Source organism: Cellvibrio sp. GW822-FHT04B05 (assembly GCF_058800985.1).
This window is the reverse complement of sequence record NZ_JBXAMU010000006.1, coordinates 173,014-221,936: the sequence shown is the minus strand read 5'-3', so window position 1 is coordinate 221,936 and position 48,923 is coordinate 173,014. Positions and strand designations below refer to the sequence as shown.

Genomic DNA, 48,923 nt, shown 5'->3' with positions numbered 1-48,923 from the left:
ATAAACCAGGGTTATGCAATGCTTGATGACCTGAGTAACAGGTTTGCAGTCAATGCTCTGTTACATACCAATTATTCATCAAGCTCCTCTGGGTTTAGCTACCTGGACAGCAAAATAGGTGAGGTCGAAACACTCCTTGCGATTGGCTCTGGCATGATTGGTACTGTAGCAGGCGGCATAACTGGCCTTGCAACTCAGTTGTTAACATGGGGAGATACAAACGCAAGTCTTGCTGTCATGGATGGCGTGCGTAATAGTTTTACTTACTCACCTAGAAGTGCAACAGGGCAGCGTTATCTGTCCAATGTGGGTTCATTATTAGCGCCTGTAGCAAATGGCCTGCATTATTTAGAGACTACATCGGGTGATTTTGGATATAACCTTTTGGGTGAAAGTGCAGTGGCTGGAGCCTTATTTAGTGCGGCACCTGAAGCGGTTCTTTCATTCCTTGGCCCTGGCTCAAGTGCGGTAAGGTCATCATTCAGTAGTGTAGGTAGAGGCACCTTAAACGGAGCTACATCGACGGCGTCGTTTTTGACGGAGAATGTATTTGTTGGCTCTCGTGGTGGATTTACTCTTTCTAATCAAATTGGTGCTGTTGGTGATCTATCAAAATTTAATTGGCAACGATCATTATCAACTGATTATCGTTCTACATTCTTTACTGCATATCCTGAGCTTCAAGGTAAAGTGGTTGTTCATCACGCCGTCGAACAACAAGTTCTTAAACGTTATCCTGGCGTAATGAATGAAATTGAGATTCACTCTTTGGATAATTTGCGCGGTATTCCAAAAGAATTAAACGCAGATTTGCATCTTAGTCAGATTCGAAGAGAATGGAATCAGTTTTATCGTCAAAACTCAAACCCAACTAAAGATATGCTTTTACAAAAAGCTGCAGAATTAGATGCTAAACTTGGTAATCACTTTACTCCTCCTAAATAAGAGAGAAGGTTATGTTTTTTTATATAGAGCCCGAAGTTGCTGGCGGATTTGGTGCCAACACGTTGATGGACACGAGTTCTCATCCGCCACATGTTCATAGGCTTCATTATGAGTTTGAAGGATGGCTTGGTGATTCTTTACTTGAGTGCTTTCCATGTGTGATAGCGACAAAATCTGTTTGTGATGAAGTCAGATCGTGTTTCTTGACGGGGATTAAATTTGCTGAAGTAGAGGTTTCTGCATCAAGCGAGTTTTACCAATTATATCCAAGTCGAGAATTACCGACGTTTGAATGGTTGCAAATTAATGGAATTGCAGGTCGAGATGATTTTGGCATTGCAAATGATTTACGTCTTGTTATTTCTGAGCGTGCATTGAGTATTTTAAAGGGGTTTGGGATTAATAATGCTTTAACTGAAGAGTTCAATTAATGTACTGTCCGAATGTTGTACTGTCCGAATGTCCACAGCACTGAGTGAGACATTTTCAAGCCTGATTTTTGCTGAAAAAGTGTAAAGATCAGGCTTTGCTCTTTAATAGTGTGTAGTTATTTTCAATTTTCTGCCTGCTATTCGATGGATAACAGGCAGAAAATGTCTGTTTTCATTATATGGAGATGAGCAAAACCCCGGACAATTTTCCGTGTATTAGTTTTTGTATGGTATTCACCGCGTTGTAATCAGGGTGGTGCAAAGTAAAGTCCGTTAAGAGCACCATCCCACGCTGAAAATTCAATAACCTCTCCTCTGGTGTTTGGTTTTTTTCCACTCCAGGTTTCAGCCGGGGTTTGTCCGTTTAAATATTGATGAGTGCGAACATGGTTGTACCAGAATCGATAAGTAGCCAAATCATTTGCAAGTGTTTCTGCGGACACAATGGAATACAGTTCAAGTTTCCTTTTTAGTGTTCCGAAAAATCGTTCAATCTTTCCATTCATCCATGGACAACAAACCTCAGTGCGCTGATGGTTAATATTTAAAAGCGACAACCCGAATCGAAATAAACGTGATGTAAACACCGCTTCATTATCCGTGCGATGTTCTGTCCAGTGTCCACACAACGTTAAGCCGTTATTTTTAGCCACATTTTTATAAAAAAATGTGTAAACATCCGGCTGCGTTCTTTAATAATCTGTAAAAAAATTGAATTTCTTGTTCACTTTTTAAGAATCGCAGGCGAGAAATGTCGATTTTCCATTGCCAGTTTGATTTGGCGAGGACGATTGCCGATGCCAGCAACTATGGACTCATGCGTGGTTATGAATTGTTGCGCGAGCGCAACAATTCTGAAATCCCGATCGTGTTTTCATCCGCGCAACAAGCTTTGGTCAACAGCTATACCGAGTATGCTGCCAGCCAAGTTACCCCGCCCAGTTTGTGGGACCGTGTCGGCAGTCTATTTGATTCCGGTGATCGCTGGATGGCAGATCGCTCGTGGGTAACCTTGAGGGGTTATGACACTAATAACATTCTCAATCCAGGCAATGCATTCAATCTTGCACACAACCTGATGGCAACGGTGGTGAACCTGGTACCACAGGGTCTCTCCGCGATTGGTGAGTTTGCACACTGGAGTGGAATTGATACACTCCCGCCAGTCTCAGGTGTTGGGCTGTTAGGCATAACCGATGACTTGGCAATAGCGAGCAGTATGTTGTTAGTATCGCGGGCTCGGGGTGTGGAGTCGGTGGCTACAAACAGCGCGGCTAACCCAGTAATCATTGATCTTTTTGGCGGAAGAGCATCTCAAATCCCCGGTGCAATAAATATTGATATTGTTGCGGAACAAGGTATTCGAGCATCTGCTTTGCAATTACCCATAAAGTCAGGAGTTGCGGATCAAGTTATTGCGAGCAACCCATATATTAAAGGTTTGACGAGTGAGGCATGGCTTCCTGGAGCAGCAGATGCGCTAAAGCCCGGAGGTCAACTCATTATTAATGCTACATCTCGAAATTCAACCGCAATATTACCGAGCACAAATGTACTGGAAAATTTAGGGCTTCGTGTAGTCCGTGAACCTGGACCATTATTGCCTCAGTTTGAAAACAGTATTTTCCGTACTACGGATGGAATTAAGATTCCGAATTGGAAAGTACAAAGCACAATTCTTGAGAAGCTGTAATAACTATGAGACGAATTTCTGAAAATTTTAACAATCTCCATTTCACTGAGGCTCGTTTTGGTACGCCAGAGGTAAATGGAAGAACGATAAGCATTCCAGTTCAAGGTTTGCTTCCTATGATGGACCATCCATTAATGGCCGATGGAGTTCAATTGCTCAGCGGTAAATTAATATTTCGAGGTGTAGCAAAGTCTAAAAGAAGTTTGACTGAATACATTGGAAATCCTAAAAATCCAGAAGGATTTAAAGATGAGTATACGGTAGATGACTTGCCTCCTATTTCTGATGAGGTTGGCGCTTGTCGAATGTACCTATTTGAAGGGGTGCTAGAGAAGCCTATGTCATGGGTTGATTGGGATATATTGGCAGAGTCATTTGAGTTAATCATTGAGTAATAACTAACAAAAATTTTGTTTCAGTGTACTGTCCGAATGTCCACAGCACTGAGTGAGACATTTTCAAGCCTGATTTTTGCTGAAAAGTGTTCTGTCCAGTGTCTACACAACGTTAAGCCGTTATTTTTAGCCACATTTTTATAAAAAAATGTGTAAACATCCGGCTGCGTTCTTTAATAATCTGTAAAAAAATTGAATTTCTTGTTCACTTTTTAAGAATCGCAGGCGAGAAATGTCGATTTTCCATTATCGATGCGAAGAAAATCCCGGACAGTATATGTCCGTTTTTTCTTTGTATAATCGTTTAATTTTAATACGGCGAAAAATAAATTCCTGCCAATGCGCCATCCCAGGCAGAAAACTTCATTGGATTTCCGCTAGCTGGCATACTGTTATTTCAAGTTGCAGTCCCCTTGAAAACCAATTCACTTCAATGGGATCAAATTCAACGTGCTATTGAGTATGGCGCATCTAAAAATGTTGAAGTAGTTGTAACTTCAGTGAGGTAAAAAGTGGTTAATTTAATTCCAAAAAAATGGGCGTCAATTTATGTAAATGAAAAGCTTATTTGCATAGAAACATGTTCTGGTTTGAGAATGGTTGCAAGTGACCCAAAAGGCAAGGTTCTCCTTCTTCCTATTGAAGCATCATCAGAAGAAATTGGTGATGCTTTGTTTAAGTCTTTATCTGCGAGTCGCATGTTAGAAGTTGATGATTTGAAGGACTTTTTTGATGTTGCATCGGTTAATGCCCGCTATGAAGAATGGGTAGCGGTATTGATGAATAAATATAACTATGAGTCACGTCAGGTTTTATTTAAGAAAATGAAGCACTGTCAAGTTCAGTGTAAAGAAGGTGTTATTTCAATAATACCCACACATCATGAAAAGCTGGAAGCTTGGAGCGGCAAAGGATTGAATGAGTCTAGTTATGTTACGGTATCTGAAAATGCTTCGAGTGGTGAGTTAGGTTCGGCTGTGTTATTAGCGCTTAGCCGCTGCACGGGGAAATAAAACTGGGTCTTATAACAACATCAGTAACGCCGACTACACCGTGGACCGTGTAACGAAACTCACGGTACAAACGGTGGATGACAACAAGGTGTTGGCATCGCGTGTCTACAACAACACCTTTACCGATTTCGGCGAGTTGCGGCGCGAGCAAAGTGCGGCGAATGCGGCCTCGTTTGTGGAATACGATTACCATGAAAACAGGCTGTTGAAGCGCAATTGTTCGCGTACGATGCCGAAGGACGCATCATGGTGGACAGCGGCAAACTCGACAGTCACGCGTAGCCAGCTGCATGCGCCTTCGGCAGTTGCAAACCTGTGCGTTTCAACATATTAAGGGAGACAAGAATTTATAAAAAAAAGTCCGCCACATTCAATAGGGAGAGCGCAAGATGAGAGAAATAACATCTAATCGAATTTGCATTTGATGAAAGATGTAATAAAAAAATTAAACTCGACATAATTCTTCCATGGCATTTGAATAGCGCACGTCAAACAACTTTTTATCAGGAGTCCGCCAAATGAAAATTATTGCAGCTTACCTGGATCATATTCAGTATGGTGGCGTCCTCGCGCCCACTTTCGACGCGCTATACCATCTGCACTTCCAGCATACGCAATCCATTCCTTTTGAAAACCTGTCTCCTTTTACTGGAGCGGAGGTGCGACTTGATATTCCTTCTTTGCTAGAAAAGTTTACCCGCTTGAAACGTGGCGGCTTTTGTTATGAACAAAATACCTTCTTTCAGTATGTATTGGAGCGGATCGGTTTCAGTACCCGCGGCCTTGCTGCACGAGTGCGATTAAATGTACCGGATGAGGTCGTGACTCCGCGCAGCCATATGCTGTTGCTGGTAGACGCCGATGGTGAACGATGGATTGCCGACACCGGTTTCGGCGGGATGTCTTTGACTGTACCCATACGGTTTGTCATGGATGACATCCAGACGACACCGCATGGACAATATCGTCTGACACACGCAAGCGAGCTTTATCACCTGGAGGCAAAGATCAAGGAACAATGGAAGGTGTTGTACACATTCGACTTAACTGCACACTATCCAGCGGACTATGAGGTTTATAACTGGTATGTGTCGCGTCATCCCAGCTCCCATTTCGTCACCAGCCTGGTCGCGGCCCGAGCCGGGAAGGACGGGCGGCATGTGCTGCACGATACGCAGTATTCTTTTTATCCCATGACCGCTGAAGCAGAAAAGAAACAATTGTTTTCCGTTAATGAAATCAAGGAGTTACTTGAAAATACATTCCATATTCGCACCGCCGATGTGACAGGATTAGACGCACGATTGGGAATGCTGATCGGTGGAATGCACCCGCGCAAATAATACGTGCTGTTTTCCTGCCTCTGGCTGCCTATCGATCTGTGGGAGATAGCACGCAATCAGGATGGATACGCTGTCGTTCAACTTTTCTCTTGTAAAGATTTATTAACGTTTGCTAATATAAATAGTAATAATTATCATTTGCAAAAGTTACTAAAGGTCATAACCAGGAGAAGTTTGATGTTACACAAGAATGTGCTTGCTGCAATGGCAGCGGCGAGTTGTACCCTAGTGCCCGCTTGGGCATACGCACAAGATGGTGCTCCCGTAAAAGAAGTGGTCGTTACCGCCAGTTTGACGGCACGTGACAGTGCGACTTCCCCCGCGTTTACCAGTGTTGTTACTGCTGAGGATATCAGCAAGGCGCCGGTTAATAGCCTTCCCGATTTGCTGCGTGAAACGGTCGGTGTAACCAACCAGACCGACAGCACCGGCCGTGACCAGATCCAGATTCGCGGTATGGGCGGGCGTTACACCCTGATTTTGGTGAACGGTAAGCGTGTGTCTTCGTCGGGTGCTTTGTGGCGCGGTGGCGATTTCGATTTCAGTTCAATCCCCTTGGGCAGTATCGAGCGCGTTGAAATTGTGCGTGGCCCAATGGCGGCGCTCTACGGTTCCGATGCGATGGGCGGCGTGGTTAACATCATTACCAAAAAGCCGACTGAGGATTGGGTGGGTGCGGTAACCGCGGAGTATCGCGGTATTGATGCGGGTGAAGACGGTGATCAAAAACGCGTAAGTGCTTCGGCAACAGGAGCGGTATCGGATGCGGTGGGATTATCAGTAAGCGGCGAGTTTACCGACCGCGATGCATGGTTCCGCAATTCAGCGGCTGACCCGAAAGAAGTTCCCGGTCTGGAAGAGAAGAAAACCGCCAGCCTGGTCACGACTACCAGCTTCAAAATCAGCGATACCCAATCGCTTGACCTCGACGTTACCTACATGAATGACGAGCGTCCGAAAGGCTTGTACAGCTACGCTTATTATCCGGCGTGGGATTTTGAATCCTTCAGCTACCGCGAACAGGAAATCACCCGTTACACCTACGGTTTTACGCATAAAGCCGAGTGGGATGGCTTTAATACAGTCGCGTTTATCCAGCAGGAAAACAGCAAGATCGACGATTTCAACTCTTCCTATAACGATCCGCAGCAGCGTCGCGTGGAGGAAAAAAACACCTATGCCAAGGTTTACGGAACCGGTGAGTTGGGTCGCCATGCGCTGACTGCCGGTATCGATCTGCGCAATCAATTGATCGAGGACGCCGTGTCTTATCTCGATACCGGTAAGGTAGAGACCAATGATGTTGCTGTGTTCGCGCAGGATGAAATCGCGATAACCGATAAGTTTAACGTTACCCTCGGCGGCCGTTTGGATGACCATGAAGTCTTCGGCGACCATTTTTCGCCCAAGGCTTATGTAACTTATAAATTGGTCGATGATGTGGTCTTGAAAGGCGGTGTGAGCGAGGCTTTCAAAGCACCCGACGCTTACCAGATGAGTGAGGAATACCGCGTGATCAGTTGCGGCGGTAGTTGTTATCTCTCGGGTAACCCTGACCTCAAGCCGGAATCCAGCACTAACTACGAAATCGGTATTGAGGTAAATAAAACTACCTGGAACCTGAGCCTGGTGATATTCGATAACGACGTGGATGACATGATCATCGCCGTTTACGATCCGGCTGGTCCATCGCGCCGTTGGGAAAATATCGCCAAAGCAAAAACAACCGGTGTGGAGTTGGATGCTGGTTTCGATCTCTTTTCAAGCTTCAGCGTGAGCGCGAACATTACTGCGTTGGATACGGAATACATTAATGAAGCGGGTGTGAAAACTGACCTGGAAAGTCGCCCGGAATCCTTGGGTAACCTGAGCCTGAACTGGCAGGTCACCGATAGCTTCACCACCGGCCTGGGGGCGCATTACACCGGCAAGCAACTATACGAAGGTAACGATTTGCCGGCCTATACCCGTTTGGATTGGACCGCCGCTTACGATGTGACTTCTTCAACAGTGATCCGGTTCGGGGTTAAAAACCTTACTGATGTCGACTTAACCGAAGAGAGCGCGAACTTTATCAGCCAGGAATTAGGTCGCAATTATTACCTGAGTGCGACTTACAATTTCTAATCTGCTCGGTTTTATCGTCAGTAATGCGCCCAGGGAAGGGCGCGTTTTCCTCCTGTATTTTTCCTGTCTTTGAGCCTCTATGGCTGTTCAGCGCAGCCTTTCTGACTGCTCAATGAATTTGGCGACAAGTTGTTGTATTTATTCGGGATTTGTTTGCTTTTGTTAATTATTCTCTATAATGTTTATTTGATAATTGTTATCATTTGATATTGTATTTGATTTAAAGTAATTCACTGGTTTATCCATTGGATAACCAGCGTTGGAATCGTATTAACCGGTTGGCATCTCATTTAATAGGAGAATGAAATGAATAGTCCGCTAGCAGGCAAGGGAGCCGCCTTTCATGATCCGTCGCTGGAACAAGCGCAGTTTTTATTTATGTCTTCCCATTGCTCGATTCGCGCCAAAGGTATTTTTGAGCGGATTGTGCAACCCATCAATCCCGCTCTCCATCAGGCTGGTAGCAACAATCCGGGCGATGAGCGTTTTCATCAGCAGCTGCGCGATGCGATGAACCGTGCCCGCGCTTGCGGTATCGCTAATCCCATTGTTATTGGTGCGATTCCTTTTGATGTCAGCAAACCCTGCTGTTTGGCAATTCCCCGGTCTTACGAGGTTTTCTCACGTGAGCTGGAAGGTTTGCCAGTAGGCGTAGCAGGGCAGCCCGGACAATTGGAAGTGGTGGGTTTGCAGAGCTTACCGGGTGATCTGCGCTTTAAACAATCGGTGCAGCAGGCGATTGCCAATTTCCAATTGAGCGATATCCGCAAGGCGGTGTTGTCGCGGGTGCTGGAAGTTGAGCTGGCAGCGCCGCTGGATACCGATGCGATCTTTGCGCGCCTGGTTGCGCAAAATCCCTCGGCGTACCAGTTTCGCCTACCGCTGGAATCGGGTGCTGAATTGATTGGTGCCAGCCCGGAGTTACTGCTGCGCAAACAGGGCGCGCAAGTGTATTCCTATCCATTGGCAGGCTCAGCGAAACGCCAGTCAGATCCCGAGCAGGATCGCAAGGTAAGTGAGACGCTGCTGCAATCAGGCAAGGACGCCTACGAGCATAGCCTGGTAATTGACGACATCCGCCAGCAGCTCGCGCCTTTGTGTAAAACGCTGGATGTTCCGGCCGCGCCCTCACTGATGAGCACGCGCGCCATGTGGCACCTGGCGACCAGCATTAAAGGCGAGTTGGTCGATCCATCGTTGACCGCATTGCAGGTTGCCACCCGCTTGCACCCCACACCGGCGGTGTGCGGTTTCCCCACCAAACAAGCGCGCAAGTTGATCAATTTGGTGGAGTCCTTTGAGCGGGATATGTTCACTGGCATGGTCGGTTGGTGCGATTCAGAAGGCAATGGGGAATGGGTGGTCACGATTCGCTGCGGTGTTATCGAGCAAAATCGCATCCGCCTGTTTGCCGGAGCGGGGATTGTTGAAGAGTCTTGCCCTGAATCCGAATGGGCAGAAACCCAGGCCAAATTGCAAACCATGTTGAATGCCCTGGGAGTGGATATCAGCACGCCGGTCGCGGCTAACACAAAAGTAGATGTACACAAGGGAGTTCAGGCCCGCAAGGAAGCGGTAGCGGAGGTGACGGAATGATTCCTTTCACACCTTGGCCGCAAGGATTGGCCAATCACTATCGTGGACAAGGTTATTGGCTGGATCTGCCGTTAACCGACATTGTGCAGCGTCAGCTACAGGCTAACCCCGATGCACCGGCGCTGATTTGCGGCGACCGTCAATTCAGTTATGCCGATGTGGATCGTTTGTCTACCCGTTTGGCGTTGGCTTTTTCTGATCGCGGTTTGCGCGCAGGTGATAGGGCGTTAGTGCAATTGCCGAATGTTGCCGAGTTTTATCTGGTGTTTTGGGCATTGCTCAAAATGGGCGTTGCTCCGGTAAATGCCTTGTATAGCCACCAGCGTCTGGAGTTGCTTGCCTATGCAAATCAATTACAACCTTATCTGGTAATTGGCTCGGCCAACCATAAATTATTTACCGATGAGCAGTTTGTCTCTGAGTTGAAATCGGCGGTAAATCCTGTGGATCTGGTGCTGCTGTTGGGCGAGTCGATCTATGCTGAAAATTTGCAGGATCTGCTGTTCAGTGAAGCGATTGAATCGCTAACCGCAGCAGAGACATTCGCGCCATCGCCTGCCGATCAGGTGGCTTTTTTCCAGCTCTCCGGCGGTAGCACCGGTACACCAAAACTGATTCCGCGCACCCACAACGATTACTATTACAGCATTCGCCGCAGTACGGAAATGTGCGCGTTATCTCCCGCTACCCGTTATCTCTGCGCGCTGCCGGCAGGACATAATTTTCCATTAAGTTCGCCCGGTGCTCTCGGGGTGTTTTATGCGGGCGGTGTTGTGGTGCTCGCGCTTGATCCGGAACCGATTCGTTGCTTTGAGTTAATTGAACGTCATCACGTCACCATGACGTCGCTTGTTCCTTCGGCTGTCGGTCTCTGGTTGCAAGCGGCGCCCGAACGCACGCAACAATTGCAATCACTGCGCCTGTTGCAGGTTGGCGGCGCTAATTTTGCCGAGGCCCAGGCTCGCCGCGTGCCAATAGAATTGGGTTGCCAATTGCAGCAAGTATTCGGCATGGCGGAAGGGCTGGTGAATTACACCCGCCTTAACGACAGCGACGAAAAAACCTTTACCACCCAAGGCAGTCCTATGAGCCCGGCCGATGAAGTCCGGGTAGTGGACGAGCAGGGTGATCCCGTTCCGACCGGCGAAACTGGCCTGCTGTTAACTCGTGGTCCTTATACCTTTCGCGGATATTTCCAATCGCCTGAGCACAATGAACGCGTGATCGATAGCGACGGTTTTTATTGCTCCGGCGATCTGGTGCAACAAACAGCCGATGGCTATTTGCGTGTGGTCGGGCGGGTAAAAGACCAGATCAACCGCGGTGGAGAAAAAATTGCGGCAGAGGAAATTGAAAACCTGCTGCTTACTCATCCCGCCATTATCCAGGCGGCGCTGGTCCCGGTGGCAGATGAGCATCTGGGCGAAAAAAGTTGCGCCTGCCTGGTGGTGAACGATCCGTCCCTGCGTCTGCCGGAATTGCGGAAATACCTGCGCAATTTGGGGCTTGCGGAATACAAATTGCCGGATCGTTTCCACATCCTTGAACGCTTGCCGCTCACCGCGGTAGGCAAGACGAATAAACCTTTATTACGCCAGCAGCTTGCCGATATTTTTTCTGCCGCTGCAGCGATTGTGTGAGTATCTTTTTATGTCCATTCCAGCGATTCCCTCTTATCAATTACCTGTTGCCGACCTGCCGGTCAATCGCGTTCAGTGGCACGTTGAACCGCAGCGCGCCGTATTGTTGATCCACGATATGCAGGAGTATTTCCTGCGTTTTTATGGCGCTGACAATCCCCTGGCAACGCAGTTGATCGCGACTATCGCGGCACTGCGGCATTGGGCAAAAAGCGCGGGAATTCCCGTGGTTTATACCGCCCAGCCGGCCGAGCAAAGCGCGGAGGATCGCGCCTTGTTAAATGATATGTGGGGCCCGGGTTTGACAGCAGCTGATCCGGTATTAAAAGCAGTGGTTGCGCCGCTGACACCGGATGAGGACGACACTGTTCTGGTCAAGTGGCGCTACAGCGCATTCCAGCGCTCGCATCTGCAGCAGATGATGAAAGAGTGGCAGCGCGACCAATTAATTATCGTCGGCGTTTACGCCCATATCGGGTGTATGACGACGGCGCTGGATGCCTTTATGCGTGATATCCAACCGTTTATGGTGGCCGATGCGCTGGCCGATTTCAGCGAACAGGAACACCGCATGGCGCTCACCTATGTGGCAGGTCGCTGCGGTTCGGTTATCACCAAATCCACTTTGTTGGGACAGGAATCCCTGACTCGTGACTGGCTGCTCGGCCAATTGGCGCAGTATCTGCAAACCAGTGCCAATGAAATCGATGCCGATGACAACCTGATGGATTACGGTCTGGATTCAGTGCAGGTGATGAGCCTGATTTCCCAGTGGGAAAAGCTCGGGGTAAAGCTGCGATTTGAGGAACTGGCGGAGCAGCCATCGCTGAATGCCTGGTGGAATTTGATCGAGAAGAAGCAAGCCGCATGATCCAGCAAAATGCTTCTGTGAATACTCCGTTTTTGCTGGGAAGCGAAAAGCCCTTTGCGGGCAAATGTGTGTGGGTAACCGGCGCCGCCCAGGGAATCGGGTTGGCGATTGCCCAGTCTTTTCAGCGCTTGGGCGCGCAGCTGGTTGCGTTGGATCGCCAATTTCCTGCGGTTGTCGAACCCGTTGAATATGAGCGGATGTTGTTGGATATCACCAATTCCACGCAAGTTACCGACGTTACGAACCGTTTGCTGCAAGGCGGAATGGTACCGCAAATTCTTGTGAATGCCGCCGGTGTTTTACGTTTAGGAAAATTGGATTCGCAAGCGGTGGATGGTTTGTCTCTGGCGGATTGGCAAGCGTGTTTTGATGTGAATGTCAGCGGTGTTTTTTATCTGCTGCGCAGTTTGATTCCCCATTTCAAAGCACAAGGCAAAGGCAGCATTGTTAACCTTGCCTCCAATGCCGCCCATGTGCCGCGCGCGAATATGGGGGCTTATTGTGCATCCAAATCGGCGCTGGTAAGCCTGAGCCATTGTGTAGCATTGGAGTTGGCGGAATACGGTGTGCGTTGCAATCTGGTTTCTCCCGGATCAACCGACACTCCCATGTTGCGCGCCATGTTGGGACGCGCAGCAGTGGAGCAGGGCCCAGAGTTATTCGCGCCGACCATTCGTGGTTTACCCGAGCAATTTAAATTGGGGATTCCACTTAAGAAAGTGGCGACGGCGCAGGAGATTGCCAACACCGTAATATTTCTCGCCTCCGATCTCGCTAGCCATATCACTATGCAAGACATAGTAGTGGATGGTGGCGCGACCCTCGCGGCCTGATGCCTGTGTGATTGCAAAAGGATATGGTCAGTGATTTCACGTTTTAGTTCCCTGTGTAGTTCCTTGTGTAGTTTTCGCGTTTTATCGATCCTGCATCTGCTCGCGTTGATAGGTATTTCTGCATGCGCAGCGCGACAACCGGATTCCACTGTTTATCTCAGTCCCACTATAGAATCGGTCGCAAAAAAAGTGGCGAGAGGCGAGAGCACTGAAGATTTTTGGCAACGGATTCGCGCTGAAGGAACTCCGCTGGTTGAGCCGTTTGATGACCGACACAAGGTGATGACATTTCTCGTTCGCGGGGCGAAAAAGAGCGCGTTGTTGATCGGTGCACCGGCGAATGATCACCAGGATCTGGAGCGCCTCGGGCAATCCGATATTTGGTACAAAAGTTTTGTCGTACCTGATGAAGCGCGGCTCTCTTACAAAATTGCGGTGGATGTGCCGGAGCTGCCCGCGTCGGCAGGCGGGCGCTGGCGTAGCCTGGCGCTGACGGCCAAAGCCGATCCGTTGAACCATTTCCCCTGGCCTGCACAGCCATTGGATGGCTACGTACAAGAGTCTTCCATCAGCTTGCCAAATGCACCCGCCCAACCCTGGAGCGAGGCGCGCCATAATCCGAAGGGCGAGCTGAAAACCTATCAATTTGCCAGCAACATCCTGGGCAATACACGCGACATAACCCTCTATCGGTCGCCCGGATTTTCAGCGGTATCTCCCGATGCGATCCTGTTATTTGTATTCGATGGCAAAGAATTTCTCTCGTTAGTTCCTACCCCGGGAATTCTCGATAACCTCCGTGCTGCCAGCCGTTTGCCGCCTATCGCCGCTGTTTTTGTAAGCAATATCAGCAGCGCAGATCGCTCCCGTGAACTGCCCAATAATAGGGAGTTCGCGCGATTTATGGCGCGGGAGCTTTATCCATGGGCAAGCCATATGCTGGGCGGAAAGATACCTGCTGCACGCACGGCGCTGGCAGGTTCAAGTTTTGGCGGTCTTGCATCCGTCACTAGCGCCAGTCGTTATCCGCAGGTTTTCGGGAATGTCTTGGCGTTATCAGGCTCATTTTGGTGGAGAGAACCCGGCGAAATAAAGGAGGGCGGTGATGGTGAAGCTCCTCTCCTCATACAGGAATTGATCGCCAACCAACCCCGATTACCCCTGCGTTTGTTTGTCAGTGCAGGATTGTTTGAGGCGTCGCGCAACGGCGCGCCGGGGATTATCGAAACCTCGCGTCAGTTACGCGATTTATTAGCGGCCAAGGGTTACGACGTTCACTACCGCGAGTATGTGAGTGGACATGATTATCTTGCCTGGCAAGGTGCACTTGCCGATGGGTTGCTGGCGCTTTTCGATACTAAAAAATGATTTCAGTGTCAATCGACGCAGCCGCAGTGGTTTTACATTGAGGCTTTTAATGATATTGATTATCATTAACGCACGAGAATAGAGTTAAATAATATTTGTTGCAGAACGGATGTAGATCATCAAGATGAGATCCGCTGCAATCTGTTTTGATCACTGTAGTAAGGAAATCCAAAGTGTCACTGCTTTTGTCGCTCCTCCCAATTCGTGCTCGCCTGTTTTTTGTGCCTTTCAGCATCGCATTGCTCCTTACCTCAGGTTGTTCATCTGAACATCGTGATGAAGAGGCTAATACCGCGCCGGAAGTGGCAGTTATTACCTTAACCGCCCAGGATTTTCCCGTGCGGACTGAGTTACCGGGACGGGTATCGGCATTGCGCGTTGCCGAGGTGCGTCCGCAAGTGAGCGGGATTGTGGAAAAGCGCTTGTTTGCCGAAGGCTCTGATATAAAAGCGGGCGATTTGCTGTATCAAATCAATGCCGATACTTATAAAGCCGCCATGGCGCGAGCCAATGCCGACCTGGCGATTACCAAAGCCAATCTGGTGAATTTACAGGCGGTAGCCGAGCGTCATACCCGCTTGCTGACCAGCAAGAGTGTCAGCCCGCAAGAACATGACCAAGCCCAGGCCAATTACCGCCAGGGTTTGGCGCAAGTCGGCGCAGCTGAGGCGGAGCTTGATGTTGCGCGCCTGAATCTGGAGCGCACCAACGTTCGCGCGCCTATCGCGGGTCGCATCGGGCGCTCTGCGATCACCGAGGGCGCACTGGTCTCAGCGGATCAACCGGAATCATTGGCCACTATCCAGCAGTTCGATCCTATCTATGTGGACATCGTCCAATCCAGCCAGCAGTTGCTGCAACACAAGCGTCGCCTGCATACCGGTGACTTGCGGCCGGGCGCTCGTGCTGCCAGTTTGATTCTGGAAGACGGCGCACCTTTTGAGCAGCAGGGCTTTCTCAAATTGACCGAGTTAAATGTCGATCCCGCTACCGGTGTAGTGACCCTGCGCGCGCAATTTCCCAATCCCCAGGGATTGCTGCTACCGGGAATGTATGTACGCGCCTTGATTGAGCAGGGTATTGAGTCAGGCGTGGTATTGATTCCACAGCAAGCGGTGCACTACAACGAGAAAAATGAACCCGCCGCTTGGGTGGTGGGTGCCAATAACCAGGCAGAGTTGCGCGCTCTGGAATTAGTGGGTAGCGAAGGCAGCCAGTGGGCGGTGCGCAAAGGATTAAACGCCGGTGAACGAGTGGTTGTTGAAGGCAGCTTGCGGGTAAGGCCGGGGCAGGGAGTAAAGCCCGTTGCCTGGGTTACTCCCGTCGCTGACTCTGTAATTGCCAAAACCGATGCAACTGGCAAGACCGATATTCTCACTACTGAAACCCGGGTGGAGTAAATTATGGTCTCCCGTTTTTTTATTGAGCGCCCGGTATTCGCCTGGGTTTTTGCGATTGTCATTATGCTGGCGGGGCTACTTGGCCTGCGTCATTTATCGGTGGCCCAGTATCCGAATATCGCGCCGCCAATTGTTCAAGTCTCGGCAGTTTATCCCGGTGCTTCGGCAGAAGTGGTCGAGAACAGTGTCACCCAGATTCTGGAGCAAGAGTTGAAAGGCCTGGATCATCTGTTGTATTTCGATGCGAACAGTAGCGCGTCCGGCGCCGCCAGTATCACGCTTGTTTTTGAGCAAGATGCCGACCCGGAAGTCGCCCAGGTCCAGGTACAAAATAAAGTTAACCAAGTGAGCTACCGCCTGCCGCGCGCGGTGCAGCAGGCCGGTTTGAGTGTGACTGCCCAGCAGGGCAGCTTCCTGATGGTGGCGGTTTTTTACGATGAATCCGGCCTGCGCAGCGATGCGGATATCTCCGATTGGCTTGTGACGACGATGGTCGATGCGCTTGCGCGCGTGCCGGGTGTGGGCGCAGTGGAAACCTTTGGCTCGCCTTATGCAATGCGTATCTGGTTGCAGCCCCATCGCCTGAGCAGTTTTGGTCTGATCCCCGTCGATGTTGTGCGCGCTATCGAGTCGCAGAACACCGAAGTGCCGGTGGGCGAATTGGGTGGGCGACCGTCAGATAATGAACAGCGTTTGAATGTCACCGTAACAGCCTTATCGCGCCTGCAAACACCTGAGCAGTTCCGCGATATCGTGATTAAAACGGCTTCCGACGGAGCAGTGGTTCGGCTTGCGGATGTCGCGCGCGTGGAAATTGGCAGCGAGAGTTACGGCAGCACCTCGCGCTTGAATGGCATGCCCGCATCCGGTGTGGCGATTAACCTTGCGCCGGGCGCCAACGCGCTCGATACCGCTGCCCTAGTGAAAGAGCGCATCGCCCAAATGGCTCCGGCGTTTCCGCAAGGCGTGAAGATGATGTACCCCGAAGATGCCACCCGCTTCGTTAAACGCTCCATCACTGAAGTAATTAAAACCCTGGTGGAAGCCATGGTGCTGGTTGTGCTGGTGATGTTTATTTTTTTACAAAATTGGCGCACTACGTTGATTCCCGCCATTGCGCTGCCGGTTGTATTGCTGGGTACCTTTGCAGTGCTGGCGGCCTGTGGTTACTCAATCAACACGCTCACCTTATTTGGCATGGTGCTGGCGATAGGTTTGTTGGTAGACGATGCGATTGTAGTAGTGGAAAACGTCGAGCGGATTATGGCGGAGGAGGGGGTGGATGCCCGCACTGCGACGATTAAATCGATGAATGAAATTACCAGTGCGCTGGTTGGTATTACGCTGGTACTGGGTGCGGTCTTTTTGCCGATGGCATTTTTTGCCGGTTCGGTCGGCGTTATTTATCGCCAGTTTTCAGTCACGCTCGTCTCTGCAATGGCATTATCGGTACTGGTCGCGGTTAGCCTTACGCCTGTGCTTTGTGCCAGTTTGCTCAAACCCCATACTGCGAATATTTCCACCGGGCGTCGTCATAGGCTTTTGGCTTCCATTGGTCTCGGCATCCATTTCCTGCAGCAAAAATACACCCGCAGTCTGGGGCTGGTACTGAATCGCCCGGTGCGGTTTCTGGTGGTGTATGCGGTGATATTGCTCGGCGTATTCTGGGGCTACCAGCGTTTGCCGACCGCGTTTATTCCTGAAGATGACCAGGGAACGGTGATGGTGCGCTACATGTTGCCGCCGGGTGCCACTTATCCGCGTACGGCGGAAGTGGTGAAAGAGATCGAGCAGTATTTCCTGACGCAGGAAAAGGCCAATGTCGAAGGCATCTATACCGTGGCCGGTTTCAGTTTTAGCGGCTCCGGGCAGAATGCGGGCATCGGTTTTGTGCCTTTGAAAGACTGGTCTGAACGCGAAGGGTTTGAAAACAGTGCCCAAGCTATCGCCAGCCGTGCAACCCGCGCATTAAGTGACCTGCGCGATGCCAAAGTATTTGCGATGGTATTGCCGCCTATTGATGGATTGGGTGATACCGACGGCTTTGAATTCTGGTTGCAAGATACCCAAGCTATCGGCCAAGCCAAACTCGCGCAAAAAGCGCGCGAGTTGGTAGATGCTGCCAGTGAAAGTCCCGCGATTCTGTATGCCGACAGCGACGGCAGTGAACCGAGTCCGCAATTGCGTATCGATATCGACCAACAAAAAGCTTCCGCCCTCGGGCTGGATTTGGATGATGTGAATTCCACGCTGGGCACCGCATGGGGCGGCACTTATGTGAATGATTTTGTGCATCGCGGGCGGGTGAAAAAAGTATTGCTGCAAGCCGATGCAGATTACCGCTCCGCACCGGAAGATTTGCACCAATGGTTTGTGCGCGGCAATGACAATGCAATGACACCTTTCTCGGCCTTCGCTTCCACTCGTTGGGATTCCGGCCCAACGCAGCTCACACGCTTCAATGGTTTGCCTGCAATTCCCATTAGCGGCGCCGGCGTTCCCGGTGTCAGTTCCGGTGGGGTGATGGAAGAAATCGAACGCATCGCCGCCGAACAGGGCGTCACCCATTACGCCTGGAGTGGGTTGTCGTATCAGGAAAAAATCTCCAGCGGACAAGCGCCGTTGCTCTATGCCGTCTCGATCCTGTTTGTGTTTTTATGCCTCGCCGCGCTCTATGAAAGCTGGTCGATTCCTTTCTCCGTATTGATGGTGATTCCGCTGGGACTATTGGGAGCAGTATTGGGTGCCAATTTATTAGGGATGACACGCGATATTTTCTTTCAGGTGGGAGTGCTGACCACCATCGGGCTCTCCGCTAAAAATGCGATTTTGATTGTCGAATTCGCCGAGAGCGCTGTGCGGCGGGGACAGGGTGTGATGCAGGCGATTATCGCCGGCGCCAGCCAACGTTTGCGTCCTATTGTAATGACATCACTCGCGTTCGGTGCGGGGGTTGTACCTTTAGTATTAGCGACCGGGCCGGGAGCAGCAGGTCAAAATGCGATTGGTGCGAGTGTGCTGGGCGGTGTCGTTTCGGCAACTGTCTGTGTGATTTTTCTGGTGCCGCTCTGTTATTTATTGATCGTGCGCGCAACCGAAAAAGTGCAGCGTCGTTTTAACAATCGCGCAGCAACTGCGCACGATTTTTCTGAGGGAGGCGCTGCATGATGGCAGTTATTTTCGGTTTACTGATATTGGCGGGTGCGGTCCTTTTGTATCTCAGCCATAACCATCAGCGCTGGTTGGCGAACTCGTTGTCCGCATGGCCGAGCAGGGTTGCGGGCTGTTTATTATTGCTCGCTGGTTTGTATTGCGCGTTGTTGATGTTCAGTGTTGTCACCGCTATTTTTGCAACACTCGTACTGCTGATGTTGTATTGGGGATTGCTGCCGTTTATTGCGCTCACACCGCTGGTTCCGCCGCGCGCTGATGAAAAATCCCGGAGGCAGAAAAATGTCCGCAACTGATATCGACATCGAACCGATAAAGGCAACGGAATCCTCCGCAACCAAAGCGCGTATCCAGCCGGATTGGTGGAGCAAAACTTTCGCTGGATGTGTATTGGGGGCGAGCCTCGCATTGGCATTAAGTGGTTTGTTTGCATGGCTCGGACCGGGTGGCATCAGCGCGGATAATAAAGTGCAGGTGAACATGTGGCTGATCTCGCCCCTGTGGGTGCTGATTTTCAGTTTCACCTTTTTGTTCCGCACCGGCTTGCGTGCGATTCTCTGGTTATCGCTGGCCAATTTGCTGGCTTACGCACTGTTATGGATGGCCCAACAGGGCTGGTTATGGGGTTAGAAAATGGAAATGGTTAGATGAAAGTTCGCAGTGATATTTTGCGCGTGTATCGCTCCCTCCATACTTGGGTGGGCATAAGTGCAGGCTTGTTATTGTTTATCGGTTTTTTTGCCGGTGCGCTCACCATGTTCAAGCAGCCGCTGGATCGCTGGACCAGCGCTCCGCAGCAGCGCCTGCCGTTTGTGGCAGAGGCGGAACGCGATGCATTGGTCAGTCAATTATTGGAAAAACATCCGGCAGCGCGGGGCCAATTCACCCTCTATTTGCAGCCGCAGGAAAATATCAGCGCGCCGGTGGTGTGGAGCGAAGCGGAGGGCGGTCGCGAACTGGCGATTTCCAGTCCGCGCTGGCAAGCCACACTGGATGCCAATGGGCAATTGCAATCCGAACAGATAATGCCGTCATTGCTGGGTGACCTGGTGGATATGCTGCATCGCACCGGCGGAATCCCCGGTTTTCTCACCGACGAATACCTCGGCGTCTATGTTCTGGGTGTCGCGGGCGTGATGTATTTTCTCGCACTGATCTCCGGCTTAATCCTGCTATTGCCGACGCTGGTGAAAGACTTTTTCGCGTTGCGTCCGGGCAAAAATCGCAAACGCTTCTGGCTTGATGCCCACAACATCATCGGTATTACCAGCCTGCCGTTCCATATTGTGATCAGCCTGACAGTGATTGTGTTTGCCTTCCACGACCAGTTTTACGATGGCTTGGCAGAAGTGGTTTATCAAGAGCAGCCGATGTTTACGCCGCCGGCCGCCCCCAGCGAACCTTACGTTTTGGCGGAAATGTTGCCCCCCTCTGAATTGATCAAACGCCTGCACGAGGAAGCACCGGGGTACAACATTACCGATCTGCTGTACATGCGCCTCGAAACCCCGCGCCCGATGGTGCGGGCAACTATCGTCAATACTGCGCAAATGGTACATGGGCCAATCGGTGCTTACCTCGGGATCAATCCCTACACCGGTGCTATTACCAATACCGGTATGCTGCCGGAAAAGGCAGACATCTGGAGCAAGTTAGCCAGCAGTTTTTTCGCATTGCATTTCGGCAGTTATGGCGGTGATTTGGTGCGCTGGGTGTATTTCCTGCTGGGGCTAAGTGGTGCGTTCCTGTTTTACAGCGGTAACTTGCTGTGGGTAGAGAGCCGCCGTAAACACCAGCGCGGCTCGCAATGGGTGACCCAAGCGCGCAATACCCACTGGATGGCAGCCGCTACCGTCGGTGTCTGCCTCGGCTCGATACTCGGCGTTGTGACTGCAATGATCGGCGGCAAGTGGCTCTACGCCCATATGGATAATATCAATCACGGCTATCTGTGGATTTACTACGCCGCATTCCTGAGCGCTGTAATGTGGGCCTTTTGGCAGGGAGCGGCGCGAGGGGCAGCGCATTTGTTGGCTGCTTGTGCCATTGCATCCTTTGCAATTCCATTGACTTCACTTATCGCGATCCTGTTTCCCTCGTTAGGGCTTTGGGCTTACACCAGCAACGCAAGCCTGGCTGTTGATGTTACAGCGCTGGTGTTTGCATTGGTGTTTTTCTGGCTGGCCAAGCTGACATGGCGACGCGCTAATAAGGGAGCCAGGGACAGTGTTTGGGCAGCAAATGCAGGTGCTGATGATCGCACGAGTGAGATTGCGGTGGAAAGTAACGTGTCAAAAAGCCTCGACGGTGCTTTAAGTGATAATCCTACCTGGTTGTTTTAAAAAGGTATTTTGATTTAAGCGACATAATAAATCAAAATTGCGCTTATCAAATGATAACAATTTACAAATGGAATTAATTTTTGTTAATGTATCCTCCGTTGCCTTGAAGATATCGGCTTTTAGTATTGAGTCCCGGTTTTGAGAGTGCAGCTCGAACATCGCACCGGGACGTTAACAATGAACCTCTGTATATCCCCTGATTCACTGACCGAGCAGACGGAACTGCTGTTTGAACGTGCCGATGTGGGCAGTCCCGCCTGGTGGCAGGATGTAGCCCGGACCGGTACCCCTTTGCATGGAGCGCGCATCGGCGCGACAGTCGAACTGACTTTTCTGTGGCGAGGTACACCGGCGCAGGTGTTTATCGATGTCTACTCGCACACTCCCCACGTCACCCAATCGCTCACGGCACTGACCCGCATCGGGCAGACCGATGTTTGGTATTGGCGTACTCGTTTACCAGCGGATTGGTGCGGCAGCTATTTTTTAATGCCTGTTGAAGCAGCGGATTTACCCCCACCGGAAAACAGCCGCGAACGCCGCCATTGGTGGATTGACCTGATGGAGCGGCAAGCCAGGGCCGACAGTTTCAATCTGCTCCCGCCGCATAACAGCGATTGGGGGTTGCCGTTGTCGGCTATCCAATTGCAACCAACGCGTGCAGTGCCGGAAATTACCGCGCCGATCCGTATGCACCACGAGCGCTGGCTCAGTCGTCGCCTTGGCAGTGAACGTTCGGTCTGGCTTTACGACACTGGCAAAGATGAATCGCGTGATGTACCGCTGGTAATCCTGCTTGATGGCCATTATTGGGCCAATCATCAGCCGCTACTTGGCCAACTGGATGCGCTGACACAAAGCGGCATTTTGCCCGCTGCCCATTATCTGTTTATCGATGCGTTAAGTCCGCGCGCACGCGCTGACGAAATGCCATGCAATCCAACATTCTGGTATGCGCTGCAACAGGAGTTATTGCCGCGGTTGCAGAAACGTTTTTCCTTTACCCATGACCCAAAGAAAACCCTGATTGCAGGCCAAAGCTTCGGCGGCTTGGCGGCGGCCTATGCGGTGTTGCACTGGCCGGAGCGGTTTGGTATTGCGCTCAGCCAGTCAGGTTCTTTCTGGTGGCCGGATGCCGATGAGACTGGCGATCAGGGTGAACTCACCCAAGCGGTGCTGGCCGGTCAAGGGCAGGGCGCTGCATTGCGGATTCATCTGGATATCGGCTGCTACGAGCACGGCATGCTGGGTGTTAACCGCGCTTTGCGCGATGCTTTATCCGCTGCGAAACACAAGGTCAGCTATCGCGAATTTCGCGGTGGCCACGATTGGCTTTGCTGGCGCGAAGGACTGGTCAGTGGACTTATCCGCTTGCTGGGTTCACCTGCGTCGGATGCCGAATTTTCCCCTTTTAATTTCAACCGCATTTCCTAATTTGATTACGAGCAAACCATCATGAGCAACGAAAACTACCTCAATCCATTTGATGACGAGCAACACCCATTTTTAGTGCTGGCCAATGACCGTGCGCAATACAGTTTGTGGCCGGGATTCGCCGCCGTGCCCGCAGGATGGGATGTGCGTTTTGGCCCGCAAGAGCGCAGCCAATGTCTGGATTACATTGAGCGCCACTGGCCGGAAATCAATCCTTTCCAAGCCGCCAACTGAGGTTAATCTGCCATGACATTCGCAAAAACCTTGCCCTTATTGGCAACGCAGGAAGGAATATGGCTGGCTGACCAAGTCGCCGGGGACAAGGCTGTCTATGTTATTTCCCACTGCATTGAGTTGCATGGAGACGTAAATCCGTCGCTGCTGCAACAGGCGATTCGTATCGCTCTGCCGGAGGCCGATACGGTGACAGCGGATTACCGTGCGGCGGGCACAAGCGCAGAGCAGGTGTTAGTAGCGCCTGATCCGGCAGCGATTGCCGTTGAAGTGATGGACTGGTACGACCAGCCCGATGGCAAAGCCCGGGCATGGGAATGGATGTGGGCTGATACCAAATCGGATTTACCCTTGGGTGTAAGCAGATCGCTTTATCGTCATGGGATTTTTCGGGTCAGGGATGAGACTCAGGGAATTTCCGGCCGCGCGTGTTGGTTGTGGTATCAGCGTTATCACCACATCATGCTCGATGGCTACAGTTTTACCGCATTAACCCGCCGTATCACTACTATTTATAACCATTTGGTGCAGGGCGAACCGGTTAGTCCTAACCCGTTTATAGGTGTGGATCTGGTCGTCGCGGAGCAGCAAGCCTATCGCCACTCCAGCAAGTGGGAAAAGGATAAAACCTTCTGGCAGGAGTACCAACAAGCATTGCCGGCAGCGGCGAGTTTGTCATTGCGCAGTGCGACGACCAGCCAGACAAGCACCCGATTGCTGAGCCATACCTTTACATTTCCTGCTGCTTGTTTTGCGCAGTTGCAGCAGTCGATTCGCTCAAGCGATGCAGCACCACAACTTGCTCCTCCGGATTTACTACTCGGTTTGCTGGTTGCCTACCAAAGCCGCATGACCGGCCAGTACAGCCAGTCATTGGGTGTGCCCTTTATGTGCCGCATGGGTTCAGTGGCAGTGAGGTCGGTCGCACCGGTGGTGAATGTCCTTCCGGTCGCGGTGCATTTGCGCCCCGCAATGGCATGGACTGAGGTGGCACAAACGGTCAAGGTATCGCTGCAACAAGTGCGACCGCACCAGCGTTATCCGGCCGAGCAAATCCAGCGCGACAGCCATTTGGTGGGTTCCGGGCAAACACTTTATGGCGCAGTGATCAATTACAAGATGTTTGATTACGCGCTCGAATTCGTCGGGAACAGTGGTGCGACTATTGCGGGAATTACCCATCACCTTGCCACTGGTCCCATTGATGACCTGGAATTTGGTTTGGTTATCCAGGGTGCACACATCAGCCTGGAATTGCGCGCCGATGCAAACCGCTACAGCGGTGACGAATTGGCAGCCCACGCCCAGCGCATCCATCGTTTGTTAACCGGTTGGTTGGCTGATCCACAATCCAGCCTGGCGCAATTGCCGTTGTTGAATGACGATGAAGTGAAGGATATTGCGGTCTGGTCTCAAGGACTTCCGGTTGAGCGCGATACAAGCCTCACTACCATCGTGGATTTGCTGGTCGCTCAAGGGCAAGACCGGCCCGATGCCCTCGCGTTAGTGTGTGGTGAAACCCGTCTGAATTTTGCCGGACTGAATCAGCAAGTGGCACGCTTGAGTCGCCTGTTAATTGCAGAAGGTGCGGGTACAGGGCAAGTGGTTGCCGTTGCCATTCCGCGCTCGACAGAAGCGATTATTGCCATGTTGGCAGTGTTGCACAGCGGCGCTACTTTTTTACCGCTGGATCTGGATTATCCACCCGAGCGCATGGCGATGATGTGTGAGGATGCCAATCCGCGCCTGTTGCTCAGCAGTCGTCGTGCGAATCTGGAATTGCCCGTGTCTTTAAAGCGCCTCGACCTTGATACTGCCGACGTCCGATCGCGCTTGCAGGGTTTTACCGATAGCCCGCTACAAGCCAATGAGCGCCTTGCACCTATCACCGCCGATAGTATCGCCTACGTGATTTTTACCTCCGGCAGTACCGGTCGCCCCAAAGGCGTGATGAACACCCACGGTGCTCTACTGAACCTGGTTTCATCTCATCGCACGGCGCTTTATTTGCCAACGCTGGCGCGGGTAAAACAGGCTTGGCCGAATCGCGCTTTGCGCGCGGCACATACGCACTCGTTTTCGTTTGACTCTTCCTGGTTGCAGATTTTCTGGATGTTACTGGGGCAGGAGCTCTACGTTTTCGATGAAGACACCCGCCGCGATGCCTACGAATTAGTGCAATCCGTCGCGCGCTTACAAATAGATGCCATGGATTTGCCGCCGTCATTTCTGGCGCAGATGCTCAGCAACGGCCTGATGGCCGAGCGACAACATCACCCGAGCTTGATCCTGATCGGCGGCGAAGCCGCACCGGCAGCGCTCTGGCAACAGTTGCGCCAGTACCGACATCTGCAAGTACACAATCTCTACGGTCCCACGGAATACACCGTCGATACCTTGCGCGCTGCGCTGGGCGATAGTGAACGGCCGGTAATCGGTCGTCCCATCGGTAATACGTCGGTCTACGTGCTGGATTCCCGCTTGCAGCAAGTGCCGGTCGGAGTAGTGGGTGAGCTGTATGTCGCAGGTGCGGGCTTGGCATCAGGGTATCTCGCCCGTGGCGGGTTGAGTGCCAGCCGGTTTGTGGCTAACCCGTTTGCCAATTCGGTGGATGCTGGCAGCCGGATGTATCGCACCGGCGATCTGGTGCGCTGGAATCGCGCTGGCCGCCTGGAATACATGGGGCGCAGTGATGATCAAGTCAAAATCCGCGGTTATCGCGTGGAGATCGGCGAGGTGGAAAATGCCTTGTCGCTCTTGCCCGGTGTGGAAAGTGTGGTGGTGATCGCCCAATCGGTGAATAACAGCCAGCGCTTGGTGGGTTATTGCGTGGTGCCTGGCTTAAATGCCAACGAGCAAGCGCAATGCAGCCAGACCTTGCTCGCCCAACTGCGCCAGCAATTACCGGATTACATGGTGCCTTCCATACTGGTGGTGATGGAGGAATTCCCGCGCAATGTCAGCGGTAAAGTTGATCGTAAACGCCTGCCGGATCCTGCCAGCCAGATACCTGTCGCCGCGTTTAGCAGTGCCCGTCCGGCCACTCCCCGCGAAGTGCAACTGTGCGATGCTATGGCGGAAGTGCTCAAACTTGCCCGGGTTGGTGTAGAGGATGATTTCTTTGTGCTGGGAGGCGATAGTATCTCGGCAATTATGCTGTGCACCCAACTGCGCCACGCCGGTTATGAACTGCGCCCCAGCGAAATTTTTGCGCTGCGTAATCCGCGCCAGTTAGCGGCGGTCGTTCGTCAAGCACAAGCTGAAGTTGTGAATACTGCCCGTTGGCATTTGCCAGCAGAACAAGCCGCTGAATTGACCGCGCTCTATGGTAATTTCTCGGCCGCCGCGCCAGTGTTGCCGTTGCAAAAAGGGATGTTGTTCCATGCGCAATTAGGGCAGGGTGCCGGTAATTACAATGCTTATACCCGTGTGGATTTCAACGGCGCCCTGGATAGCCAACGCCTGCGTCGCGCACTGGATTGCCTGTTAACCCGCTACCCGCAACTCGCCGGTGTATTTGATACCGAGACCGGTGCTGAGCCGGTATTTCTGCTGCCCGCTGCTGACCAGCCATTGGCTTGGCCGTGGCAGGAACATGACTTGAGTCCGCTGAGTAGTGCCGCAAAACAGCGGGTACTGGCTGATATCGAGCATGAATTGCTTGATGCTGGGTATGCGACCCATGAATTCGGCGGCATGCTCAATGCAGCGTTGGTCAAATTGGATCACGGCCATTATCAGTTGCTGTTAGTGATCCATCATTTGGTGGTGGATGGCTGGTCTACACCTTTGCTGCTGCGCGATTTATTGCAAGCCTACGAACATCAGCAACCACTCGCTAAACCGCACGCTGATTACGCGCAATTAATTACCTCGCTGGCGACGCGTGACCTCGCTCCCGGCCGCGCACTTTGGCAGCAGTCATTGGCCGGCGTACAACCCACCATCGTATTTGAACAGCTGCACGCCAGTGCGCAAGTGGAAGAGTTTTCGCTCGCGCTGCCTGCGGAAATGACTACTGAGTTGATGGCACAGCTACGCCAGCGTGGCCTCACCTTGAATGTATTGATGCAAGCGGTCTGGGCGCTGGCCTTGTCAGGCCTGACCGGTCGCGATGATCTGGTGTTTGGCAGCCCGGTGTCGGGGCGCAGCGCGCCGGTGGCCGGTATCGAAGAGCAGGTGGGGTTATTCCTCAATACCTTGCCGGTGCGCGTAAAACTGGAAGCTGATCGTTCGCTGTGGGATGTGTTGCCATCCATGCAGCAGTGCCATATCGAACTTCTGGAAAACGATGCTTTAGGGTTGGCGGAAATCCAGCGGCTCGCGGGCACAGGCAATTTGTTTGATACCTTATTAGTGGTAGAAAACTATCCCGATAGCGATTACCTCGCCCGCAACCTTATCGGTACCGATGGCAAACCGCTGGTGATGGGCAATATCCACAATCGCGGCTACAGCCATTATCCGCTCGCACTCCTGGTGCTGCCGGGCGAAACCCTGACGCTGTTGGTGGAGAATCGCGGTGCCTTGGCCAGTCCGGCACAGGTCGCCCGGCGTGTTGAGCGTATCCTGCACACTTTACTGGCCCAGCCGGAATTACCGCTTGCCCGTTATGCATTGCAATCCGAACAGGAAGAAACCTTTATTCGTCAGGTGAATGCGACGGCGCAACCGCTCGCACCGCAAACCCTGCGCGGTGCGCTGGCGAATCAGGCATGGCGCACCCCCGATGCGTTGGCCCTGCGCGATGCGCGCCACAGCATGACCTACAGCGAAGTGCGCCAGCAAGTACGGGCGCTTGCAGCAGAACTGGTGAATGCCGGGGTGACCCCGGGCAGTATCGTCGCGATTGCGATTCCCCGTTCAGTGCATTTGAGTCTTGCGCTCATGGCTGTGATCGAAGCGGGCGCCGCCTATTTGCCGCTGGATTTGGGTTATCCCGATGATCGCCTGAGTTATATGCTCAGCGATGCCAAACCGCGTTTGTTGCTGACCAGTGAATCCTCAAAGAAACGTTTGGAAGGCTTGGCAGGGGTGCCGGCAATCCGTGTGTTTGATCAATTATTCGATACCGAAACCGCAGGCCAGGCCGAGTTGCCTGTCGCCATTACTCCGCAACATCCGGCTTACATCATCTATACCTCGGGCACTACCGGTCGTCCGAAAGGGGTGCTGGTTTCCCATGAGGCAATTTACAACCGTATCGAGTGGATGCAACACGAATATCAGTTGGATACCAACGATGTGGTATTGCAGAAAACCCCGAGCAGTTTTGATGTTTCCGTGTGGGAATTTTTCTGGCCGCTGATGGTGGGCGCGCAGTTGGTGATGGCAGAACCGGAAGCCCATCGCGATCCGCAACAACTGGTGCAAACCATTGAGCGTTTCGGTGTGACTTGTATGCACTTTGTACCGTCCATGCTGGCGATCTTTACCGCCAGCGCCAATGCGCTTTATCCGGCTGAGCAAACGCTTTGCCCGAATCTGCGGCTGGTATTTTGCAGTGGTGAGGCCCTGACCAAAGCTCAGGCGCACGAATTTGCCCGCCGCTTTACCCGTGCCCGACTCCACAATCTTTACGGCCCCACCGAAGCAGCAGTGGACGTGACTTATTACCCGGCAATTTATCGCAGCGAGGATGAATCGGCTCTTATCGACATGACATCAGGCGGCGCTGGCGTGCCCATTGGTCGCCCGGTCTGGAATACCCAGGTGCGGGTGCTGGATCAGTATCTGCGTCAGGTTCCGGTAGGAGCGACAGGGGAGTTGTACTTAGGCGGTATCCAGTTGGCGATAGGGTACTTGGGGCGTCCCGATCTAACCGCCAGCCGTTTTGTGGCCGATCCTTATTCCAGTGAGCAGGGCGCTCGTATGTACAGAACTGGCGACATAGTGCGATGGTTGCCGCAGGGCGTAATTGAATACGTCGGTCGCGCCGACGACCAGATCAAAATCCGCGGCCAGCGTGTCGAGCTGGGTGAAATCGAAACCCTGTTATTGCAACAAACCGGCGTCGCTAACACTGTCGTGAATGCGGTGGTGTTGGGGCAACCGGATGCTGCCCAAGCCAATATGGATAACCGCCAGTTGGTGGCTTATCTCGTGCCTGTCGCCGGTGAAATACCGGATCCGGACATCATCAAAACCAACCTGCAAGCGCAGTTACCCGCCCATATGGTACCAGTAGCTTGGGTAGTATTGGATACTTTGCCCCTGAGCACCAACGGCAAACTGGATCGCAAAGCCTTGCCGATTCCAGCCTCCGGTCTTTCTATTAGCGCAGGACAATCCAATCGTCAGGGGCGCTTGCCTGTACGCGGTCTGGAAACCCGGCTCGCCAATGTGTTCGCGCGAGTATTGGATGTCGGGCAAGTATTTGCCGATGACGACTTTTTTGCGCTGGGCGGGCACTCGCTGATGGCAATGCGCCTCGCCGCCGAGATTCGCCGTGAACTGCAACGCCCGGTCGCTGTGGGGCAGATCATGACCTCGCCAACAGTGGAAAAACTGGCCGCCCAACTTAACGATTCGGTGATGCTCAACGACTTCGGCAGCGATGGTTTTGATCAGCTTATTCATTTGCGCCAAGGGCAGGGTGCGCCGCTGTTTTGCTTCTATCCCGGTTCCGGGTTTGCCTGGCAATACTCGGTCTTGTCGCGCTATCTCAAAGCGGGACAACCGATTATCGGCCTGCAATCACCGCGCCCCGGCGGTTTGATCGCGACCAGCCAAACCATGGATGAATTGATCGGCCGGCAATTGCAGATTATCCGCAACGTCCAACCGCAAGGGCCTTATTATTTGCTTGGCTATTCACTGGGTGGAACTGTGGCTTACGGCGTTGCGGCAAAATTGCGTGCGCAAGGCGAGGCGGTGGATTTCCTCGGTTTGCTGGATACCTATCCCGCCGAAGTGCATGACTGGAGTGATCCACAAGGTGCAGAGGCCGCGATGGGCGCCGAACGCGAACAGGCGCAGTTGTTGAATGATGCCTTCGCTGGTGATGCACCTGCCGATGAAACGTTGGACGAGCTGATGCGCCAGGAAAAAGAAGCCATGCTCACCCAGATTTTTGCCAACTACAAAGACGCTGTGCGCCTGCTCGCCAAAACCAAAACACCGGCTTACAGCGGTGCAGTGACCTTGTTTGTGGCTGATCAATCCCTGCCGGAATATATCGATGCAGATTCCGCCTGGCTGCCCTATGCACAGCAACTGCAAATCCATCATCTAACCGAATGCTCCCACGAAAATATTATGTCTCCGCAATCGTTGGAGACGCTGGGGCCATTGTTGGAAGAGTTGCTTGAACGCGCTGCAATTTATGGTTCGGATAATCTTGCAGTTGTTATTGAACCAGAAGAACAACCACTGACGGTTTAATAAAACTGTCTAGTGAAACTGTTTGGTTACTAAAAGGCGGGCTGATGGAAAATTCATCGGCTCATCAATTTATTTGCTCACTGCCTCTGGCAAGGCTGATTGTTAAATACATTAAAAAATGAATGAGAAAACCATGGCTAAAAAATCCATTTTTGTTGACCTGAGTGTACTTCGGGACAATCGCAATTTTCGCAATGTTTTTATTGCGCGCACTATTTCCCTGCTGGGGCTCGGCATGTTGTCAGTGGCAATTCCCATGCAGGTGTATCAGTTAACCGGTGATAGTTTTCATGTCGGCGTGGCGATGGCATTGGAAGGTATCGGTTTGTTTGTCGGCTTGTTGTTGGGTGGTGTATTGGCGGATCGCCAGGATCGCAAAGCGTTAATTTTATTTGCGCGTGCAATTTGCGGTCTCGGATTTTTTGGTCTTGCCATTAACGCCTGGCTGCCAACGCCATCGCTGTGGGTGATTTATATCTTGTCCGTATGGGATGGTTTTTTTGGCGCGCTGGGGGTGACTGCATTAATGGCTGCGATGCCGTTTATTGTCGGCCGCGAGAAACTGATGCAAGCGCGCGCGGTGAGTATGGTCAGCATTCGTTTGGCGACGGTGATATCACCGGCGCTGGGTGGAATTATTATCGCCGCTTCTCACGTCGGTTGGGCTTACCTGATTGCAGCGCTCGGCACAGCGCTGACGTTATTGCCGCTGCTGAGTTTGCCGGTGATGAGGCCGACGGAAATCGAAGAGAGCCATCCGCTGCGCGCATTGGCCCAAGGGTTCCAATTTATGGTGACCAACAAGATAGTGTTCAGTGTGGTTTTGGTCGGTACCCTGGTGACCCTAACCACGGCCATCCGTGTGCTTTTCCCCGCGCTGGCGGAAACTGCTTACGGTGGCGGTGCATTTGAATTGGGTTTGATGTATTCCGCTGTGCCTTTGGGAGCAACCTTGGGCGCAATTATCAGCGGCTGGGCCAATGACCTGACTCGCCCTGGCTGGGTAATGGGTGCAACCAGTCTCGGTTCATTTGTTTGCTTGATGCTATTGGGGGTGAACCAACATTTTCTCCTTGCGCTGGTGTTGCTCGCAGCGTTTGGTTATCTGGTATCGATTGCCTCATTGTTGCAATACACGTTGGTGCAAGGTCATACGCCCGACCACTACCTTGGCCGGGTCAACGCACTTTGGACTGCACAGGACGCATCGGGTGATTCCCTCGGCGCAGTAGGCATCGGATTGGTGGGGAAGTTCATGTCGTCCCTCGCCAGCATATTTACGTTGGGCGCAATTGCCTTCGGTGCAACCTTGGTAGTTCTCGGTATATTCAAATCCCTGCGTAATGCGCCTATGGAGGCCGGTAATACGTCAACAAGGGGTGAGCTGGCGGGCCAACCGGCTCAATAGGTTGGCTCGACCAATGGGTTTATTTGATCAGCCGAAAAGCGCTTTGTACAAATTAAACAGCGAAATACCGCTGATTAATAACCCCACCAGGATCAGCAAGGTGCGGGTTGAAAACTTTTTGCACGCATAGGCTGCAAAAGGTGCTGCGAACAGCCCGCCGATAATCAAGCCCGCAACAACATGCCAAATTGTTTCATCGACAAGAATAAACAGCGAAGCGGCGCTGGTTAATGTCAGGAAGAACTCGGCAAAGTTCACTGAACCGATGGTGGTGCGTGGATCGTGGCCAGTGCCGACAAGTGTTGTAGTAACCACTGGACCCCATCCGCCACCACCGGAGGTGTCGACAAAACCGCCGAGCAACGCCAATTTGGCAACGTGTTTGGGTTCGCTTTTGCGGGTCGCTATATGTTTGCGAAACGCCTTGCTCAGCACGTAAGCACCCATCAGTAGCAAATAGACGGTAATAAACGGTTTGAGTGTCTTGCCATCAATTTGCGTTACCAGCAATGCACCTAACAGGCCGCCGATGATGCCGGGAATCAATAAACGCAAGAATAGTTTTTTATCCACATTGCCGAATTTGGCATGGGAGATGCCGGAGACGCCGGTAGTGAAGACTTCTGCCATGTGCACCGAAGCGCTTGCGAGGGCAGGTGATGCGCCGGTCGCCAGCAGGAAGCTGGTGGAGGTTAGACCGTAGGCCATACCCAGCGCGCCGTCGACGATTTGGGCTAATAAACCTACCAGTAGGGCATTCCAGAACATGGAGTCATCCAGCGTGGTTTTAATGCTGTCCACACCTTCTTGCCAGCTACCGCCGAATAAATGGGTCAGTCCCAATATGACAAGCCCAATCAAAGTCAACGTTGCGAACCAGACGGCAGTGCGTATAACCGGATGTAAGGGAATTTGTTCTACAGGAGGGAGGCCGAGTGCCTCATGTTCTTGATTGACAGGGCTATCAGATAAATCGAGATCGCGAATTTTCATCGTTATTCCAGTTGTCTGGTTATTTTGCTGGTGGTATGTGGCACATCAATAGCTTTGTAAGCGTGGCCGGCATCTTAGTCAGCTGTTTTAAGTTTTGGAAATACTTAGTTTTTATGTGCTTATAACTTTCTGTGTGAGTGCATTTGGTTCTAAGCAAAGTCCAAAATAATCCTTCTCCATTTTTTATGTGCGACCTACCATTAGTCCACTCACATGAGTGTGTTATCTATCAGAATACTTGGCAGCCGAAGGAGGCGAGAATGAGCTTACGTTTAGGTGATGAAGCACCGGATTTTGTCCAGGAGTCCACACAGGGCCCAATCAGTTTTCACCAATGGCTCGGCGATGGTTGGGGCGTATTATTTTCTCACCCGGCAGATTTCACTCCGGTATGCACCACCGAATTGGGTTTGACGGCAAAACTGAAAGAAGAATTTGCCAAGCGTAATGTGAAAGCTATTGCGTTGAGTGTTGATCCGGTGGATTCCCACAACAAATGGATTGACGACATTAACGAAACCCAACTGACTCAGGTTAATTTCCCGATCCTTGCGGATGCAGACCGTAAAGTCGCAACCCTTTATGACATGATCCATCCAAACGCAAACGCCACCTTAACTGTGCGTTCGCTGTTTATTATTGATCCTGCGAAAAAAATCCGTCTCATCATTACTTATCCTGCGAGTACTGGCCGCAACTTCGATGAAATTTTGCGTGTGATTGATTCGCTGCAATTGACCGAGCATCACAAAGTTGCAACGCCGGGCAATTGGAAACCGGGTGAAGATGTGGTGATTGTTCCGGCGCTGCAAGATCCGGAAGAAATCGCCCGTCGCTTCCCTAAAGGTTACAAGGCGGTTAAACCTTATTTGCGTTTAACACCGGATCCTCGCGCATAGTTCCAATCGGTCATGCGCTCGTTTTAATTGGATTTATGAACCACAACGACAAAGGTACTGGATGTGCCTTTGTCGTTTTTTTATTGCTGGATTTTTTACGAGTTACACATCTATGACAACCAAATATATTGTCGATGCCAACTACCGCTTCATCGCGGCCTATCAGGAAGTGAATGCACGTATAAACCAGCGCCAACAAGCGCTCGCACTTTATGTCACCCTGGTGGTAAGTTTATTGGCTGCGTTGGTTGCGCTTAAACCCGGGCCGGGTGGAGCCGAGGTACCGGTTGAATGGTTAGTGGCGGGCTTTCCGGTTGCCTCTATTTGTCTGGCGTTTTTGAATTACAAAGCGGAACGTGCAATTACAAATCTGCGTCGCTTTTTGTCGGCGTTGGAACAGCTCAATAATGCGCACGAGGAGTTGCCCAGTTATAACACCCATCCAAAATGGGCGGTGGGTGCTAATAAAGCGCGCCGCTTCCACGATTATGCCGCTGCTGTGTTGGTTGCTGGCGGTAACGCTATTGGCTTGGGTGCGGTTGCAAAAATTTATCCTGAGCGGATTGGTGATGCACCGCTGGCACTGTGGTTATCAGCAGCAGTGGCGGTTATCTCTGTCATTATCCTGTTAGTGACACCGCGTTGGAGTTACACGCCGAAACAGGAAAGTAATTAATTCGGGTTTTTCTATCTGCAGTAATTATGTGACCCGCAATAAATATGTACCCAAATGTAGTTATACGGACGTGTGATTTAAGTTTTACTGCACGTCTGTTTTTTGATAATAAAAATAATGTTGTATTTTCCACAAGGTTAATCGCGCTCTACAATAATTATCTGTTGATAAGCAAGCAAAATGACTGCTTATAAAACAGCAAGTACCGTTTGATATTCCGCAAAAAAATCTCCGATTAGCAAATCTTTATTCTAATAATTCACGAAAATTCAATGTGTTACATAAAAATAAACTGATTTCATCACTCTGGCATAGATGCTGCAAAATACCTTTCAACAGAGGGTTTTTAACTTCAGTACACAATGCTGTTTAAAGGCTCGCTCATCGTTGTAATTTCTGTCGTCACAAGCGACTACTGTTGACCCCGCGAAGGGTAGGGAGAATTTATGAGTGCCCACGCTTACTCTGAACCGTATAGCTACGATCGTCGCCATGCGCGCAATCTGCTGCGCAGTAATGTGCCGGCGCCGGCACCACGTAAATCTGCGGACATAGTGACGTTAATTCCGCGTGAATTTAATCGCGATAAACAAATTGAATTGGTTTATCCAAAGTACAGAGGTGCTTTAAGCGCACTCACTTTATTGCTGATTGTGGGGTTGCACTTTGCGACCTTCGCCTATTTTTATTTCAAACCGGAGCTGCCAATAACCCAGGCGGAAATTCCACCTATGACCGTGGAGTTATATCGTCCGCCTGTTGAGGAGCCACCGCCGCCGCCGAAGGAAGAGCTACCGCCTCCGCCACCAAAAGTGGAGCCACCAAAACCGGTAGAAAAACCCAAGGAAAAGATCGCTGAGCCAAAACCGGTACCGGTAGTAGAGAAGGCCGTTGAACCGCCACCACCGCCACCGCCCCCAGCGCCACCACCAGTTACGCCAGCCACCGCTAACCCGGGTTACTTGCGCAATCCGGCACCGGAATATCCGGAGCAAGCAGTAGAGCGCGGTTGGGAAGGGACAGTAATCTTGAATGTGCATGTGTTGGGGAATGGCAAGCCTGACAGTGTGGAAATAAAAACATCAAGTGGCCGTAAGGTGTTAGACACTGCTGCTGTTCAAACTGTAAAACGCTGGTCGTTTGTACCTGCAAAACAGGGCGAGACTCCAGTAGATTCATGGGTTGAAGTACCCATTGATTTCAAACTTTCCAATTCATAAGTCACGAATCATAGCTACCAGCCGTAATTATGAATTCAGTAAACATTATTTATTCGTTATTTTTAAGGTGTATTTATCATGTCTGAGCTGTACCACCATATCGTTGAATGGACCCTCTGGGCGCTGATTGCATTTTCAGTGATTACCTGGACGCTGATTGTAATCAAAAGTATCCAGCATATTTTGCTGTCACGACAAAACCGCCGCTTTACCAAAACTTTTTGGAGTGCGCAGGATCTTCATGCAGCCGCTTCTTTGGAAAAATATGTAGGTGCTACTGCTCGTGTTGCTGCCGTTGGTTTTCAAACCTTGCGCAATGCCGATTCAAATGCTGCTAATGATTTGGAACACAGTTGGGATCGCCAGGATTTGTTGGAGCGTCACCTTCGTCAGCAAATCCAGAAAGAGCGCCGCTCACTGGAAAATGGTTTGGCTGTTTTGGCGTCTATCGGCAACACTGCTCCTTTTGTTGGCTTGTTTGGTACTGTGTTCGGGATTATTCAGGCGCTCACCGCAATTACCGCGAGCAAATCAGCCAGTATCGAAGTGGTAGCAGGTCCGATTGGTGAGGCATTGATTGCAACGGGAATTGGTATTGCAGTGGCTGTGCCTTCTGTATTGGCTTACAACTTCTTCTTGCGTCGCGTTAAATTAATTGCGGCAGATCTGGATGATTTCGCAACGGATTTTGTCAGCTTGGTACAGAAAGCGGGCTTCCGTATTAAAGCAGCTGCACCGGTTTTGAAAGCAGGGCAAGCACAGCCTGTACGTGACCTGGGTAAATCTGACAGTGGTAAAGAGGTATTTGCATAATGGCAATTTCAAGTGGTGGTGATAGCGATGAGATCCTGAGTGAAATCAATATCACGCCGATGGTTGATGTGATGTTGGTATTGTTGGTGGTGTTTATTATCACTGCACCATTGATGACTAACGCGATTAAGGTGAATTTGCCTGACACCGATGCGACAGTGCAAATAGAGGAGCCGAAAAAACCGGTGGTGGTTAGTGTTGACGAACAGGGAAGAATTTATCTTGATAAGGACGAATACTCGCTGGATGTAATTGAAAGTGAGTTGGCCAGTCGTAAAGCACAAGATCCGGAAATTCGTTTGAACTTGAATGCGGACGAGACGGTTCCTTACGGTACGGTTGCAAAGTTAATGGTGTTGATTGAAAAAGCGGGTATCGAGCGTTTGTCTTTCATCACTGAGCGTCGGAGTTAGGTTTTGTAAAAACACCTAATGCTTCAGGTGAAAATAGTCTGACAAGGATGTTGGCATGTCATATTTGTGGCGGCCTTGTTTACACCGTTCACTATCCCTCCTTTATCCTTAATGTCGCTGCCACGCATGAACTCCTATGCTGATAGGCGGATGTTTTTATCCCTGGTTAAATAATCATCCTGAGCAATAGCGTCCGCTTTACAGTCATTTCACTGCTATAAATTTTGCTGTCGATGATTTTGTTACGTGCATGATTTACACCGGATGTTTGCCTGCTCTATAGCGCAACTGGAGCATTCGCATCACGCGTGTCTGCAGTTGCCAGTACCACTACGTGTAAGCGCGGCCATTTATCCCGATGGTATTCTTCCTTTGGAGATAACCGCGAGCGAGTCACAGCACGTTACGGCTTATGCGTTGCATTCGCCAAAATGTCAGACATCTCTGATTGGTCTTGCAGTGTTGGACAGAAAACCGTTTGTGAATCAAACCTTGCTGTGTAGAAAAAATAGAAGGTGTTGCTGATGGTTTTTAATTTGTGTTGCATCATCAGGTTCGAATGATGAGTTGTTGACTGTTACAGTAGATAAATGAGTTATTTGCGGTTGTAAGCTTGGGCCGGCATTGTCCGGAATATTATTTGAAACCACAGCAATACAAGAAACCAGGCAGCTAAGATTGCTACTGCAGTTGCTAATGTATTGTAATTCGCTACCGGTTTTATTTTTGTCTTTTAAAAAATGTTTTAGCAGATATCAGCCCACCGATTAACGGTGGGCCCCTGTACTCCATTAGCCTGCATAACTGGCATTCAAATGTTGTACATCATTCTCTTGCTCATCCGCATCATTAACGCGGGGAAAGCTTGTATCAGCAAGTAACCCGTGGCGTTTTAACAGCGTGCGCATTACATTGCGTGAAATACCCAACAGCGCTGCGCCGTGAACCTGGTTTGAGCGCACATGGGCGAAAGCCTCATGCACAATCAAACTCTCCAGCTTGTCAAAGTGATCGCTGTCGCCTTGTTCAGTGAATAGCCTGCGCAATTGTTTGGCGATTGCAGTCATGGGGTCATCACCATTATTCGATCCATTATCGGAGCCATTTAGTGAGCCGTGATGCACACCAAAACCGGGATTGCCAAATGAATGGTTTTGTCCATTTGTATTCTGTAATGGTTGATGAGCCGGTTGTGGCGCATGTTGATGATTGCTTCCGGTACTCCATCCGCCAGTCACTTTTAAATGCGCTGGCTCGATTTTGTCTCCGCTGGAAACCAGAAGCGCAAAATGCACCACATTTTCCAATTCGCGAATATTGCCGGGCCAGGAATAAGTTAATAGCAATTCAATTGCGCCAGAGGAAAATTGCGGCTGGCGATACCCCATCCGTTGGCTATAGGTTTTTAAGAAGTGTTCAGCAAGTGGCAATATATCACCCGGCCTTTCACGTAGTGGCGGCAACTTTACTTGCGCGATATTAATCCGGTAGAGCAGGTCGCGACGGAAGTGGCCTGCTGATACGGCGTAATCCAGATCAACGTTAGTCGCAACGACAAGTCGAACATTCACCGGAATGCTTTTGCGTGAGCCAATACGCACCACTTCTTTTTCTTGCAGCACCCGCAACAGTTTTACTTGCAAAGGCAGGGGAAGGTCACCAATTTCATCAAGAAACAATGTGCCTTCATTCGCCGCCTCAAACCAGCCTTCGCGTTTCCCTACTGCACCGGTGAATGAGCCAGCCTCGTGACCGAACAATTCGCTCTCGGCTAATTGGTCACTGATAGCGCCACAATTGACTGCGAGGAATGGGCCCTTACGCCCACTCAATAAATGAATATGGCGGGCAACTAGCTCTTTGCCTGTACCTGTTTCGCCGCCGATTAATACCGGTGCTTCGCTAGGCGCAATGCGCTCGATATATTCCAATAAAGTGGCGGAAATAGGATCGGAGAATACTAACGCCTTCGCTCTGACCGAAAGCGGCTGTGCATTGCCTCCTTCCAGGGATAAGAGAACCGGTTGCTTATTTTCCTGACTCACGATGGTTCCTCAATTGAATTTGTGAATAAAAATAATTGCTATTGCACGCATTCTATTCGCAAAATCAGGTACTTAATAAGGAATTTAAATCTATAAACTTATAACTAATTTACAAACCATTACGTTGCTTAAAACATAACAAATTGTGGTGTTTTATGCGCAAATAATCTGTTTATCAAACAGTGTTTTTTTAATTTTTCTGTAATGAATTAATTTGGTGCGCAATTAATTTCACGCGTTGTTTTGTGTGCCGAAGAATGTGACTGTGATGTTGGTTTTGGTGCTATTAGAAAGGGATAAAGAGAGGAGGTATGGTGGGCTTGCACCCACCACGGGGGTATTGCAAAAATTATTTTTGCAAAAATATTTTTGAGCTGGTCGGTTTTGCATAAACATGAGAACCAACACGCAAATCAAGCGAACGCTCTTGCGCGCGTGGCAACTCTACATGAAGCACGTCGTTATTGAGCTGGTGTTGCAGCTCAATACGCAATACCGAGCCTGCAGTGCTGACATGGGCTACACGTGCCGCAATTGCGCCTTCGCTATGAGTATCACTCAGTTCGATATCATGTGGGCGTACATACGCGATGGCGGCTTGATCCTGAATTTGGTCATGTTCAGGGGCCGGTAATTTGTAATCGCCAATGTGTGCCCAGCCGTTGTCTACGCGGCTGTGGAATAAATTAACCTGCCCGATAAAGTCATACACAAACGGGCTGGCAGGATTGTTGTAAATATCATCCGGCGTACCAATTTGTTCGATATGGCCTTTATTGAGCACCACAATCTTATCGGCAACTTCCATTGCCTCTTCCTGATCGTGCGTTACAAAAATGGATGTGATGTGCAGCTCGTCGTGCAAGCGACGCAACCAGCGGCGCAAATCTTTACGCACTTTCGCATCGAGTGCACCAAAAGGTTCATCAAGCAATAATACTTTTGGCTCAACCGCGAGCGCGCGCGCCAACGCAATACGTTGACGTTGGCCGCCGGAAAGTTGGTGGGGATATCGATCTGCCAACCAATCCAGTTGTACCAGTTCCAATAATTCATGCACACGCTTGTTGATAAACTCTTTACTCGGGCGTGTTTCTTTTGGTCTGACTGTTAAACCAAACGCAACATTGTCGAATACTGTCATGTGACGGAACAGGGCGTAATGCTGGAATACAAAGCCGACGTTGCGCTCACGCACATGGACATTGGTGGCGTCTTCACCATGGAAATGTACGCTGCCTGCATCGGGGTTTTCCAGGCCGGCAATAATGCGCAGCAGGGTGGTTTTGCCACAGCCGGATGGGCCGAGTAGGGCAACCAACTCGCCAGTAGGGAAATCCAGCGAGACATTATTCAGTGCAGTAAAACTGCCAAAGGTTTTATGCAGATTGCGGACTTGTATGCTCATAGCGTTTTCTCATCAATAAAGAGTTTGTCGCAAATACTTTTTGTGTTTCGTCAATTCTGTTACTGCGCACTTGCAGCGCGCACAGCCAATTCATGCTCGTGGGCCGCTTTCCATTCCAGCAGACTTTTCAGTATCAATGTCACTAACGCCAGCAGGGCGAGAAGTGACGCTACGGCGAAGGCGGCGGCAAATTGATATTCGTTATACAGAATTTCAATATGTAGCGGTAGCGTATTGGTTTGCTCGCGGATTTTTCCGGAGACCACACTCACCGCACCGAATTCACCCATGGCGCGCGCGTTACATAAAATCATACCGTAGAGCAGTGCCCATTTAACTGATGGCAATGTGACTCGCCAAAACATTTTCCAACCGCTGGCACCTAAGGTAATCGCCGCCTCTTCCTGTTCTTTTCCTTGCTCTTGCATCAGCGGGATCAATTCCCGCGCAACAAAAGGAAAGGTAATAAATACAGTGGCAAGTACTATACCGGGCACAGCAAACATAATTTGAATATCGTGATCGCCTAACCATGGCCCCAAAAAGCCCTGACGGCCAAATAACAACATGTAAATCAAACCGGCAATAACTGGCGATACAGCAAAGGGTAAATCGATCAAGGTAATCACAAATTGTTTGCCGCGAAAGTCAAACTTGGCGATGGCCCATGCAGCAGCCAAACCAAAAATCACGTTACAAGGCACGGCGATCCCTGCGGCGATGAGTGTCAGTTTGATCGCATGGGCAGCTGCAGGTTCGGTAATCGCAGCAAAATACACTTGTGCACCCTTGGCAAAGGCTTCGGTGAAGACAATCACCAAGGGCAAAAATAAAAACAATGCTAAAAAAGTTAATGCAACACTGATTAAGGTAACGCGTACCCAGGTTGCTTCGTTGGTCGCTGCATGGGCAGCGCCAGTTTTACGTGTTTTCAATGATGAAACAGCACCGGCCATGATTAACCTCCTGTGCGCTTGTGGCTCCAATGCTGGAGCAAGTTAATGAGCAATAACAGCACGAAGGAAAATACCAACATAACCGTACCTAGTGCAGCGGCACCGGCGTAATCAAATTGTTCGAGTTTGGTCATAATTAACAGCGGTGTAATCTCAGTTTTATACGGCATATTTCCGCTGATAAATACGACTGAACCGTATTCACCAATAGCGCGGGCAAATGCCAAGGCAAAACCGGTTAACAATGACGGTAGCAGGGCAGGTAATAAAACACGTCTGAATGTTTGCAAGCGCGATGCGCCTAAACTGGCGGCGGCTTCTTCCACTTCTGATTCCAGATCGGCAAGCACAGGTTGTACTGTTCGCACCACAAACGGCAAGCCAATAAACGTGAGCGCAACGGTTACGCCGAGCCATGTGTAAGCAATTTTTATATCGGCTAACCAAAACCACTGACCAACCCAACCTTTAGTGGTGTAAAGCGCAGTCAATGCAATACCGGCAACTGCAGTGGGTAATGCAAATGGCAAATCTACCAATGCATCGATTACGCGTTTGCCAAAAAAATCATAACGCACTAAAACCCAGGCAATTATCAAACCGAATACCAGGTTAATGCTGGCGGCAGCGAATGATGCACCAAAGGTCAGGCGATAACTGGCTACTGCGCGCGGATTACTGACAACAGCCCACAACTCAGGCCAACTAAGTTCGAGGGATTTAAGCACAAGGCCAGCCAGCGGAATAAACACAATCAAACTGGCATAGAGTGCGGCGAGGCCGATGGACAAACCAAAACCGGGTAGTACCGATTTTTTTACCCAGGGCTTTTTGGGTTTGGGAAGAGGCGATGTTGTATTTAACACCGCAGAGGCTATCTCACTCATGAACAACTCTCTTTTTCGTACCTGTGGTCAGGAAACTGATGGTTTTTAACCCCCTCCCAACCTCCCCCTTTGCACGGGGAGGAGCTGAATCACCGCAGCTATTGAGTATGGAGTGAGATCAAACTCCCTCCCCTTAAAGCGGGGCGCGTAGCTGGGAGGGCTGGGATGGGGTTTAACTTATTGGTAAATCTGGTCGAAGATTCCGCCATCACCAAAGTGGAAAGGTTGAGCTTTAACCCAGCCACCGAAGTCATCAATGGTTACCAGCTCCAATTTCGGGAAGGTTTTAGCGAAAGCTTCAGCAACTTGTGGGTCGCGTGGACGGTAGTAATGTTTTGCAGCAATGTTTTGGCCTTCTTTAGTGTAAAGGTATTCAAGATACGCTTTAGCAACTTCCAGATTACCGTTGGCTTTTGCATTTTCATCCACTACTGCAACAGAGGGTTCAGCCAGAATTGACAAGCTTGGCACTACGATTTCAACTTTGTCTGCACCCAACTCATTAACTGCAAGGAATGCTTCGTTTTCCCAGGTAATCAATATATCGCCAATACCGCGTTGTACGAAGGTAGTGGTTGAGCCACGCGCACCGGTATCCAAAACAGGAACGTTTTTAAATAAATCGCGGACAAATTCTTTTGCTCCCGCATCGTCTTTACCTTGTTTCTTGGCATAGGCCCAAGCGGCAAGATAGTTCCAGCGTGCACCACCAGACGTTTTCGGGTTAGGGGTAATTACTTCAACGCCTTTTCTGGTCAGATCATTCCAGTCTTTAATATTTTTCGGATTACCTTTGCGTACGAGAAACACAATTGTCGATGTATAAGGTGCGCTGTTCTGCGGCAACTTGGTCACCCAATCTTTCGGTAATAAACCACCAATGTTGGCGATAGGATCGATATCACCCGCCAATGCCAGGGTTACTACATCTGCACGCAAGCCGTCGATTACTGCGCGTGATTGTGCACCTGAGCCACCATGGGATTGATCTACTCTTACGTTATCACCGGTTTTTTCTTTCCAGTGTTTAGCGAAGGCTGCATTAAAGTCGCGATAAAGTTCGCGGGTTGGGTCGTAAGATACATTTAACAGGTTAATGTCTTTTGCAAAGACGCTACCTGCGATAAGACTTGCAGCAATGATTGCTGCTGATTTGCTAATAAATTGTACCGTGAATTTCATGATCATTCTCTCTCAATAAAAATCTGTTTTTGGCACGCCCTGTTTGCGTTGCGAACAGGGCAGGGTCAGGATTGAATTAAAAACGGAAATCAAAACCTAATGCTGCCGTACTGTCGGTCGTCGATTTGGTACTGATCTTTTGGTCTCCTTCAACTTCTACCGATGCCAAGTAACCAAATACACGGGTACCTGCGTTGAAGTTGTAATCCAAACCAATCGCGATACCTTCCAATTCGGCATCAGCGTAAAGGTTGTTGGTTGGAGTTGTTGTTGAACTGGCGTATTGGATTTTGGCGAGCCATGGACCAGCAATTTTCCATTGTGCGTTCAGCACATAACCGTCTTGTTCTTTAAACGCATTACCTGATGCGCCGTCCCATTCAGAGAGTGGGTTCAAACCATTCTGTGCACCGAGTGTAGTGCCGTTGGTACCAACGAAAGTGGACAGGCCACCCAGGCTATCAACATCATCATGGCGCTCGGCCTTTTGAAGAATTGCACCGAGTTTTACCGGGCCTAAGGTAATTTCACCAACAGCGCGCAGTGCATCGGTAGTTGCAACGTTATCGTCGTAACCGAGACCTACAAACCATTTTGCTTTACCGTAAGTAACCGATACAGATTTACCTGATGCAAAACCATTATCGTCTTGTTGATTGGTCGCACTTACAGGAACGCCGGTTTCTTCTGCCTGAATTGCAGCGATGTTAACTTCCAAACCGCCAAGCCAGATGGGTGAGGTGTATTGGATAACATTGTCTGGACGATTTTCGCCCACAATGAAGGTGCCTATATCTGCCAATGGTGAATCGTTAAAGCGATCGACATCGGTACGCAGTACGGTGTTGGTTTGCAGGGTTTTTAATGGAGTATCGTTTTTACCAATAAGGATTGAGCCCCAGTTGCCACGCAATCCACCAAAAATATTACGCTGGGTTAATTCACGGCCGTTGCTGTTGGTGCCGTTGTCCACATCAATACCGTATTCCAAACGGTAAAACACAGTTACGCTGGATGATGCATCAAAATCACCCTGAATACCTAAACGCGAACCGGTACTTTCCAGTGCGAAAGTATCCAATTCTGTTGTCACACCGGTTGCACCGATGTGTGGATAAGTTGTTCCACCCGGAGTGGTGGGATTAAAATCCAATTTTTCCAAATCATATTGGTTGGCTGTTAAATGGATTTTTCCGTACAGCGTTGGAAAACCCGCGAATGCATTTGCTGACAGTGCAATACCAACTGCGGCAGTCAATGCATTGCGTTGAAACGATTTCTTTGCAGCGAGTGATCGCACAACCGACCACGTGTTTTTTAATGACATGCTAATCTCCAAAAATTTATCATTCACATCCGGATAACCGGTCAGTGTTTTCGTTTGTTTTTAAATTTTAATGAGAGCTTGCTGACTACTTAGTGTGTACACTTTTTTCCCAGCGTTTTTTTTCACGGCGTTCAATTTGTACGACTTGCCCGTTGTGAACTTGAATTTCCAACGAGCCAAATTGAATCAATGCCAGTTGTTGCTTGATCTCTTCCAATACATCTTCTGGAATAGCTGCCAGCCCGGTGCGGTGAGTTTCCATAACGATTCTCTAGTGCTTAACTTTCTTCAGGTTCATTCCTGAAGGTTGTCGCCATCATATTCAGATGCCATTAAAACTAAAAATACTGATTATTTATTAGCTTATAACGTTGGGTTGATGGCTATGGGCATCAAAATGGAATCTCAGCCCTATTGCCGTGCGTCCTTGCGCAGCAGGGTGGGGAGGCGTCCAAAAGGAAGGGTGATATCAGGCTTAGAAGCGGAAATCCAAACCAACAGTGAACACGCTGTCGGTAACGGCCTGGGTACTGATTGCAGCATCGCCTTTACTTTCAACTTCGGCGTAGTAACTGAACAGGCGGGTTGCTTCGTTCAATGCATAATCCACTCCAATGGCGAGCGCATCCAGGTCAACGTCGCCATAGGTTGCGTTAGTAGGAGTAGATGTGCTCGCGGCGTATTGGAATTTGGCCGACCATGGTCCGGCGATTTTCCATACACCGTTCAATACATAACCGTCTTGTTCTTTGTAGGCAGTTGTTCCTGCGGCGCCATCCCATTCAGAGAGTGGGTTCAAACCGTTTTGTGCGCCCACAGTAGTTGTGTTGGCATTAACGAAAGTGCCGAAGCCGCCAAGGTTATCGTAGTCTTCATGGCGTTCTGCGGTTTGGTAGATGGCGCCAAGTTTTACCGGACCGATGGTGAGTTCACCAATTGCACGCCAGGTATCGCTATTAACTACATTGTTTTCATAAGCTGCGCCGATGAACCAACCGGTTTTGCCATAGCCAACAGAAACAGACTGGCCAGAGGCGAAGTCATTGTCATTTTGTTGGTTGATTGGGCTTTGTGATACACCGGTTTCTTCGCCTTGAATCGCGGCGATGTTGATTTCCAATCCACCGAGTAACACCGGTGAGGTGTACTGGATAACGTTATCAACACGGTTTTCACCGACCAGATAAGTACCGATATCGGCCAATGGCGCTTCGTTGAAACGGTCAATATCAGTGCGTTGTACTGCTGGCACGTAACCATTTTTTACGATGGTGCCATTGCGGCCAGCCAGTGAGCGCAGTGGCGTATCGTTTTTACCTGCTAACAACGCACCCCATTCACCGCGCAGACCACCAAAAATGTTGCGCTGAACCAATTCACGGCCGTTGCTGTTGGTGCCGTTGTCTGCATCCACACCGTATTCAATGCGATAAAACACGTTTATGCCGGCCGCCGCATCAAAATCACCTTGAACACCAAGGCGTGAGCCGATGCTTTCAACGGTAAAGCTGTCCAGCTCAGTGGTAATACCTGTAGCGCCCACGTTCCTGTAAGTAGTGGCACCCGGTGCGGTGAGTGGAAATTCCAATTTTTCAAAATCGTATTGGCCTGCGGTCAATTGCAGTTTGCCGTAAAGGGTAGGGAAACCCGCAAATGCATTGGCAGAAAGTACCAGGCCAATGGCTGCACCCAGTGCGGTACGGGTAAAGGAGTTATTGATTTTGTGTGTTAATGACATGCTAATCTCCGAAAAATGACGTATCACTTCCGGTTATCCGGTCAGTGTTTTATTTAGGTTTTTTGAATCAATAGGTACGGCTGATACAACAAGGTTTACTGCTTGCAAGCGCTGGGGTTAACGAGCGTTGACGCTTTTATCCCAACGTTTTTTTTCTCTGCTTTCCAACTGCACGACCTGGCCGTTGTGAATTTGTATTTCAACTGAGCCATAACGAATTTGCGCCAACTGCCGTTTAATTTCAGCCAGCACATCGTCGGCGGTATTGGTGATCTCTGGACGATGGGTTCCCATAGCTTGCCTCTTAGGAATTAGTGAATGCGTTATTCAGGTGTCGTTCAAATACATTGTTTCCTGAAGTTGGCGCAATCATAGGGATGATCTTTTAAAACGAAAAATACTGATTTTTTATTAGCTTATAACGATCTTTTGGTGAGTCGTGCCAAAAGTTTATTTGGCAGCACTTGTGTGTTCAAAAATCAACAATTTCATTTGTGGTTAGTTTAAAAAACAACACTCGCGCAAGGCGAGTGTTGTTATTGGTTGGTTTTTAGCCGAAAAGTGTTTCTGCTGCTGTAGATATTACTTGGCGTAAATTTTGTCGAAAATTCCACCATCGCCAAAATGTTCAGGTTGTGCTTTGCTCCAGCCGCCGAAATCGTTGATGGTAGTGAATTCGATTTTTGGGAAATTTTTCGCAAACTTAGCTGCTACTTGTGCATCGCGTGGACGATAGAAGTTTTTAGCCGCGATCTCTTGGCCTTCTTTGGTATAAAGATACTTCAGGTAGGCTTCTGCCACTGCAGTGGTGCCTTTGGCTGATGCATTCTGGGTCACTACTGCAACAGGCGGCTCAGCAAGGATTGAGTAAGATGGATAAACGATAGCGATATCATCGGTACCTGCTTCCTGAATAGCCAAATGTGCTTCATTTTCCCACGCCAATAACACATCACCGATTCCACGTTGTACGAAGGTGGTGGTTGAGCCGCGTGCGCCTGAGTCGAGAACAGGAACATTTTTATAAAGCTTTTTTACAAACTCTTGTGCAGCAGTATCGCTACCTTCATGCTTCTTGGCATAGCCCCATGCGGCAAGGTAATTCCAGCGTGCACCGCCAGACGTTTTAGGGTTGGGAGTAATAACTTCCACACCGGATTTCACCAAATCATTCCAGTCTTTAATTCCTTTTGGATTTCCTTTGCGTACCAGGAACACAATAGTAGAGGTATAAGGTGCGCTGTTGTTTGGTAGCAATGATGCCCAGTTATCTGCAAGCAATTTTCCTTTGGCGAGTGGATCTATATCACCGGCCAGTGCGAGAGTAACGACATCGGCTTTCAAGCCGTCTAATACAGCGCGTGCCTGGCTACCGGAGCCACCATGGGATTGTTCAACTTTTACATCATCACCGGTTTTTTCTTTCCAGTGTTTTGCAAATGCGGTATTGAATTCGCGATAAAGTTCGCGAGTCGGATCATAAGATACGTTTAACAAGGTAACGTCTTTTGCCCAGCTTGCAGAAGTGAGCAAAACAGTTGCCGCAAATAACGCGGCGCGTTTACTTAACAATTTCATGGCGTTTCCTTAAATAGAGAATAAATAGGTAAAAAATAAATCTGTACTTTAAATCTGCGTTGCTGCTTCGGTTTGTGACTTTCCCTAAGCTCCACTTTTCGTGCGGAGAATTCCCGGGTAATTCCACTAAAGCCAGATCTATGCCAGATACCCTGCACAAATAGTTGTTTAATTAAAAACACTTTGTTTTAAGCGTCTAACCATTTTGCATAAGTAAAGGTGATAAGGGGTTCGACGCGATTCGCTTTCAACGATTATTGGTTTTTTAATAACTTATTAAGTGATAATTATTTTGTCGTTTAAGTCGGTGAAAAAAGTATTAGATTTTTGGTGTTTAAAAATAAGCTTTTTAGTCAGATTTTGCTGCTGTTTTAAAAGCAACGCCAATTTTTGGATTGTTTAAATAGAAACAAATTTTAATTGGCCATCTTGGTAATGCAGGGTTGCAGTGATGTGGAAAGGTATTTGCTGGGCGAGTGCGTAGTGCATGAGATTCGCGATTCTATATTCCCCATCTTTAGTATGGGTTTGTAGCATGGTTGTAGCTGCATTAAAGAAAGGTAAATTCTCCGTAACTGAGAAACTTTCGCGTTATGTTACGGGTCGTAACCCAATGCCCTGATTTGCTAGCGGTGCTGACTTGATCGGTATTGATTCATTAATAATATTATTCTGGTGATGAATGACAGGTTTGTTGAGTAAATTTAAAGCGCATTTAAATATTGCTCCACTCTTTAGCTCGTTAATCGTGGGCTTGGCTGTGGCAGGAATAGTAGCTTTACCAAGCTTTGCGCAAACCCTCTCAGATCGCGCTGAAACGCCGCAGGTGCAGGCGCAGCTCATCGCGTCAGTGACCAGTGTTTATCCCGGTGCTGAAATTTATCTCGGCGTTAATCAAAAGATTATTCCCCACTGGCATACCTACTGGCTCAACCCCGGCGATTCAGGCAACGCCACTACCATCGAGTGGACGCTACCGGAAGGTGCAACTGCCAGCGAGATTATCTGGCCCTCACCAAGCCGCTTTTCTATGGGGCCCATTACCAATTACGCCTACGAAAATGATGTCACCCTGTTAACCAAGGTTGCCGTCCCTGCCAATGCTATTCCGGGTGAGCAATTCAAAGCGCAGGCACTGGTTGATTGGTTGGTGTGTGAAGA

41 protein-coding genes (1 of these 41 running past the window's edge) are annotated in these 48,923 nt (G+C 50.0%); 29 read left to right on the top strand and 12 right to left on the bottom strand.

Translation table 11 applies throughout. The annotated features are described in order from the left end of the window. Together AC1RJL_RS19020 and AC1RJL_RS19015 are read left to right on the top strand one after the other, a co-directional pair. A partial coding sequence (locus tag AC1RJL_RS19020) for a hypothetical protein (RefSeq protein WP_492916969.1) occupies positions 1-945 on the top strand: 945 nt, incomplete at its 5' end. Positions 946-956: 11 nt separating this feature from the next. Continuing rightward, a complete protein-coding gene (locus AC1RJL_RS19015) occupies positions 957-1,376 on the top strand; it encodes a hypothetical protein (protein WP_492916967.1) in 420 nt (139 codons plus the stop codon). Positions 1,377-1,624: 248 nt separating this feature from the next. Here the strand turns inward: AC1RJL_RS19015 and AC1RJL_RS19010 are convergent, their stop codons facing one another. Beyond that, positions 1,625-2,029 carry an integrase core domain-containing protein gene (locus tag AC1RJL_RS19010; protein ID WP_492916965.1) on the bottom strand — a complete coding sequence of 135 codons (405 nt, stop codon included), beginning with the start codon at positions 2,027-2,029 and terminating at the stop codon, positions 1,625-1,627. 98 nt (positions 2,030-2,127) lie between these two features. On the opposite strand from AC1RJL_RS19010, the gene AC1RJL_RS19005 reads away from it, so the two are divergent. The 21 genes from AC1RJL_RS19005 to entS all read left to right on the top strand — a co-directional run bounded on the left by AC1RJL_RS19005 (position 2,128) and on the right by entS (position 31,627). Next, a complete protein-coding gene (locus AC1RJL_RS19005; protein ID WP_492916963.1) occupies positions 2,128-3,069 on the top strand; it encodes a hypothetical protein in 942 nt (313 codons plus the stop codon). A 5-nt stretch (positions 3,070-3,074) separates the two neighbouring features. After that, on the top strand, positions 3,075-3,464 hold the full coding sequence (locus AC1RJL_RS19000) for a hypothetical protein (RefSeq protein ID WP_492916961.1): 390 nt from the start codon (positions 3,075-3,077) through the stop codon (positions 3,462-3,464). Between the two features lie 329 nt (positions 3,465-3,793). Next, entirely contained in the window at positions 3,794-3,973 is a 180-nt protein-coding gene (locus tag AC1RJL_RS18995) for an endonuclease toxin domain-containing protein (RefSeq protein ID WP_492916977.1), read from the top strand. Positions 3,974-3,976: 3 nt separating this feature from the next. Then, on the top strand, positions 3,977-4,477 hold the full coding sequence (locus AC1RJL_RS18990) for a contact-dependent growth inhibition system immunity protein (protein ID WP_492916959.1): 501 nt from the start codon (positions 3,977-3,979) through the stop codon (positions 4,475-4,477). Positions 4,478-4,517: 40 nt separating this feature from the next. Then, on the top strand, positions 4,518-4,811 hold the full coding sequence (locus tag AC1RJL_RS18985; protein WP_492916957.1) for a hypothetical protein: 294 nt from the start codon (positions 4,518-4,520) through the stop codon (positions 4,809-4,811). Positions 4,812-4,995: 184 nt separating this feature from the next. After that, positions 4,996-5,820 (top strand): arylamine N-acetyltransferase family protein, encoded by an 825-nt coding sequence (locus AC1RJL_RS18980; RefSeq protein ID WP_492916955.1) that lies wholly within the window; start codon positions 4,996-4,998, stop codon positions 5,818-5,820. Positions 5,821-5,997: 177 nt separating this feature from the next. Then, entirely contained in the window at positions 5,998-7,947 is a 1,950-nt protein-coding gene (locus AC1RJL_RS18975) for a TonB-dependent receptor plug domain-containing protein (RefSeq protein ID WP_492916953.1), read from the top strand. Between the two features lie 306 nt (positions 7,948-8,253). Next, complete coding sequence (locus tag AC1RJL_RS18970) at positions 8,254-9,543, top strand: isochorismate synthase (protein WP_492916951.1); 1,290 nt, start codon at positions 8,254-8,256, stop codon at positions 9,541-9,543. Continuing rightward, positions 9,540-11,183 (top strand): (2,3-dihydroxybenzoyl)adenylate synthase, encoded by a 1,644-nt coding sequence (locus tag AC1RJL_RS18965; RefSeq protein WP_492916949.1) that lies wholly within the window; start codon positions 9,540-9,542, stop codon positions 11,181-11,183. The genes AC1RJL_RS18970 and AC1RJL_RS18965 overlap by 4 nt, the downstream gene beginning before the upstream one ends. Positions 11,184-11,193: 10 nt before the next feature. Next, positions 11,194-12,054, top strand: coding sequence for an isochorismatase (locus tag AC1RJL_RS18960; RefSeq protein ID WP_492916947.1), 861 nt, complete (start codon positions 11,194-11,196; stop codon positions 12,052-12,054). Then, positions 12,051-12,887, top strand: coding sequence for a 2,3-dihydro-2,3-dihydroxybenzoate dehydrogenase (dhbA, locus tag AC1RJL_RS18955; protein ID WP_492916945.1), 837 nt, complete (start codon positions 12,051-12,053; stop codon positions 12,885-12,887). Before AC1RJL_RS18960 ends, dhbA begins: the two co-directional genes overlap by 4 nt. 30 nt (positions 12,888-12,917) lie before the next feature. Next, the gene (locus AC1RJL_RS18950) at positions 12,918-14,255 is read left to right on the top strand and encodes an alpha/beta hydrolase-fold protein (RefSeq protein ID WP_492916943.1); all 1,338 of its coding nucleotides are present in this window, start codon (positions 12,918-12,920) and stop codon (positions 14,253-14,255) included. A 173-nt stretch (positions 14,256-14,428) separates the two neighbouring features. Then, positions 14,429-15,655 carry an efflux RND transporter periplasmic adaptor subunit gene (locus tag AC1RJL_RS18945; protein ID WP_492916941.1) on the top strand — a complete coding sequence of 409 codons (1,227 nt, stop codon included), beginning with the start codon at positions 14,429-14,431 and terminating at the stop codon, positions 15,653-15,655. Positions 15,656-15,658: 3 nt separating this feature from the next. Then, positions 15,659-18,823, top strand: coding sequence for an efflux RND transporter permease subunit (locus AC1RJL_RS18940; RefSeq protein WP_492916939.1), 3,165 nt, complete (start codon positions 15,659-15,661; stop codon positions 18,821-18,823). After that, the gene (locus tag AC1RJL_RS18935; protein ID WP_492916937.1) at positions 18,820-19,122 is read left to right on the top strand and encodes a hypothetical protein; all 303 of its coding nucleotides are present in this window, start codon (positions 18,820-18,822) and stop codon (positions 19,120-19,122) included. Before AC1RJL_RS18940 ends, AC1RJL_RS18935 begins: the two co-directional genes overlap by 4 nt. Continuing rightward, a complete protein-coding gene (locus AC1RJL_RS18930; protein ID WP_492916936.1) occupies positions 19,109-19,456 on the top strand; it encodes a hypothetical protein in 348 nt (115 codons plus the stop codon). The genes AC1RJL_RS18935 and AC1RJL_RS18930 overlap by 14 nt, the downstream gene beginning before the upstream one ends. 17 nt (positions 19,457-19,473) lie before the next feature. Then, positions 19,474-21,168: a PepSY-associated TM helix domain-containing protein gene (locus tag AC1RJL_RS18925; RefSeq protein WP_492916934.1), complete on the top strand. Its 1,695-nt coding sequence runs from the start codon at positions 19,474-19,476 to the stop codon at positions 21,166-21,168. A 177-nt stretch (positions 21,169-21,345) separates the two neighbouring features. Next, entirely contained in the window at positions 21,346-22,602 is a 1,257-nt protein-coding gene (gene fes, locus AC1RJL_RS18920; protein ID WP_492916932.1) for an enterochelin esterase, read from the top strand. Positions 22,603-22,623: 21 nt separating this feature from the next. Next, complete coding sequence (locus AC1RJL_RS18915) at positions 22,624-22,836, top strand: MbtH family protein (RefSeq protein ID WP_492916930.1); 213 nt, start codon at positions 22,624-22,626, stop codon at positions 22,834-22,836. Positions 22,837-22,848: 12 nt separating this feature from the next. Then, positions 22,849-30,219, top strand: a complete 7,371-nt coding sequence (locus AC1RJL_RS18910; RefSeq protein ID WP_492916928.1) for an amino acid adenylation domain-containing protein — start codon at positions 22,849-22,851, stop codon at positions 30,217-30,219. Positions 30,220-30,352: 133 nt separating this feature from the next. Next, on the top strand, positions 30,353-31,627 hold the full coding sequence (gene entS, locus AC1RJL_RS18905) for an enterobactin transporter EntS (RefSeq protein ID WP_492916926.1): 1,275 nt from the start codon (positions 30,353-30,355) through the stop codon (positions 31,625-31,627). 27 nt (positions 31,628-31,654) lie between these two features. Here the strand turns inward: entS and AC1RJL_RS18900 are convergent, their stop codons facing one another. Continuing rightward, positions 31,655-32,620, bottom strand: coding sequence for a sulfite exporter TauE/SafE family protein (locus AC1RJL_RS18900; protein WP_492916924.1), 966 nt, complete (start codon positions 32,618-32,620; stop codon positions 31,655-31,657). Positions 32,621-32,880: 260 nt separating this feature from the next. On the opposite strand from AC1RJL_RS18900, the gene AC1RJL_RS18895 reads away from it, so the two are divergent. From AC1RJL_RS18895 to AC1RJL_RS18875, 5 genes are all read left to right on the top strand, one after another. After that, on the top strand, positions 32,881-33,519 hold the full coding sequence (locus AC1RJL_RS18895; protein ID WP_492916922.1) for a peroxiredoxin: 639 nt from the start codon (positions 32,881-32,883) through the stop codon (positions 33,517-33,519). 112 nt (positions 33,520-33,631) lie between these two features. Continuing rightward, positions 33,632-34,195, top strand: coding sequence for a hypothetical protein (locus AC1RJL_RS18890; protein ID WP_492916920.1), 564 nt, complete (start codon positions 33,632-33,634; stop codon positions 34,193-34,195). Between the two features lie 446 nt (positions 34,196-34,641). Then, positions 34,642-35,415 carry an energy transducer TonB gene (locus AC1RJL_RS18885; protein ID WP_492916918.1) on the top strand — a complete coding sequence of 258 codons (774 nt, stop codon included), beginning with the start codon at positions 34,642-34,644 and terminating at the stop codon, positions 35,413-35,415. Between the two features lie 78 nt (positions 35,416-35,493). Beyond that, positions 35,494-36,228, top strand: coding sequence for a MotA/TolQ/ExbB proton channel family protein (locus AC1RJL_RS18880; RefSeq protein ID WP_492916916.1), 735 nt, complete (start codon positions 35,494-35,496; stop codon positions 36,226-36,228). After that, positions 36,228-36,641: a biopolymer transporter ExbD gene (locus AC1RJL_RS18875; protein ID WP_492916914.1), complete on the top strand. Its 414-nt coding sequence runs from the start codon at positions 36,228-36,230 to the stop codon at positions 36,639-36,641. The genes AC1RJL_RS18880 and AC1RJL_RS18875 overlap by 1 nt, the downstream gene beginning before the upstream one ends. 791 nt (positions 36,642-37,432) lie before the next feature. Here AC1RJL_RS18875 and AC1RJL_RS18870 read toward each other — a convergent pair. From AC1RJL_RS18870 to AC1RJL_RS18825, 10 genes are all read right to left on the bottom strand, one after another. Then, entirely contained in the window at positions 37,433-38,686 is a 1,254-nt protein-coding gene (locus tag AC1RJL_RS18870) for a sigma-54 interaction domain-containing protein (protein ID WP_492916912.1), read from the bottom strand. Between the two features lie 349 nt (positions 38,687-39,035). After that, positions 39,036-40,094, bottom strand: a complete 1,059-nt coding sequence (locus tag AC1RJL_RS18865; RefSeq protein ID WP_492916910.1) for a sulfate/molybdate ABC transporter ATP-binding protein — start codon at positions 40,092-40,094, stop codon at positions 39,036-39,038. Positions 40,095-40,153: 59 nt separating this feature from the next. Then, positions 40,154-41,050 (bottom strand): sulfate ABC transporter permease subunit CysW, encoded by an 897-nt coding sequence (cysW, locus tag AC1RJL_RS18860; RefSeq protein WP_492916908.1) that lies wholly within the window; start codon positions 41,048-41,050, stop codon positions 40,154-40,156. A 2-nt stretch (positions 41,051-41,052) separates the two neighbouring features. Then, complete coding sequence (gene cysT / locus AC1RJL_RS18855) at positions 41,053-41,937, bottom strand: sulfate ABC transporter permease subunit CysT (RefSeq protein ID WP_492916906.1); 885 nt, start codon at positions 41,935-41,937, stop codon at positions 41,053-41,055. 177 nt (positions 41,938-42,114) lie between these two features. Beyond that, a complete protein-coding gene (locus AC1RJL_RS18850) occupies positions 42,115-43,119 on the bottom strand; it encodes a sulfate ABC transporter substrate-binding protein (RefSeq protein WP_492916904.1) in 1,005 nt (334 codons plus the stop codon). Between the two features lie 76 nt (positions 43,120-43,195). Continuing rightward, complete coding sequence (locus AC1RJL_RS18845) at positions 43,196-44,446, bottom strand: porin (RefSeq protein ID WP_492916902.1); 1,251 nt, start codon at positions 44,444-44,446, stop codon at positions 43,196-43,198. A gap of 85 nt (positions 44,447-44,531) precedes the next feature. After that, complete coding sequence (locus AC1RJL_RS18840) at positions 44,532-44,708, bottom strand: YezD family protein (RefSeq protein WP_492916900.1); 177 nt, start codon at positions 44,706-44,708, stop codon at positions 44,532-44,534. Positions 44,709-44,921: 213 nt separating this feature from the next. Beyond that, the gene (locus tag AC1RJL_RS18835) at positions 44,922-46,184 is read right to left on the bottom strand and encodes a porin (protein ID WP_492916898.1); all 1,263 of its coding nucleotides are present in this window, start codon (positions 46,182-46,184) and stop codon (positions 44,922-44,924) included. A gap of 117 nt (positions 46,185-46,301) precedes the next feature. Further along, positions 46,302-46,478, bottom strand: coding sequence for a YezD family protein (locus tag AC1RJL_RS18830; RefSeq protein ID WP_435783050.1), 177 nt, complete (start codon positions 46,476-46,478; stop codon positions 46,302-46,304). Between the two features lie 288 nt (positions 46,479-46,766). Then, entirely contained in the window at positions 46,767-47,762 is a 996-nt protein-coding gene (locus tag AC1RJL_RS18825) for a sulfate ABC transporter substrate-binding protein (protein ID WP_492916896.1), read from the bottom strand. 682 nt (positions 47,763-48,444) lie between these two features. Between AC1RJL_RS18825 and AC1RJL_RS18820 the strand changes: the two genes are divergently transcribed. Next, on the top strand, positions 48,445-48,923 hold the 5' end (the start) of the coding sequence (locus tag AC1RJL_RS18820) for a protein-disulfide reductase DsbD family protein (protein ID WP_492916894.1). Its footprint extends 1,723 nt past the window's final position; only the first 479 of its 2,202 coding nucleotides appear in the window; it begins with the start codon at positions 48,445-48,447; the stop codon falls past the right edge of the window.

Excerpts from the sequence above, each read along its gene's own strand:
- AC1RJL_RS19015 (WP_492916967.1), top strand. The coding sequence starts at position 957 with ATGTTTTTTTATATAGAGCCCGAAGTTGCTGGCGGATTTGGTGCCAAC.
- AC1RJL_RS19005 (WP_492916963.1), top strand. The coding sequence starts at position 2,128 with ATGTCGATTTTCCATTGCCAGTTTGATTTGGCGAGGACGATTGCCGAT.
- AC1RJL_RS19000 (WP_492916961.1), top strand. The coding sequence starts at position 3,075 with ATGAGACGAATTTCTGAAAATTTTAACAATCTCCATTTCACTGAGGCT.
- AC1RJL_RS18980 (WP_492916955.1), top strand. The coding sequence starts at position 4,996 with ATGAAAATTATTGCAGCTTACCTGGATCATATTCAGTATGGTGGCGTC.
- AC1RJL_RS18975 (WP_492916953.1), top strand. The coding sequence starts at position 5,998 with ATGTTACACAAGAATGTGCTTGCTGCAATGGCAGCGGCGAGTTGTACC.
- AC1RJL_RS18970 (WP_492916951.1), top strand. The coding sequence starts at position 8,254 with ATGAATAGTCCGCTAGCAGGCAAGGGAGCCGCCTTTCATGATCCGTCG.
- AC1RJL_RS18965 (WP_492916949.1), top strand. The coding sequence starts at position 9,540 with ATGATTCCTTTCACACCTTGGCCGCAAGGATTGGCCAATCACTATCGT.
- AC1RJL_RS18960 (WP_492916947.1), top strand. The coding sequence starts at position 11,194 with ATGTCCATTCCAGCGATTCCCTCTTATCAATTACCTGTTGCCGACCTG.
- dhbA (WP_492916945.1), top strand. The coding sequence starts at position 12,051 with ATGATCCAGCAAAATGCTTCTGTGAATACTCCGTTTTTGCTGGGAAGC.
- AC1RJL_RS18940 (WP_492916939.1), top strand. The coding sequence starts at position 15,659 with ATGGTCTCCCGTTTTTTTATTGAGCGCCCGGTATTCGCCTGGGTTTTT.
- AC1RJL_RS18935 (WP_492916937.1), top strand. The coding sequence starts at position 18,820 with ATGATGGCAGTTATTTTCGGTTTACTGATATTGGCGGGTGCGGTCCTT.
- AC1RJL_RS18930 (WP_492916936.1), top strand. The coding sequence starts at position 19,109 with ATGTCCGCAACTGATATCGACATCGAACCGATAAAGGCAACGGAATCC.
- AC1RJL_RS18925 (WP_492916934.1), top strand. The coding sequence starts at position 19,474 with ATGAAAGTTCGCAGTGATATTTTGCGCGTGTATCGCTCCCTCCATACT.
- fes (WP_492916932.1), top strand. The coding sequence starts at position 21,346 with ATGAACCTCTGTATATCCCCTGATTCACTGACCGAGCAGACGGAACTG.
- AC1RJL_RS18915 (WP_492916930.1), top strand. The coding sequence starts at position 22,624 with ATGAGCAACGAAAACTACCTCAATCCATTTGATGACGAGCAACACCCA.
- AC1RJL_RS18910 (WP_492916928.1), top strand. The coding sequence starts at position 22,849 with ATGACATTCGCAAAAACCTTGCCCTTATTGGCAACGCAGGAAGGAATA.
- entS (WP_492916926.1), top strand. The coding sequence starts at position 30,353 with ATGGCTAAAAAATCCATTTTTGTTGACCTGAGTGTACTTCGGGACAAT.
- AC1RJL_RS18900 (WP_492916924.1), bottom strand. The coding sequence starts at position 32,620 with ATGAAAATTCGCGATCTCGATTTATCTGATAGCCCTGTCAATCAAGAA.
- AC1RJL_RS18895 (WP_492916922.1), top strand. The coding sequence starts at position 32,881 with ATGAGCTTACGTTTAGGTGATGAAGCACCGGATTTTGTCCAGGAGTCC.
- AC1RJL_RS18890 (WP_492916920.1), top strand. The coding sequence starts at position 33,632 with ATGACAACCAAATATATTGTCGATGCCAACTACCGCTTCATCGCGGCC.
- AC1RJL_RS18885 (WP_492916918.1), top strand. The coding sequence starts at position 34,642 with ATGAGTGCCCACGCTTACTCTGAACCGTATAGCTACGATCGTCGCCAT.
- AC1RJL_RS18880 (WP_492916916.1), top strand. The coding sequence starts at position 35,494 with ATGTCTGAGCTGTACCACCATATCGTTGAATGGACCCTCTGGGCGCTG.
- AC1RJL_RS18875 (WP_492916914.1), top strand. The coding sequence starts at position 36,228 with ATGGCAATTTCAAGTGGTGGTGATAGCGATGAGATCCTGAGTGAAATC.
- AC1RJL_RS18865 (WP_492916910.1), bottom strand. The coding sequence starts at position 40,094 with ATGAGCATACAAGTCCGCAATCTGCATAAAACCTTTGGCAGTTTTACT.
- cysW (WP_492916908.1), bottom strand. The coding sequence starts at position 41,050 with ATGGCCGGTGCTGTTTCATCATTGAAAACACGTAAAACTGGCGCTGCC.
- cysT (WP_492916906.1), bottom strand. The coding sequence starts at position 41,937 with ATGAGTGAGATAGCCTCTGCGGTGTTAAATACAACATCGCCTCTTCCC.
- AC1RJL_RS18850 (WP_492916904.1), bottom strand. The coding sequence starts at position 43,119 with ATGAAATTCACGGTACAATTTATTAGCAAATCAGCAGCAATCATTGCT.
- AC1RJL_RS18845 (WP_492916902.1), bottom strand. The coding sequence starts at position 44,446 with ATGTCATTAAAAAACACGTGGTCGGTTGTGCGATCACTCGCTGCAAAG.
- AC1RJL_RS18840 (WP_492916900.1), bottom strand. The coding sequence starts at position 44,708 with ATGGAAACTCACCGCACCGGGCTGGCAGCTATTCCAGAAGATGTATTG.
- AC1RJL_RS18835 (WP_492916898.1), bottom strand. The coding sequence starts at position 46,184 with ATGTCATTAACACACAAAATCAATAACTCCTTTACCCGTACCGCACTG.
- AC1RJL_RS18830 (WP_435783050.1), bottom strand. The coding sequence starts at position 46,478 with ATGGGAACCCATCGTCCAGAGATCACCAATACCGCCGACGATGTGCTG.
- AC1RJL_RS18825 (WP_492916896.1), bottom strand. The coding sequence starts at position 47,762 with ATGAAATTGTTAAGTAAACGCGCCGCGTTATTTGCGGCAACTGTTTTG.